Here is a 54,254-nt window from a genome sequence, read left to right as displayed (position 1 = left end):
TCGTCGCCGACAAGATAAGCGTCGCCTGCCCCGACTCCGAGAAGGCGCGCGTCATCGACGACCTCGAGGACGTGCTCCCCGAGACGATCGCCGGCCGCGACATCGCCAAGGTCGTCACGCTCGACGGCTTCAAACTGCTCTTAGAAGACGGCTCGTGGCTCCTCGTCCGCCCCTCGGGCACGGAGCCGAAGATGCGCGTCTACGCCGAGGCCGGGAGCGAAGACGCAGTCTCGTCGCTCCTCGAAGCCGGCCGCGAACTCGTCGAACCGCTCGTCTGAGCGGGCCGTTTTCAGGGCTCTCTCGTCTCTTCTTCGTCGCCGACGGGTCTGACGACCCCGCGGTACGCCGGCGTGAAAAGCGGGAGCGTCTCCGCGTGCTCGGTCAACGAGACGCCGTCTCCCGCGGCCTCGACGAGGTCCGCGGCCTGAAGCTTCGGCAGGTGGACGTGGACGATTCCGACCTCGGCCTGCTGGACGACCTGCACGTCCACCTCGTCGGGCGGCAGGTCGGTCGTCCGCACCGCGAGGGCGACCGCGAGGTCCCAGACCGACGTCGGCTCCGTCCGGTCGTGGAGGTACTCCAACACGTAGCGGCGCGACGGGTCGGAGAGCGCGTCGAACACGCGGTCCCAGTCGGTCAGGATACGGTCGCTCCGGTCACGCTTTGCCATGGGCTTGACTTCCTAGCCCTTGACGACCGGCGGCTAAATCTGTGTCGGTTGGTAACATCCATCAATCTCTGAAGCCGCTACGCGTCCCGGAGGACGCCGCGAAATCGGTCGTCGCCCGCGCCCGTGTCTGCGACCGCTCTCGCGTCCCCACCTCGCTCTTCGATGTCGAACCCGAGCGACTCGTAGAACGGTCGGACGCCCTCGTCGAAGTCGGCGACGAGTCGTCCGCTTCGGTCGACAGCCGCCCGGACGAGCGCGGTTCCGACGCCCCGCCCGCGGCGACTCGGTGAGGTTGCCACGGCCTCGACATAGTCGCCGTCGAGCGCCAGCGCGCCGACGACGCGGCCGGACGCCTCGGCGACGAGACAGTCGCCCGCCGCCAGTCGGTCGCGGATGTCGCCCGCGTCGGCTTCGAGCAGTCCGGCGTCGAGGACGCGCATCACGGCCACCAGTTCCCCGGGGTCGCCCTCGCGGACGCGGACTCCGTCGTCGCTCCGGGTGGTGTCGTCGTCGGCCCCAGCGGTGTCGTCCATGCCGCCGACTACCCGCCTTTGATGAGGCGGAGCACCTTCACGCGGTCGACTTCGACGGGCTGGTCTTCGGGGACGGGGCGGCCGTCGACGAGGACGGTCACCTCGTGGGGGCTGAGGTCCACCGCCCGCACGAGGTCCGCGTAGGTCCCGCCGTCGCCGACGGCGACCTCGCTGGTCTCCTCGCCGACGACCTCGACGGTCACGTTCATGGTCGCTCGTGGGTCGGGCGCGGGTTTCAGTCCGTCGGCTCGGCGTCGCGGCGGCCCCGCGACCCGGCGTTCGACCTGCCGCCGGGTCGGTGCCACACCGGCTCTCCGTCTCGCACGGTTTATGTGCGGGGCGGTCGGTAGAACGGATATGAGCGAGGCCGCGGAGTCGGGCGACGCCCCGGCGGGTCGTGAGATCTGGATCGAGAAGTACCGACCGCAGACCTTCGACGACGTCTACGGACAGGACGACATCGTCGAGCGCCTGCGGAGCTACATCGAGCGCGACGACCTGCCGCACCTCCTGTTCGCGGGACCGGCGGGCGTCGGTAAGACCACTTCCGCGACGGCCATCGCCCGCGCCATCTACGGTGACGACTGGCGCGGCAACTTCCTCGAACTCAACGCCTCCGACGAGCGCGGCATCGACGTGGTCCGCGACCGCATCAAGAACTTCGCGCGCTCGTCGTTCGGCGGCCACGACTACCGCGTCATCTTCCTCGACGAGGCCGACTCGCTGACGAACGACGCGCAGTCGGCGCTCCGCCGGACGATGGAGCAGTTCTCCGACAACACCCGGTTTATCCTCTCGTGTAACTACTCCTCGAAGATTATCGACCCCATCCAGTCGCGCTGTGCGGTGTTCCGTTTCTCCCCGCTCGGCGACGACGCCGTCGCGGAACAGGTCCGCGACATCGCCGCGGCCGAGGACATCGAGGTCACCGAGGACGGCCTCGACGCGCTCGTCTACGCCGCCGGCGGCGACATGCGCCGCGCCATCAACTCCCTGCAGGCCGCCGCGACGACCGGCGAAGTCGTCGACGAGGAGGCCGTCTACATGATTACCTCGACGGCCCGCCCCGAGGACATCGAGGAGATGGTTCGGGCCGCCATCGACGGCGAGTTCACGACCGCGCGCAAGCAGTTAGAGACGCTCATCGTCGACACCGGGATGGCCGGCGGCGACATCATCGACCAGCTTCATCGCTCCGTCTGGGAGTTCGACCTCGGCGAGCGCGAGGCCGTCCGCCTCATGGAACGCATCGGCGAGGCCGACTACCGCATCTCCGAGGGCGCGAACGAGCAGGTCCAACTCGAGGCGCTCCTCGCGTCGCTCGCGCTCTCGCAGAACTGAACTGAACTGGGCCGACTCGGCCGCGCCGGCCGCCGCACTCCCCGGTCTCTCCTCGTTTTCGCCTCACGCCCGGAACTCGAAGCGCGCGCCGCCCGCCGTCCCCGACGTCACGATAGCCGACCAGCCGTGGGCCTCGGCGATGGATTCGACGATTGCGAGCCCGTAGCCGATGCCGTCGTCGCCGGTCGTCTCGCCGGGCTCGAACACCTCGTCGCGGCGCTCGGGGTCGATGCCGGGGCCGTCGTCTTCGACGTAGAAGCCGCCGTCGACGCCGCCGACCTCGACGCGAACGTCGCTTCCGGCGTGCTCGACCGCGTTCCGAAACAGGTTGGCGAGCAGTTCGGCGAGGCGGTCCTCGTCGGCGTCGACGACGACCGACTGGCAGGTGAGTAACTCGGCGTCTTCGGTCTCGGTGGTCGCCCACGCCTGCCGGGCGACCGCCCCGAGGTCCACGCGCTCCGTCTCGTCGACCAGTTGACCGCGGCGGGCGAGCGACAGCAGGTCGTCGATGAGTTCCTCCATCTGTTCGAGCGCCCGCTTGGCCGTATCGAACCGCGACTCCGCGCCGGTCTCGCGGGCGAGGTCGAGGTTCCCGCGGGCGACCGAAAGCGGGTTCCGAAGGTCGTGGCTCACGATGTTCGCGAACTCCTCCAATCGCTCGTTCTGTCGCTCTAACTCGCTTTCGCGGGTCTTCCGCTCCGTGATGTCGGTGTAGATGGCGTACCCCGACCCACGCTCTTCGCCGGGCGACAGCGGGACGACGTTCAGGATGAACTCGCGGACGCCGCCTTCGGTCCGACGGCGGACCTCGCCGCGGTAGCTCTCGCCGGCGGCGACGAGGAGTTCGGGGATGGTTTCGTCGGCCCTCGGTTCGGGCACCGGGTCTGGGTCGGGCTCCGGCGGGACGATTCGCCCCAGCAGGTCGCTTCCGACCACGTCGTCGGCGTCGTAGCCGAAAATCGACTGGAACGCCCGGTTCACGTCGCGGACGGTGACCGCGCCGGCTTCCACGTCGTAGGCGACGGCGGCGTCGGAGACGTGCTCGAACAGCGCAGTCGAGCGGTCGCGTTCCTCCCGGAGCCGCGATTCCGCGCGGATGCGCTCGGCCGTGACCGCGACGTGCGCCATGAGGAGTTCCGTCAGTTCGGCGTCTCGCTCGTCGAACGCGCCGGGCGTGAACGTCGTCGCCTGAAAGACGCCGAGGTCCCCGATGGGGACGCTCAGGACCGCGCGGTACATCCGCTTGACCGGCCGCGCCTCGGGGTGGTCGCGCACGTCGTCGGTGATGTCCGTCTCCCCCGACAGGTACACCTCGGCCGCGATGCCCCCGTCGTCGAGGGGGACGCGCTCTGCGCCGTCGGCCGGCGCGTCGGACGAGATGGCCGCCGGGACGATGTAGTCGCCCTCGACGAGGCCCACGTAGCTGATGTCGAACTCGAGGATGTCGTCCGTGATTTCGACGGTCCGCTCGAACAGTTCGTCGAGGCTCGTCGCCGCGGCCAGTTCGGTGGCCCCCCGGTGGAGCCGCTCTATCTGCTCGCGGCTCTGTCGAAGCGCGGCCTCGGACTCGATGCGGCTCCGCGTCTCGGAGACGTAGGACACGAGGAGTTCGGCCAGCGTGAGGTCGGTCTCGTCGTACGCGCCGACCTCGTTGGAGATGGCCTGAAACACGCCGTCGTCGCCCAGCGGGACGCTCACCGCCGAGCGGTACGCGGGGTCGTCGGGGTCGGCCACGGGGTGGTCGCGCACGTCGTCCACGAGAAACGAGCGTTTGGTCCGGTGCGTCTCCCCGAGCAGGCCCGTGTCCGAGGGAATCGGCCCCGTCCCGGCCATATCGTCGTTGTTGGCGGCGACGTAGAAGCTGTCCCCGTCGTGGACGAAAAACGAGGTGTTGTCGAACTCGAGGATGTGCTCCGTGAGGCCGATGGCGCGCTCGTAGAGTTCCTCGACCGTCCCGGCCGTGATGAGGTCCGTCGTCCCCTCGTAGAGCCGCTTGAGCCGGTCCCACTCGGCGTCGTTTCGGGCCAGCGCCACCTCCTCGGCGTCTCTGTCGGCGGTCGATGCGAGCACCCATCGAACCTGCGATTCGAGCCCGGAGCGGTCGCCGCGGCTGACGTAGGCGTCGAACCGCTCGGGCCGCTCGACAGTCGCTGGCGGGACGTCGGTGTACAGAATGGTCGGCACGTCGTCGGGAACCGATGCGTCGGGGTCCGTGACGACGGCGCAGGCGGCGTCGGACGGGTCGTTCTCGTCACTCGTTGACGCCACCGTGACCCCGTCGCCGAGGTCGATATCGTCGAAGTCGTCGTCCACGAAAACCGTTGGTTCCGTCGCGTGCACGGCAGTCTCCCTATCGAACGACAACGAGAAATATAATCGTTGCGGCATGTTTCCAATCACCAAGAACGAGCCGAGGTGGGCGATACACGGCGTCGAGGCGGGAGTCACCCGGTCGACTGCTCAGTTTAGCGACCAGAAGCCGTAGTTGAGCACGGTGGCGAAGCACGTCCACAGGAGATAGGGAACGAGGAGCGCGGCGGCGCGTCGGTCGACGGCGTCGAACTCGCGCATCGTCGCCAGAATCGCGAGGATGAGGACCGCGATGACCGCGAGGCCGAGCGCGGGCGACTGCAGTCCGAAGAACGCCGCGGACCACGCGACGTTGACGACGAGGTGACCGACGAAGACGGCGAGTGCCCGTTCGCGGCGGGGATGGTCGCTCCGGGAGACGAGCCACGCGGCGACGCCCATCAGGGCGAACAGCGTCACCCAGACCGGGCCGAACACCCAGTTCGGCGGGGCGAACCACGGGCGGGCGAGCGTCGCGTACCACGACCCGATGGCGGTCGCGGTGAAGACGCTCCCTACCGCGCCCGCGAGTTGCGCGAGGACCACCCACGCGAGCAGTTCGACCGCCGGTCGCCGACGGAGCGAGGCGAGTTCCATACTCCTCGTTGGTTCGGGAGGGAAAAGAACGACACGGCCCGTGCGGGCGAAATTGAGGGGAATCGGGCGTCTGCGCCCATTTCCCGGAACTGTTTTACCCGACGGTAGACCAGAGTTTGGCAATGAGCGAACTCGAAGCGGAGTACCGCCTCGACTACTTCGAGGAGGAGGGCTTCTACCGGAAGCAATGCCCCGTGACGGGCGTCCACTTCTGGACACGAGACCCCGACCGCGAGACCTGCGGTGAACCGCCCGCCGACGACTACACCTTCATCGACAACCCCGGCTTCGACGAGGAGTACACTCTCGAAGAGATGCGCGAGAAGTTCCTCTCTTTCTTCGAGGAACACGACCACGAGCGCATCGACCCCTACCCGGTCGCCGCGAACCGCTGGCGCGACGACGTGCTCTTGACGCAGGCATCTATCTACGACTTCCAGCCACTCGTCACGTCCGGCGAGACGCCGCCGCCGGCCAACCCGTTGACCGTCTCCCAGCCCTGCATCCGGATGCAGGATATCGACAACGTGGGCAAGACCGGCCGCCACACGATGGCGTTCGAGATGATGGCCCACCACGCGTTCAACGCCCGCGAGGAGGCCGGCGACAAGTACGCCTACGAGGGCGAAGTCTACTGGAAAGACGAGACGGTCCGCCTCTGCGACGAGTTCTTCGAGTCGCTCGGCGCGGACATCTCCGAAATCACCTACATCGAGGACCCGTGGGTCGGCGGCGGCAACGCCGGACCGGCCTTCGAAGTCCTCTACCGCGGTGCCGAACTCGCCACCCTCGTCTTCATGTCGATGAAGCAGGACCCGGACGGCGAGTACGAACTCAAGGACGGCAACACCTACTCGCCGATGGACACCTACATCGTCGACACCGGCTACGGGCTCGAACGGTGGACGTGGGTGTCCCAGGGGACGCCGACGGTGTACGAGGCCGTCTACCCCGACATGATTGAGTTCCTGAAGGACAACGTCGGCATCGAACACACCGACGAGGAGGAGGAACTCATCCACCGCGCGGCGAAGCTCTCGGGCCACCTCGACATCGACGAAATCGACGACCTCGCAACCGCGCGCGCCGGAGTCGCGGGCGAACTCGGCGTCGACGAGGCCGAACTCACGGCCCTGCTCCGACCGCTCGAAGACATCTACGCCATCGCGGACCACTGTCGCACCCTCGCGTACATGTTCGGCGACGGCATCGTCCCCTCGAACGTCGGGACGGGCTACCTCGCCCGTATGGTCCTCCGGCGCACGAAGCGCCTCGTGGACAACCTCGGCGTGGACGCCCCGCTCGACGAACTCGTGGACATGCAGGCCGAGCGCCTCGACTACCAGAACCGCGACACCATCCGCGACATCGTCCGCAGCGAGGAGCGCAAGTACAGAAAGACGCTCGAACGCGGCTCCCGCAAGGTCCAGCAGCTCGCCGACGAGTACGCCGACAAGGACGAGCCGATACCGCTCGACGAACTCATCGAGCTGTACGACTCCCACGGCATCCAGCCCGACATGGTGCAGGAAATCGCCGAGGAGCGCGGCGCGACCGTCGACATCCCCGACGACTTCTACTCGCTCGTCGCCGACCGCCACGAGCAGGTCGACGGCGAGGACGAGGCCGTGGAGCGCGACGACCGCCTCGGCGACCTGCCGGCGACGGACAAGCTCTACTACGACGACCAGGAGCGCACCGAGTTCGAGGCCGTCGTCCTCGACGTGTTCGAGCGCGAGGAGGGCTACGACGTGGTCCTCGACCAGACGATGTTCTACCCCGAAGGCGGCGGCCAGCCCGCCGACCACGGCTCGCTCGCCACCGACGACGCGACGGTCGAGGTGACCGACGTACAGATAGCGGGCGGTGTGGTGCTCCACCGCACCGACGACGACCCCGGCAAGGGCGAGTTCGTCCGCGGCCAACTCGACGCCGAACGCCGCCGTCGGCTCATGCGCCACCACACGGCGACCCACGTCATCGGCCACGCCATCCGGACGGTCCTCGGCGACCACATCCGGCAGGCCGGCGCGTCGAAGGGCGTCGACCGCTCGCGGCTCGACGTGACCCACTACGAGCGCATCACCCGCGAGGAGGTCACGCAGATAGAGCGCGTCGCCAACGAACTCGTGATGCGGAACATCCCGGTCAAACAGGAGTGGCCGGACCGCCGCGACGCCGAGAAGAAGTACGGTTTCGACCTCTATCAGGGCGGTATCCCGCCGGGCGAGCAGATTCGCCTCATCCACGTCGGCACCGACGTGCAGGCCTGCGGCGGCACCCACGTCAAGCGCACCGGCGACATCGGGGCCATCAAGGTGCTGACGACGGAGCCCGTTCAGGACGGCGTCGAGCGCGTCGTCTTCGCGGCGGGCGACGCGGCCATCGAGGCCACCCAGCGCACCGAGGACGCGCTGTACGGCGCGGCCGACGTGCTCGACGTGAACCCCGCGGACGTGCCCGAGACGGCAGAGCGCTTCTTCACCGAGTGGAAAGAGCGCGGCAAGACCATCGACCGCCTGAAGACGGAACTCGCCGAGGCGCGCGCCGCGGCGGGGGCCGACGAAATCGACATCGACGGCACGCCCGCCGTCGTCCAGCGCCTCGACGGCGACGCGGACGAACTCCGCGCGACCGCGAACGCGCTGGTCGAGGAGGGTAAAGTCGCCGTCCTCGGCTCCGCCGCGGGCGGGAGCGCCCAGTTCGTCGTCGGCGTTCCCGACGGCGTCGGTGTCAACGCCGGGCAGGTCGTCGGCCAACTCGCCGGGAAGGTCGGCGGCGGCGGCGGCGGCCCCGCGGACTTCGCGCAGGGCGGCGGCCCCGACGTGGACGCGCTCGACGACGCGCTCGACGAGGCTCCCGACGTGCTCCGCGCGGTTTTGAACGCCTGAGTCGGTCGCGCGACCGGCCCGGGTTCGCGTTCGCTTTCGTTCCCGCTTACCCCGCGTCCGCGAGACGGACGCCCTAAGTCGCTCGCCCGCCGAGCCCCCGGTATGCCCACGGCAGTCGCGGACGGGGTCGAACTGTACTACGACAGCGAGGGCGACGGCGAGACGGTCGCCTTCGTCGGCGACGCGGGCTACGGCGCGTGGCAGTGGGGCTGGCAGCACGCCGCCGTCGCCGGCCCCTACGAGAGCCTCGTGACCGACCTCCGCGGGGCCGGCCGCTCCGACGCGCCCGCGGGGCCGTACTCGGTCGAGACACTCGTCTCCGACCTCGTCGCCGTCCTCGCGGACGCGAACGTCAGGAAGGCTCACCTCGTCGGGTTCGGCCTCGGCGGGTTGGTCGCGCTGGAGGCCGCGCGGACGACGAACCGCGTTCGGAGCCTCGTCCTCGTCGGCACCGCCGCCTCGGGAGACGGTATCGACCCCGAACCGCTCTCGGCCGCGCCCGACGTCCCAGCGGCGCTCCGCGAGTCGCTCGCGCCGGCGCTCTCCGAGGAGTTCCGGGCGGAACAGCCGGACGTGGTCGACCAACTCGTCTCGTGGCGCGAACGGGAAGACGCCGACCCCGAGGCGTGGGCCGCGCAGACCGCCGCCGTCGCCGACTACGACGCCGGTCCGCTCTACGAGGTGACGGTTCCGACGCTCGTTCTCCACGGCGACGACGACCCGGTCTGGCCGGTCGAGGGGGGCCGCGCGCTGGCCGAGGGACTCCCGCGCGGCGAGTTCGAGTCGTTCGCAGGCGCGCGCCACCTCGTCACCGTCGAGCGGTCGCGGCTCGTCAACGACGCGCTCGTCTCCTTTCTCGAATCGCTCGACGACGACTGAGCGACGCTCCGTCGCGTTCGCTCCGGATTCGTCGCCGACGCGCCCCGTCCCAGGTGCCGGCAGAGAGCGTTCCGGGCGCAACTTCTTTAGAGCCGCACCGACTGTCTCTCCACGATGACCCGCCCGCGACTCGCGTTCTTGGACGCCTCCCACGGCGATTCGAGCACGTTCCGAAACTTCAGGCGCGAACTCGACGCCGACCTCGTCGAGTTCGACGTGACCGACGGCCGCCTCCCCGACCACTTCGACTACGACGGCGTCGTCATCACCGGCTCGTCGTCGTCGGTCTACTGGGACGAGGCGTGGATTCGGAACCTCGTGTCGTGGGTCGCCGACGCCGACGAGCGCGGCCTCCCTCTCTTGGGCGTCTGTTTCGGTCACCAGGTCGTCGCGGCGGCCCTCGGCGGCACCGTCGAGGACATGGGCGAGTTCGAACTCGGCTACAACGAAATCGAGCGCACCCGCGCCGACGACGAGGACGACATCCTCACCGGCATCGGCGAGCGCTTCACCGTCTTCACCTCCCACGGCGACCGGGTGAGCGAACTCCCGCCGGGCGCGGAACTCCTCGCGCAAAACGAGTTCGGCGTCCACGCGTTCCGCCGGAGCCACGCCTTCGGCGTCCAGTTCCACCCTGAGTACGACACCGACACCGCCGAGGCCATCGCGAGGCAGAAAGACTTCCTCCCCGACGAGCGGCTTCGGTCGGTCATCGACGGCATCACGCCGGAGAACTACGCCGCCGCCTGCGAGGCCAAGCGCCTGTTCGACAACTTCGTCACCTACGTCAACCGGACGAACGCTGGTTCGGTCGAATCGGCGGCCTGAGCGTTCCGCCAGCCGCGAGCCGTTTTCGAGTCGCATCCGAGCCGCCGTCGAGTCGTGCCCCTCTCGCTGCCGAGCCGCGCCGCCCCGCTTTCGTCACCGACTTTTCGGTCGTCCGTCTTCCCCGAATCTCGACCGAGCGAATCGCTTTTCACCGCGCCGGGCGCAGGGTCTATCATGCTCGATTATCTGGAATTGGAGGGCGACCTGACCGGCGAAGAGAAACTCGTCCGCGACGAGGCCCGCCGCTTCGTCGACGAGCAGGTCAAACCCGACATCGGCGAGCACTACGAGGCCGGGACGTTCCCGACCGAACTCATCCCGCAGATGGGCGAACTCGGCTTCTACGCGCCCAACCTCGACGGCTACGGTCTCCCCGGCCTCGGCGAGCGCGCCTACGGCCTCCTGATGCAGGAGCTCGAAGCCGGCGACTCCGGCCTCCGGTCGATGGCGAGCGTGCAGGGCTCGCTCGTCATCTACCCTATCCACGCCTACGGCTCCGACGAGCAGAAACAGCGGTGGCTCCCGAAACTCGGGTCGGGCGAGGCGGTCGGCTGTTTCGGCCTGACTGAACCGCAACACGGCTCGGACCCGTCGGGGATGGAAACCCGCGCCGAGCGCGACGCCGACGGCTACGTCCTCAACGGCTCGAAGACGTGGATTACGAACTCGCCCATCGCGGACGTGGCGGTCGTCTGGGCGCGCGACGTGTCGGCGGAGGGGTCGCCGGTCCGCGGGTTCCTCGTCGAGACCGACCGAGACGGCGTGACGACGAACAAAATCGAGGGCAAACTCTCGATGCGCGCGTCGGTCACGGGCGAAATCGGCCTCGACGACGTGCGCGTTCCCGAGGAGGACGTGCTCCCCGGCGTCGAGGGGATGAAGGGGCCGCTTTCGTGTCTCACGCAGGCGCGGTTCGGCATCGCGTGGGGCGTCGTCGGCGCGGCCCGCGACGCCTTCGAGGACGCCCGCCAGTACGCGAAGGACCGAGACCAGTTCGGCGGGCCAATCGCGCGGTTCCAACTCCAGCAGGGAAAACTCGCCGAGATGGCGACCCAAATCACGAACGCGCAGTTGATGGCCCATCGCCTCGCCGACCTCAAAGAGCGCGGCGACCTGCGACACCAGCAGGTGTCGATGGCGAAGCGACACAACGTCCGCGTCGCCCGCGAGGTGACCCGAACCGCCCGCGAGATGCTCGGCGGCAACGGCATCACGACCGACTACTCGCCGATGCGCCACATGGAGAACATCGAGACCGTCTACACCTACGAGGGGACCGACGACATCCACACGCTCGTCCTCGGCGCGGACCTGACGGGAATCGAAGCATTCCACTAGGGCTCGGGAGCGGACGCCCCCGTGGCTTTCGCTGTTGTGCGTGACTCATGACAACAGTACACATACATTTATATCTTCCCGCCCATAGGTTACGATAGAGGCCCCACAATGACCACATCGGCCCAGGACCGTCCGACGGCGCTCGACCTCTCTCGTGAAGAGACGTGGGTCGTCCACGCCGCCTTGCTCGACGCCATCGAGCGGGCGGTCGATGCAGACGAAGAGCCGACGCCGGCCCCAAGCCTGCTCGCGCGGGTCGAGGCCGGCGACGAAGATTTCGACAGCGCCGAACTCGACTATCTCGTAGACGCCCTCCGAACCTATCGGAAACAGGCGCCCGCTCGGGACGACCACCACATTTCGCGCGTTCTCGAGCACATCGAGGCCGCGCGGGCGTAGTCGCCCGACGGACGTCCGGCCCGCTGACTTCCTTTCGATTCCACCGAGGCCCCGAGCGGCCGCGCTCGCGTCTCACCGTCCTCCCGTCCCGCACGATACCAATTATCGTTTGACATTACGATATGGAAAATAACTTATCCGGCCTCTGAAAAGAGGCGGTCGATGCGATCCTCCAACCGATCCGCGCTACTGACGACGACCCTCCTCGTCGCCGCCGTCCTCGCGGCGGCGGTGATGCCCGCGGCCGCCGCCTCGGGCCACTACGAGTTCACAGACGACGCGTACACGGCCGAACAGGGTGAGGTGGTCTCCATCACGCTCTCCGGCGCGTCGGACGCGAACAACACGTCCGCGGCGCTGGCCGGCGAGAACAACACCGTCCCGCTCCGCATCGGCGGCGAGGACGTGAACTTCGCCGTCAACGCGACGGTAGTCGACGAGAACCGCGACGGCAACGTCACCCTCGAACTGAACACCTCGACGGCGGGACAGGCGAACGCCTCGTCGTACCTCACCGCCGCCGGCAACGACTCGGTGAACGCGACGCAGACGACCGAGGCGCTCCCGGCGACGCTCGACGCGGGCGACTACTCGCTCGCGCTCGGCCCGGCGAACAACTCGACCGACACGGCGACGCTCTCGCTCCAGGCGGCGGAGACGACGACCGAGCCGACCGAGACGACTGAGACGACCGAGCCGACCGACACCGAGACGACCACAACGGCGGACGAGACGACCGAAACGACGACGACGAACGCGTCGGCCTCGGCGACGACCGAGACGACCGGTACCAGCGACACCGGCATCCCCGGTTTCAGCGCCGTGCTCGCCGTGGTGGCGCTCCTCGCGGCCGCGTTCCTCGCGGTTCGTCGCTGACGCGCTCCGGTGCTCAGCACCGACTCCGAAACCACCCTCGACCTCGACTCCGTCCCCGATTTTTCGCGTCGCCGATGCGGACGTTTTAGTACGCGGTACGGCCAACGCCCGGCAATGGCTATCGACTCGAACTTCGACCAGAACCGGGAACGAGCGGGCGAGGAAAACGGCGTCGCCGTCTGGGGCCCCGTCGAGCCGCCGGAGAAACTCGGCATCCACGGCACCCACGTCGCCGTCGACTACGACATCTGTCTCGCGGACGGCGCGTGCCTCGAAAACTGCCCCGTGGACGTGTTCACGTGGGTCGACACGCCCGACCACCCGGTGAGCGAGCGGAAGGTCGAACCGACGAACGAAGACCAGTGTATCGACTGCATGCTCTGTGTCGACATCTGTCCCGTCGACGCCATCGACGTGGACGCCTCGCGGCAGGCCTGACACGAAGACCAGACGTTATCTCTCCCCGCCGCGTCGCGTCGGCCATGGGTCTCATCCACACCGCCCTCGTCGTCTCGGACATCGACGCCACGCTCGACTTCTACGCCGACCTCGGTCTCGAACAGACCAACGAGTTCGAACTCGACGGCGTCCGGAACGTCTACGTCGGCAGCGACGACACCGACATGGAACTGCAGTTCAAGTACGACCCGACCTCGTCGGCGCGCGTCGAACCCGCCGGCATCGACCACGTCGCCGTCGAGGTCGCGGACGCCGACCGCGCCTTCGAGGACATCGTCGAGGCGCAGTCGCCCGACATCGTGAAACCGCCGGTGGACATCGACCCGGTGAACGCCCGCGCGGCGTTCGTGAAGGACCCCGACGGCTACGTCGTCGAAATCGTCTCCATCGAAGACTGAACTCACCCGCGGTACCGACTCGCCTCGGCCGCTGATTTTCGCCGACGCCGACGCTTCACTCACCCGACGGGCTCGCCGCGGCGAACAGGTATTTGTTGCCAGAGCGTCAATACGAAGTCGCTATGTCTGAGGACGTAACCGCGCTGTTGAAGCGCGCCTATCAGGACGAGATCGAGACCGTGATGAACTACATGACGAACTCCATCGTCCTCGACGGCGTCCGGGCGGAGGAGATAAAGGAGTCCCTCCAGACTGACATTCAGGAGGAACTCACCCACGCGGAGCAGCTCGGGAACCGGCTGAAGCAACTCGACGAGCAGCCGCCGGGCTCGGCGACCTTCGAGGCGCGCCAGCACGACCTCCAGCCGCCGGAGGACAGCACGGACGTGCTCGCCGTCATCAACGGCGTCCTCACCGCCGAGGAGGATGCAATCGAGACCTACCGCGCGCTCATCGACGCGGCGGAGGAGGCCAACGACCCCGTCACCGAGGACCTCGCCGTGACCATCCTCGCCGACGAGGAGGCCCACCGGACCGAGTTCCGCGGCTTCAAGAAAGAGTACGACCGCGAGTAACCCCGCACGCGGCGGCCGGCCGCGCTCGCGACGTTCGGTGTACTGCCTGCGGAACCTACGACTCCGAAGTTCTTCATTTCAAAAAACGCGCCGGAACGGAGAGATATCTAACAAATTATCATCTGTTACAAAAGTAGTACTCCCAGTTCTTCGAAACGGGGCTTTGCTTTTATCCACCGGTCGCTCGAACGACGGGTATGAGCACTGAACGCGGCAAGGGAACGGTCGCAATCGTCGGGGGTGCCGGCGCAGTCGGGTCGAGCACGGCGTTCGCGCTGATGGAGAGCAGTCTCGTCGGCGAAATCGTCCTCGTCGACGTCGCCAAAGAGCGCGTCGAGGGCGAGGCGATGGACCTCAACCACGGCTCGTACTTCACGTCGCCGGTCCGCGTCCGGACGGGCGACTACGAGGACTGCTGGGACGCCGACGTGGTCATCGTCACCGCCGGTGCCAGCCAGAAACCGGACGAGACCCGCCTCGACCTGATGGAGCGGAACGCCGACATCTTCGCCGACATGATTCCGCAGATTACGGAGGGGTTGAACGACGACGCCGTGATGCTCATCGTCACCAACCCCGTGGACGTGCTCTCGTACGTCACGTGGAAGGTGTCGGACCTGCCGGCCGAGCGCGTCATCGGCTCCGGAACCGTCCTCGACACGTCGCGGTTCCGCCACTCGCTCAGCCGCGAGTTCGACCTCGACCCGGCGAACGTCCACGCGTACGTCGTCGGCGAGCACGGCGACAGCGAGGTTCTCGTCTGGAGTTCGGCGAACCTCGGCGGCATCCCGTTCGAGTCGTACGCCACCCGTCACGGCGTCGGCGACGTCGACGCGCTCAAAGCCCGCGTCGAAGAGGAGGTCCGCGAGGCCGCCTACGAAATCATCGAGCGCAAGGAGCGGACGAACTACGGCGTCGCGCGCTCGGTGGCCGCGACCACGGAGCGCATCCTCGGCGGCGACAACTCCATCCTCACCGTCTCGACGCTCGTCTCGGGCGAACACGGCATCGACGACGTCTACATGAGCCTCCCGTGTACCGTCAACCAAGGCGGCGTCCGCGACGTTCACGAGTTCGACCTCTCTGCGGCCGAGACGGCGGCGCTCCGGGAGTCGGCGAGCGTCATCCGCGAGTCCATCGACCGCTTGGACGTAGAATAGAAGCGAAAGAAGCGAAGCAAACGGAACAGCCGCGCCGCCGGCTCAGTCGGCCGACGCGGGCGTCGTGTCCGCGTTCGCCCCCGTCGCGGCGGCCTTCGCGTCGAGCGCCTCCACGACGAGTTCGGAGATGTCCACGATGTCGATATCGTCCTCGTAGCTCCCGGTCTTGCGGCCGTCTTCGTACATCGTCGCGCACATCGGGCAGGCGACGACGAAGCGCTCGACGCCGCTGGTCGTGTCGTCGAGCGCCTCGCGCAGGCGCTCTTCGGACGGCTTCGACTCCTCTTCGTGGTCCATCCAGAGACCGCCGCCGCCGCCGCCGCAGCAGAACGACTGGTCACGGTTGCGCGGCATCTCGGCGAGTTCGACGCCGGTCGCGCGGATGACCTCGCGGGGCGCTTCGTACTCGCCGTTGTAGCGTCCGAGGTGACACGGGTCGTGGTACGTCACCGTCTGGGCGGCGAGTTCGTCGCCCGCGAGGTCGAGGCGGTCGTCGCCGACGAGGCGTTCGACCAGTTGGGTGTAGTGGTACACCGGGTAGTCGAACGAGTCGTCCATCTCCGGGTACTCGTTTTTGAACGTGTTGTACGAGTGCGGGTCGGTGCAGACGATTTTGTCGAAGTCGCAGTCGGCCATCGCGGCGACGTTGTCCTCGACGAGCATCTCGTAGAGGCCCTCCTCGCCGACGCGGCGCACGTCGTTGCCGTCGTGCTGTTCGTCCTCGTAGAGGATGCCGTAGGAGACGCCCGCTTCCTCGAAGATGCGGGCCATCGAGCGGGCGACGGCGCGGTTGCGCTCGTCGTAGGAGGGGTAGTCGCCGACGTACCAGAGGAACTCGACCGATTCGTCGCGGGCGTCGGGAACCTCGAAGTCGAGGTCGTCAGTCCAGTCGGGCCGCTTGCGCTGAGGGTCGCCGAAGGCGTTGCCGTTCTGGAAGATGTTCATCATCGCCTCCTGTACCGGCTCTTGCTGTTGGCCCGTCTCGGTGAGCCGGCGGTTCATCTCGGTGAAGTGCGTCAGGTGCTCGATATCGACCGGACAGGCGTCCATGCAGGCCATGCAGGCCATGCAGGACTCCATCGATTCGGCGTCGACGACGGAGGTGCCGCCGTCCGCGACGATGTCGATGGAGTCGCCGCCGGCGTCGACCGACTCGCGGTAGGTCTTCAAGTCGAGAATCACGTCCCGCGGGTCGAGGTTGCGGCCGGAGGCCTCCGCCGGGCAGGCGTCGGTACAGCGGCCGCACTTCGTGCAGGCGTCCATGTCGAGCATCGCCTTCCACGAGAAGTCGTCCTCGGAGACGTAGCCGATTTCGTCCGGCGGCGTGTCGGCCGGCACCTTCGGGAGGCGCGTGCCCGCCTTCTCGTCTGCGGTGACGATGTTGGCGAAGGAGGTGAGCATGTGCAGGGGCTTGGCGTAGGGGACGGCGGCGACGAACGCCAAGGCGAGGAGCGCGTGGGACCACCAGCCGAACCAGTAGAGCGTCTGTGCGAGGCCCTGGCTCATGCCCCCCGCGTCGAACACGAGGGCGACGAAGTAGCCGACGAAGCTCACCGTCTCGAACTCGGGGAACTCCGTACCGACGATGCGGATGCCTTCGAGGACGTAGCCGCCGACGCCGAGGAGAAACAGCGTCCAGACGAACGCGGCGTCCTCGAAGCCGGTGTGTTTGCCCCACAGCCGCGGGTGTCGGACCCCGTAGCGCCGCCACAGCGCCATCCCGACGCCGACGACGAACAACAGGCCCATGAGGTCCATGACGAACGAGTACGAGAGGTAGAAGTCGCCGACGAAGAAGGAACTGCCAGTCACCCGCCGCCACACGTCGATGTCGATGGCGAGGATGGTCGTCCCGATGAGGAGCGTCAGGAAGCCCCACATGATGAAGGCGTGCATCACGCCGGCGAACCGGTCGCGCTTGAACTGCTTCTCGTTGGAGAACACCACTTTCGCCGCCCGGACCGTCCGTCCCGGCAGGTCGGACAGCCGGTCGAACGGGTCTTCACCACCCCGCGCGTATCGAGCGAACCGCTCGTACACCCCGTAGAGGAAGACGAGCGACGCGATGGCGGCGAGGCCGTAGAAGAGCGCCTCGCCGACCGGACTAATCGTCCAGAACGTCTCTCGCGTAACATCCGCCTGTGCCGCAAAGTCCATAATCAATCACCGGAGAACGGAGGGTTAAATCTTGCCACCCGAGGCGTGTCGGTCGGCGGATTACGAGCGCCCCGGGGACCTCAGAGCGCAAGGCTGGCGAGGAGCGCGACGGCGAGGACGAGCCCGGGCGCGTCGCGCCGGCCGAACCGAATCTCCGGGAGCGTCGGGTTCCAGGCGAAACACCGCGCGCGGAGGGCGAGCGCGAGCGCGTCGGCCCGCGCGAACGACCGCCGGAGGCCGCCGGCGGCGACGAGCGAGAGTCGCTCGTCCAGCCGTCGCTCGCTCCCGAGGCGGGCCGCCTGCGCCTCGCGGACGCGGAGCAGGTCGCGGCGGACCAAGGGAAGAAACCGGAAGACGAGGGCGACGCCGACGCCGAGCGCGACGCCGACGCGACCCGGGACGAGCCGCTGAATCGCCGCGCGGGACTCGCGCACGGGCGTCGTCCTGACGTACGCCGCCGCGACGAAGAAGACGAGCAGCACGCGGACGCTGGCGAGCGCCGGGTCCACGGCCGCCTCGGGGTCGAACCACGGCGCGCCGAGGCGGGCGGCCTCGACGACCGGACCGAGCGCGAGGAACGGAATCGCGTAGCGGAGGTCGCTGAGGGCGGACACCGGCGAGGTGTCGGCGGCGCGGAGACAGCCCGCGGCGACGACGCCGAGGGCGACGAGCCCGACGGGCGTCGTGTGCGCGAAGCCGGCCGCCGCGAAGGCGACCTGCACCCCGAGCTTGGTCCGCGGGTCGAGTCGGTGGGCGAGGCTGTCGCCCGGTTCGTAGGTCAACACGGCGGGCGGACGTCGAGGTCGGGGAGGCGGTCTGCGGCCTCGTCGGGCGCGGCGTCGAGGGCGACGTCGCCGTCGGCGAGAACGACCACGCGGTCGGCCAGTTCGGCCACGTCGCGCAGGTCGTGGGTGACGACGACGAGGCTCGTCCCCGCGGCGCGGAGGTCGCGGAGGCGCGCGAGCACGGAGCGCCGCGCGGGTTCGTCGAGGCCGGTGAACGGTTCGTCCAAGACGAGGTGGTCGGGTCGCATCGCCAGCGCGCCGGCGATGGCGAGGCGTTCGACCTCGCCGCCGGAGAGGGCGTCGACGCGCTCGTCCTCTCGGCCGTCGAGGTTGACCGCGGCGAGCGACTCGCGGACGCGACGGTCGATTTCGTCGCGGTCGAGCCCGAGGTTCTCCGGGCCGAACGCCACGTCAGCCCCGACGGTCGCGGCGACGAGTTGGTCCTCGGGGTGCTGGAACACCATCGCCACCGCGGTTCGGGCGGCGACGAGGTGGTCCGAGACGGAGCGGCCGTTGACCGAGACCGCGCCCTCGTCGGGGTCGAGCAGACCGTTGAAGTGCCGGACGAGCGTGGTCTTGCCGGAGCCGTTCGCGCCCGCGACGATGACGCACTCTCCGTCGTCGATGGCGAGGTCGACCCCGTCGACCGCGATAGTGTCGCCGTACCGGTGGACGAGGCCGTCGACGCGAATCATCTACTGGGCGGCGATGGCGTCGGAGCGGACGATGCCGACCGCGGCGGCGATTTTGAACGCCTCGGCGGGGATGAACGCGGCGGAGGCCGTCCAGAAGGCGGATTCGAGGCCGACGCTCTGGACGTACGCGAAGCCGAGCGTCCCGAAGGCGTAGACGACGACGGTGCCCGCGACCATCGCGCCGACGAGGCGACCGGTGCTCACGCGGTAGTCGCCGATGTCGACGCCGCCGTGGACGACGAGGCCGACGATGACCGCGGCGACCGGGTACGCCCAGAGGTAGCCCGCGGTCGGGCCGACGAGCGGTGCGAGCCCGGCCGAGCCGCCGGCGAACACCGGCGCGCCGAGGCCGCCGGCCGCGAGGTAGAGCGCGATGGAGCCGCCGCCCCAGACGGGGCCGAGGAAGATGCCCGCGAGGAAGACGACGAGCACCTGCATCGTCACCGGAATCGGCGAGACGGGGTTCGGGAACGAAACGTAACTGCCCGCGCCCATGAGCGCCGCGAACAGGGCGGCGCGGGCGATGTTGCCGACGAGTTCGTCGCCGACGAGTTCGACTGACTCGTGTTCGGTTGCCATGTCCATCGCTGTCTCGTAAACCCTGTTTAACTTATCGGTTTACAGAGTGCGTGGGCGGGGTCGGCCCTCGGTCTCGTCGGCCGATTCGAGTCGTCTCCCGGCGCTTGGCGGCTCCCGGGTCAGCATCATTAAAGACGCTGGGCGTGCCATTCTCCGGGTATGGACGAAAAGACCGCCGAGCTTCGCGACATCTTCATCGAGGCGACTGGGTCGGACACCGTGACCGAACAGCAGTCCGAGTCGCGCGGGTCGCTCGCCGACGTGGACGACCCCGAAGCGGTCCGCGAGCGCGTCCGCGACACCGTGGCGACGATGCGCGAGCGCTACGCGTTCGACGCCGACTTCGACGACGACGCGCTCGTCGCGCTCGTCGTCGGCTACTTCGACGGCGACGCGGACGCCGACCTCGCGGTCGAACTCGACGCGGCGCCCGAGGCGGTCCGCACCGCCCGGTTCGACCTCCACCTCGTCCGCGACGCCGACCGCGAGTTCCCGTTCGACGCCGACCGCTTCGACAACCTGCTCGTCGACGGCGCGGACGACGAGACTATCGCCGAGACGCTCGACGTGCCCGTCGAAGTCGTCGCCGAGTGCCGCCCCGTCGCCGAGGCCGACATCCGCTCGAGCCGGGCCAACTACCGCTTCCGCGACGATTTCGCGGAGCTGTTGACCGACGACGACCTCTCGAATCGGATGGCCGAGGACGCCCGCCGCGACGGACTTCGCGAGGCGACCGAGGACATCGAGACCGACGTGTCGCTGTAGCGGCGGCCGCTGTGACCCCTCGGGCCGCGCGAGTCCCGGCGCGCGGCCGACCCGTCGGGACGACGGAGGGTCGGCCGAACGACGAAGGTTCTTAACCGATTGGGGACATACCCTTGTGCGATGGCGCAGGCCCCCCAGAACCGAGACCTGACGGAGCGGTTCATCGAGTTCTACCGCAACTACTATCGAGAGGAGATCGGAAAACTCGCACAGCAGTATCCGAAGGAAAAGCGGTCGCTGTACATCGATTACGACGACCTCTATCGGTTCGACGCGGAGCTCGCCGACGACTACATCACGAAGCCCGGCCAGTTCCAGGAGTACGCGGAGGAGGCCCTGCGCCTGTTCGACCTCCCCGCGGACGTGAAGCTCGGTCAGGCGCACGTCCGGATGCGCAACCTCCCCGAGACGGTCGATATCCGGAACATCCGGGTCAACGACGACCACATCGGGACGCTCATCTCGGTGCAGGGAATCGTCCGCAAGGCGACCGACGTGCGCCCGAAAATCACGGAGGCCGCCTTCGAGTGCCAGCGCTGCGGGACGATGAGCTACATCCCGCAGGGCGACGGCGGCTTTCAGGAACCACACGAGTGTCAGGGGTGCGAGCGTCAGGGGCCGTTCCGCATCGACTTCGACCAGTCGAACTTCATCGACTCCCAGAAGCTGCGCGTCCAGGAGTCCCCCGAGGGCCTGCGCGGGGGCGAGACGCCGCAGAGCATCGACATCAACCTCTCGAACGACGTGACCGGCAAAGTCACCGCCGGCGACCACGTCACCGCGGTCGGCATCCTCCACATCGAACAGCAGACCTCGGGCAACGAGAAGACGCCCGTCTTCGACTACTACATGGAGGGCATCTCGCTCACCATCGAGGACGAGGAGTTCGAGGACATGGAGATATCCGACGAGGACGTGGCCGAAATCGTCGAACTCTCGAACGACCCGGCCATCTACGAGAAGATGGTCGAGTCCGTCGCGCCCGCCATCTACGGCTACGAGCAGGAGAAGATGGCCATGATTCTCCAACTGTTCTCGGGCGTCACGAAACACCTGCCCGACGGGTCGCGGATTCGCGGTGACCTGCACATGCTGCTGATAGGGGACCCCGGAACTGGCAAATCGCAGATGTTATCATATATCCGGCATATTGCTCCCCGCTCGGTCTACACGTCCGGTAAGGGTTCGTCCTCGGCGGGTCTCACCGCCGCCGCCGTCCGCGACGACTTCGGCGACGGCCAGCAGTGGACGCTCGAAGCCGGCGCGCTCGTCCTCGCGGACAAGGGTATCGCGGCGGTCGACGAGCTGGACAAGATGCGGCCCGAGGACCGCTCCGCGATGCACGAGGGGCTCGAACAACAGCAGATTTCGGTCTCCAAGGCCGGCATCAACGCGACGCTGAAGTCGCGGTGTTCGCTCCTCGGCGCGGCGAACCCGAAGTACGGCCGCTTCGACCAGTACGAGCCAATCGGCGAGCAGATCGACCTCGAACCCGCGCTCATCTCCCGGTTCGACCTCATCTTCACGGTCACGGACGACCCCGACCCCGACGAGGACTCCAAGCTCGCGGACCACATCCTCAAGACCAACTACGCGGGCGAGCTGAACACCCAGCGGACGAACGTCGCCAACTCCGAGTTCACGGAACAGCAGGTCGACGCCGTCACCGACGAGGTCGCGCCCACCATCGACGCGGAGCTCCTCCGCAAGTACATCGCCTACGCGAAGCGCACCTGCTACCCGACGATGACCGACGAGGCGAAGCAGGTCATCCGCGACTTCTACGTGGACTTCCGCGCCCGCGGTGCCGACGAGGACGCGCCCGTCCCCGTGACCGCCCGGAAGCTCGAAGCGCTCGTCCGGCTCGGCGAGGCGTCCGCTCGCGTCCGCCTCTCGGACAAGGTGACCCGCGAGGACGCAGAGCGCGTCACGGGCATCGTCGAGTCCTGCCTGCGCGACATCGGCATGGACCCGGAAACCGGCGAGTTCGACGCCGACATCGTCGAGACCGGCCGCTCGAAGACCCAGCGCGACCGCATCAAGAACCTGCTCGAACTCATCCGCACCATGCAGGAAGAGTACGAGGAGGGAGCGCCCCACGAGGAGGTCCTCGAACGCGCCAACAGCGAGCTGAACATGGACGAGAAGACGGTCAACGACCAGCTGGACAAGCTCAAGATGAAAGGCGACATCTACGAGCCCCGCGGCGACGTGTACCGCGCGACCTGAGCGCCCGCCCTCGATTTCTCGACTGTCACGAACTCCGTACTGTCCCGACTTCCACACTATCTTGGCGAGCGGACAGTCTCGAACGCGTGTCGTTTATTTGCACCAACACCCCTATGTAATCTGAAAGTCATGTAGTACGCATGAATCGTCGAGCGTATCTGGCGACCGCGGGTGCACTCTTTCTCGCGGGATGTTCGTCAGCGGACGGTGGGGAGACGACGACGGAGGAGCCGACGACGACTGCCACGCCGACGGCGACGGAAACTCCGACTACGACCACGACTGAGGAGCCGACGACGACGACGGAGGAGCCGACGACCGAGACGACCACGGAAGAGCCGGACAGGGTGGACCGAATTCTCGGCCTCGCCGTGGAAGACCTCGACGCTGCGGTCGAGGACTTCGCGTCCGTGGCGGGCGAAGACGGCGGCTTCCACGACCTGAACGCCACGACGCAGTTCTCGTTCGAGGACGACGCCGAGTCGCTGTACCTCGCGCGCGGCCACTTCAACACGCTCGACCAACTCGACAAGACCGACGCTCAGCGGGCGCGTCTCGGGCGTCTCCGACGCGCCTTCTGGTTCCTCTGGTGGACGGGTAAGACCCACGAGAACGCCAATCAGGCGTTCTACCGCACCAATAACGCAGTCTCCAGACTGTACGGCGAGGAGTTCAACCGAATCGACACGCAGGTCCGACAGATAGCGGAGGCGCTCGAACCGACGCGAGAGACGCTCAACAGCTTACGGAAGGAGTCGGAGGCCGACGCCCTCGACGAACTCACCGCCCTCGAACCGGCGGACTACGGGCGGAAGGTCGACTTTTTCGAGCGGGAGATCGGTCAGTTCGAGGCCTTCGCTGACGACATCGTCTCGTTCCGCGACGCGACCCGACGATTACAGGACGGGTTCGACGAGTACCTCGGCGAGAGCTACGGCGACGCCACCGGGTCGTTCTTCCGGGCGATGAGCGCGTTCGAGGACGTGAACGCGCGGGTTTCGGAACGCGACCCCGTGGCGGCAATCGCCTCCCGCTCCGAGGAGTTCGCCTGTCTCACCGACGCGATGGCGCGGGCCAGCGAGGTGCTCGACGAGGCGGCGACCGCGGGCGACAACGACATCCCCGAAAAGCAGACCGCCCTCGAAAGCGAGGCGCGAGAGGCCTTCGCGGACTGCGACCTCGTGGCGGAGCAGTTCACGTTCGTCGCCGACTTCTTCGAGGAGCTACCGGACGAACGCTCCTGAGACGGCCGTTCGACTCGCGACCGTCTGCGACCGACCCGCGCGGAACCGACGAACTTAGTGGAGCGTGCGGCGACGAGACAGACGACCGATGGACCGAATCTCCGCCATCCGCAACATCGAAGACGCCATCCGCGACCTCGAATCGGGCGACGCGGACCTCGCCAGCACCGAGCGTCGCGTCGTGACCGTCCTCCGGACGTTCGCGACGGAGTTCGAAGACGACGCCGGCGACGGGACGCTCGACGCCTGGACGGCCGTCGGCGACGACCGCGCGGAGGGGCTCGTCGTCCTCGCCGCCGACGAGGTCGACGCGCGGACGCGGGTCAGAGACCTCCTTGACGAGGCGGCCGGCGACGCCGACGACGTGACGTTCTCGGTCGAGCGCGTCTGAGGCGAGACGAGTCGCGCGGAGATTCGAACTCGGGTGAGACGCCGCCGTCTCCCCTGTCTGTGACAGTCGACTGACGCGAGAGCGCCGCTGTCGAACGATTTTTCTCCCGACTCCGTGACCGAGCGTGCGTGCTGTTGGTCGTGACTTACTCGCAGGCGGCGCGGACGACGCTTCGGAACATCTGTCGGACCCACGACGAGGTCGTGGTCCGTCGACTGGGTCGCGCCGCGCTCTTCGACGAGACGGAGTTGGCCGCCTTCCTCGCGCTTCGGCTTCGGGAGAAACACGACGAGGCCGTGCAAATCGAGCGAACCGAGCCGTTCAACGAGTTCGCGGCGGTCCCGGACGCGGTCCGCGAGGCCGCGGCCGCCTACGAGGACCGCGAGTCCCCGGCGACGCCGTACAGCAAGTTCGCCTCGGGCACCGACTACCCGTCGGCCGCGGAGATGCAGCGCCGCGAGCTATGAGGCTTCGGCTTCCCGACGGGACCGTCCGCGAAGGACCGGCTATCGACCTCGCCGACGGACCGTTCGACGTCGGTGCCGACGAGGTCGTCGCCGCGATACGGGGGGACGACGGGGACGACGGGGACGACGCGACCGGCGCGCTCCGAATCGACTGTCCGCCGCCGGGTCCCGGGTACGACCGCCTCGGTCGGATTCCCGTCTCGAAGCCGACACCGTCCCGCGGCTGGCTCCTCGCGGCGGTCGGTCGGTCCCGCGGGCTTCGCTCTCCCGTCGCCGACGACCTCGGCCGACTCGAAGCGAAACTCGCCGAGCGCCGCGACGATGGGGTCGAAGGGGAGGGGGTCGAAGGGGAGGCGGACGAACGCGAATCCATCGACACGTCCGCGGCCGCGCTCCGCGAGGCCCGCCGCCGCGTCGCCGCCGCCGGCGAGGACGAGTCCCGACTCAGAGAGCGCGTCGCAACCCTTCGCGGTCGGGTGAACGCTCACCGAGACGCCGGCGACGACGAGGCGACTGAGACAGCGCAATCGGAACTCGTGGAGGTCGCGACCGAACTCTCCGAGGTCGAAACCGAACGCGTCGCGGCCGAACAGCGGCTTTCGGCGCTCGAACGGGCGGCCCGAACCGAGCGAGACAGCCGCGAGGCGCGACTCAAACTCGAAGACGCGGTCGAGAACCGCCGTCGGGAGGCGCGGGCGTACTTCGCGGCCGAACTCGGCGATGCGTTCGAGGCGGCGCTCCGGAGCCTCGTGGCGACTCCGCCGCTGATGGCGACTGCGGAGTCGCCCGCCTCGGTGGCAGACCTCGAATCGGACCCCGTCGCACGCGCGCTCGCCGCCGTCCGCCTCGCCGACCTGTCCGCCCCGGTCGTCATCTCGTGCGGCCGGTTTTCGGACGCCGAGGCCGCGGCGAACTGGCTCGACGCGCCGGTCATCAGATGCCGGCCGAACGACGGGTGAGCGAGCCACACCGGGCGTTGATTTATATACGAAGCGGCGGCCAGCCCCGCCATGCACTCCGATATCGACGTGACCGTAGACGACGGCGTCGCCCTCGTCTCGGTCCGAGTCCACAACGACGCGCCGGTCGACCGGCGCGTCAGGCTTCGCAACCGACTCGACGGGTCGGTGCTCCCGCCGCGTCGCGCCGGCGTCCCCGAAGCCGGATGGGACGACGACGGGTTCGAAGGCGTCGTCCCCGCGAGTTCGACGGTCGCGCTCGGCTACGCCGTCTCCCCGTCGTCGACGGCCGACCGCGACGCCGCCACCGACTTCGACGCTCGACCCGGGTGCGCGGTCGATATCGACGTACTCGGCCGCGCCGAGGGGTCGGAGCAGGCCACCGGTTCGACCCCCGAAGACGCGGTTCGAACGCTCGGTTCGGCGCGACCGCCGGCCGATGCAGTTCCCGTCTCTTCTGACCTGCCGCCGACGACGCGGGAGTCGGAGACGCCCGAACCGACACCCAGCACGACGAGCGACGCGTCAGATGGCGAGCGCCGCGAGCCCCTTCCGAGTCCCGCATCACAGACCCACTCCGAACGTCCCGAACCGTCCGAACAGCCCACGGACGCCGACGTGTCGGCGGCGGTCGGGACTTCCGAGGAACGCGGCCGCGAGACTGAGCAGTCGCTCGGGTCGGAGCCACTGGAGCCGCCGGAGCCACTGGAGTCGCTCGCGGCGTTCGAGCGTCGCATCGACCTCGCCGAGCGACTGGACGGCGCGTCGGTCGCGGCCGCCGCGGCGGCGCTCTCAGAGGCCGACGCCGGCGTCGAGGCGCTCGAATCGCTCGATTCTGACCGGGAGCGCCTTCGCCGGCTAGCGGCGCGCGCGACGGCGCTCGCGGACCGCGCCGCCGACGCCGACCCCGACGTGGACGCGCTCCGGAGGCTCGCGTGATTCTCGCGGTCGTCTCCGGGAAGGGCGGCGTCGGGAAGTCGACGCTGTCGTTCGAACTCGCGGCGGAACTGGGCGCGGTCGTCGTCGACGCCGACCTCGGGATGGCGAACCTCCCGTACGCGCCCGGTCCAGACCTCCACGACGTGCTCGCGGGGCGCGCGGACCCGCTCGAAGCCGTCCGCTCGAGCGGCCCGGTCTCGATTCTGCCGTGCGGTCGGACGCTCGCCGGTGCGCGGGCGGCCGACGTGCGCCTCCTCGCCGACGCGCTTCACGCGGTCGAAGCGGCCTACGGCGACGTGGTCGTGGACTGCCCCGCGGGGATGCGCGCCGACGCCGGCGTTCCTCTCACCATTGCCGACGCCTGCCTCGTGGTCGCGTCGCCCAAGGGGTACGCGCTGGCCGACGCGGTGCGGACCCGCGAGCTCGCGCGCGAACTCGACTGCGGGCTCGCCGCCGTCGCGGTCAACCGCGTCGTCGACAAGGTGCCGCTCGACGCCTTCGCTGACGTGCTCGGCGCGCCGGCGACGGCGGTCCCCGCGGACTCTCGACTGGCCGAGGCGGTCGAGCGGTTCGAACCGGTCGTCGCGTCGTCGCCGAAGAGCCTTCCCAGTAGTCGCGTTCGAGAACTCGCGGACGCGGTTCGCGTAAGCGGTCGGTAGAAACGTCGTCTCGTCTTCGGTCCGTTCGTGCGGACGCAGTTCGATTCTCGCGTCTTCCTCGCCGTCGTCTCAGTTAGCGAGTCTCGTCGCCTGTCGGCGTCGGCTCACTCGCGGAGCGCCACGTACGTCTTGCGGAGCGTTACGGGCGTCACGTCGGCCACGTCGGCGGCCTCGGCCTGCGTGCAGTCTTCGCCGCGGTCGCGAGCCGCGGTGTAGAGACACGCCGCGGCGACGCCGCAGGGGTTCTTGCCGCCAACGACGCCCTCCTCGCGGGCTTCGGCGACGTACTCGCGCGCCCGGCGCTCGGTGTCGCTGTCGAGGTCGAGCTTGGTCGCGAACCGCGGCAGGTACTCGGTCGGGTCGGCGGGCGCGACGGGGAGGCCGAGGTCGCGGTTGAGCGCGCCGTAGGCCGCTTGGTGTTCCGCCTCAGTGGCCTTCGACACGTCGCAGACCTCCTCGACGCTCCGGGAGACGCCGGCGACGCGGCAGGCGGCGTAGACGCAGGCCGCGGCGAACCCTTCGAGCGAGCGCCCGCGTAAGAGGTCCTCGTTCTGGGCGGACTCGAACAGCGAACACGCCTGGTCGCGGATGTGGTTCGGGAGCGACAGCGCGCTCGTCACGCGGCGAATCTCGGTGAAGGCGTACACCTGATTGCGCTCGCGCTTGGTCGAGATGCGAGCGCGGTTGTGCTGGCGGCGCATGCGGGCGAACTGCCGGCGCTTGCGACCCTTGATACGCGTCGAGCGACCGATTTCGGTCGACAGGCCGCGGTCGTGGCGCGAGCGGGTGAGCGGCGCGCCGGTGCGGGCGGGGTTCCGGTCGTCGTCGGCGAACGAGCGCCACTCGGGGCCGTGGTCGATGCGGTACTCCGAGACGACGAGACCGCAGTCGGTACAGACCGTCTCGCCGGCTTCGAAACCGAGGTGTCCGTCGCATTCGGGGCAACCCTGGGGGGAACGTGCTTCGCTCATCACAATTGAAAATTGGTCGCGAACGGGTATTTAAACACGGGTTGAATCGGGGGTATAACCCCGATTGCTGCCGCTAGAGCCTACCGATAACCGGTGGGTTACAGACTCAATTTTGATACTGATTAGGAACGCTTTTACTCGGTAGGTGCGGACCACCGAGCGATGGGACTGTCGGATATCGCCGCCGCGTTAGAGACGACGACGACTGAACAGCGCTCGCGCTGCGTTCCGACTGTCGACGACACCGGTGTTTCCCTCCGCGAGCGCTTCGAGGCGCACGCAGACGCGCTCCCCTGTGCGCCTGCGGCCGCGGAGCGGGTTGTCGAAGCACACGGGTCGGGCACGTCAGTCGGCGAGAGCGCGAGCGACGCAGGCGTCGCTCCGGTCACGGCGGCGAAAGTCTTGCACCGTTGCGGCGAAGCGGGCGTGATTCCCCTCGCACCCGAGGCGCGACGCATCGTCCGCGATTGGATCGACGGACGAATCTCGCGCGCCGACGCGCTCGCGCTCACCGGCGCGGAGCCGTCGGAGTTCGCACTCGCGACGTACGTCGAGACGCACGACCCCATCGACCCCCTCGTCGAAGCCGTCGAGGGCGCGCTGACCGACCGCACCGACGCGGCCGTCGCGAAGCGCGACTCGCTGGCCGAGACCATGAGTTCGGTCACCGACATGCAGTTCTGACGCGGGACACGCCTCCCCACCTCCCGTTTTCACGCTCGCGAGCGGCGGCGCTCACCAGCCGTCCGTCTGTGCTCTCGAAACTCGCTCGGCGCGTCGCGCGATTCAGCGACGGACGTACTCGCCGACCGAGGTGAGCACGCCGCCGGCGGCCGTCACCGAATCGAGTTCCACATCGAGGAGGACCTCCGCGACTGCGGCGACGCCCGCCGCGAGGTCGGTGTCGTCGCGGCACGCCGGCGCGTCGGCGATGTCGTTCGCCTCGGTCTCGGGAACAATCACGTCCGCGTCGCCGAGCGCGCCGAGCGTGGAGACGACCGCGTCGATATCAGCGCCGATGTCGGCGGCCCGGGCGCTGAGACGACCGACGGCGTCGGCACCGCGGTCCGTGGCGGGCGCGACGAGCGCGACGCTGTCGCAGGCCGCGGCGGCGGCGACGGTCTGATTCGACGCGAGGAGCGGTGCGTCGACGAGCACGTGGTCGAAGCTGTCTGCGGCCTCGGCGATGCGACCCTCGAACGCCCGTGCGGCATCGGGGGTCATCGCCCGCGCGAGTCGCTCGAACGGGGCCGCGGCGGGGCAGACGGCGACGCGTCCCTCGGTGTCGGTCTCGAAGTCTACCAGCCCCGACTCCAGCGGCACGTCCGCCGCGTCGGTGACGAGCGACGTCGCGTCGGGGTCGAGCGCTCCCGAGACGTAGTCCGAGAGCCCCTGCGTGGCGAACGCCGCGTCGAGGACCGCAACGTCGCGGCCGTCGGTCGCGAGCGCCGCGGCGAGTTCGAGCGTCAGTCGGGTCGTCCCTGCGCCGCCGGCGACGCCGACGAGCGCGGTGGTTCTGGGGGGAATCGGCATACCGCGACTGGTCGGGTTCTCGAATTAATAGCTTCGGTCGGCCGGAATTGGTGTCGCCGGAGGACACTATTCAGCTCGCAAAGATGATTTTGACGGCCGGCGGTGGGGCTAGACCGACCACTCGTCGTCGGCCGCGTCAGGGTCAGAACCCGGCACGGCGTCCGTACAGGCCCGGTAGAAACAGACCTTGTAGGTTCGCCCGACGAGCGTCGTGACCGTCGAGGCGACGGCTAGGACGGCGATGTCGACCGCCGGCATCGGCGCTTGGAACGCCGTCACCGCGCCGGCGACGGTGGTCGCCCCGTCGAGGCTGACGAGCCAGAGGACCGGCAGGTCGACGACCGAGGTTGCGACGGTCGCCACGACCGCGTAGCCGACGACGTGCCGGAGGTTGCCGAAGACGAAGTCGACGCTGCGGCTGAGCGACCCGCCCGCGGTCTTCCCGTCGAAGACGACGGCGGTGTCGAAGAACGTGAAGAGGTAGACGACGGCCGCGAGGGCCGCGAAAGCTGCTCCGGCGGCGGCGAGTTCGACGAGCGTGAGGCTCGCAGAGCCGTTCAGAACCGCGTCGATTCGATCGAAGCCGATGTAGCCGACGACGCCGCCGCCCACGACCAGCGCGACGATCATGATGACGAGGCCGGAGAGGATGCTCGCACCGAGCAGGCTGACGTAGTAGCGCTGTGCCGCGGTAGACGCACGCAGGTCGGTGTCGGAACCGGGTCGCGCGCCGTCGATGACGGTGTAGAACGCGCCGATGAGCGCCGGTGAGCCGAACAGTACCAGGATCGCCCCGACCACACTGACGAGACCGGTGGCGTTGTTCAACGCGCCCATAAGCCCGAACGTGAGGGCGAACGCGACGAGCACGGGCGTCTTGGTGACGACTTGGAGGGTCGTTCGAAACGATTGGAGGACTGTCACGTCTGCCGGTACTCACGGCGGCCCTATGTGTTTTTACATCGACACGATTTGTTGGTGAGCGCGGCGCCGGCAGGAGAGGTCGGTTCCGTCAGCCCGAGATGGCCGCCTCGATGTCGGCCAGTTCCTCGTCGGAGAGGTCGGGCCGCTCGCCCGCGACGGCGTGGATGGGACTGCCGCCGTCGCCCTCGAACCGCGGGACGATGTGGACGTGGACGTGGTCGACTTCCTGGCCGGCGGCGGGGCCGTTGTTGATGCCGACGTTCGTCGCGTCGGCGTCGACCGCCGCCTCGACGCGCGGGACGAGGTCGTTCACGGCGGCGAAGAGGTCGGCGGCCGCGTCGGCCGGCACCTCGTCGAGTCGGGCGTGGTGCTCCTTCGGGACGACGAGCGTGTGGCCGGGCGCGAGCGGGTTGGCGTCGAGGAACGCCAGCGAGTGTTCGGTCTCGTGGACGATTCGGCCGGGGATGTCGCCGTCGACGATGGCGCAGAAGATGCAGTCGGACATACGTGGCACGTCGATTGGCGGGAAAAAGAAAGTTCGCACCGGTTCGGGGTCGGGGACGCGTCAGTTCCGCTCGGTGGACCGTTCGCGGTCGGCGGCGTCGTATTCGCGGCCGACTCCGGCGTTCCCGTTGTCGGTGGCCGCGCCGACACCGTCACCGCCGTTACCTCCGTCACCGCCGAACCGCGCCCGAATCCGCGCCAGTCGCTTCTTCACGCCGGCGACGAACAGTTCCATCGCCTTCAGGACGGGGCGGAAGACGACTTCGAGAATTAGGTCAGCGATGAGGTCGCCGAGCATCGGTGTGGTCGAACCATGTCATTCCACGGTCATGAATATGCGGGGTGTCGGTCGGTGCGGTCGGCGTCGTCGACGCGGCGGCCTCAGGGGAGACGCGATTCCAAGTCGGCTAGGTACTCGTCTAACTCGTAGCCGAGTCGGGAGAGCCACACGTCGCGGTACGAGGGGTGCAAAAGCGGGAGTACGGTGTAGCCGAACCGCTCGCTCTCGACGGGTTCGAGGACGGTATCGAGAAAGCCGTCCAGCGAGGTGTCGTCGAGCGAGAGGACGCTTTCGGTCGCGTGGCGGCCGGTCGGAACCACCACGTCGGGGTCGACGGCTTCGAGTTCGGCGACGAGGTGGTCGCGGCAGTTTTCCTTTTCCGCGGCCGTGGGCGCGCGGTTCGACCCCTCGCCGTCCGAGGGGAAGCACTTGACCGCGTTCGTGTAGAAGACGCCCGACTCGTAGCCGACGGCGGCCATCGTCTCGCGGATGCGGCGGCCCGAGTGCCGGGCCGTGTAGGACATCCCGGTCCAGTTGCCGCCCCGCCAGCGGTCGGCGTCGGGATTGCCCGCACCCGGCGCTTCGCCCACGACCATCACGGTCGCGTCGTCGGGACCGACGCCCCACGAGATGCGGTTGCGGCACTCGACGAGCGCCGGACAGCGGTCGCAGTCGGGCTCGAGGACGAGCGTCTCGTCGTCGTCGGGGAACCGCGGGTCGGCGTCGGCCATCTACTCCGTCAGGGGGAGCACGATGCCGAAGATAATCGGCGAGAACAGGACCAGTGCGATGCCGAGCCACTCGGCGTCGAAAAACAGCGTGCGCTCCCAGCCCGGAAGTGCGCCGCCGTTCATCGCGAGCGCGACTTTCGCGCCGACAGCGCCGAACAGGAACAGCGCGAGCCCCAGTCCGAGGCCGGTCTTGGTCATCCGCGGGTAGTCGATGTCTCCGTAGCGTCCCATAGTATTCCGAGATACGGGGACTGGGAAAACCGTTTCGAGAGACTGTGTGATATGTTACCGTTCGAGTTCGTCGGCGAGAACGGGGGCCACAGATACCTCGCTCACGTCGCGCTCGATGGTGTCGGTGCCGACGACGCGTTCGATACCGGCGCGCGCGAGTTTCGTGCGGGCGTTGCGGGCGAGAAGCGGGTGGACGGTCGCACAGAAGACGCGCTTCGCGCCACCGTCTGCGAGGACGGCGACGGCCTCGCTCATGGTCGACCCGGTGGCGATGATGTCGTCGGTGATGACCACGTCGCGGCCCTCGAAGTCGGCGTCGCTCGGCGTGATTTCGACGTCGGTCCCGGAGTGGCGCACCTTCTCGAAGTAGTCGGTCTCGCCCTCGCCGTAGGCGTCGCGGACGGTCTCGGCGATGCCGATGGCCCCCGAGTCGGGCGACAGAAACAGCGGGTCGTCGAGCGCGGGGAGTGGTTCGGCGAGTCGCCCGGCGGCGTCGACGATGTCGACGGGCACGTCGAAGAACTCCGAGACGGCGTCCTCGTGGGGGTTGACGAGCACGACGCGGTCGGCCGTCGTGCTGACGGCGCGGGCGACCGCGCGGGCCGAAACCGGGTGGCCGGCCTCGAACGCCTTGTCCTGTCGGGCGTAGCCCATGTACGGGATGACCGTCGTGACCTCGGACGCGCCGGCCTCGCGGACCGCGTCCTGCAGTTGGAGGAGTTCGACGTAGGCGTCGTTGCTGGCGGTGCTGGCGACGATGGTGGCGGCGTCGGCGTCGAAGTCGGGAACGGCGGCCAGCGTCTCGCCGTCGGGGAAGCGGTCGTACTCGACGGCCGCGAGCGACTCGCCGAGTTCGGCGGCGAGCGCGGCCGCGAGTGCCTGGGAGGATGCGCCGGGTACGAGCATACCCGTTCGTCTCTCGTGGGGGGTAAAACCGCTTTTCGTTGCGTACAGCCGCGTCGCGTGTCAGCGAACCGCGACGCCGACGGTGTCCAATCCGAGCACTTGCGTCCGCCAGTCGCCCCCGGTCAGCCGAACGCAGAAGCCCCCCGCGTCGGTGACGGCGTAGGCGGCGCGGGCGTCGTGGGCGAGCGCGACGACCGTCTCGTCCAGCGGAATCGGGGCGGCGTTCCACTCGTCCGACTCGTCGTCGCGCGCGACGACGCCGTCCGGTCCGACCGCGTGGGCGCGGCCGTCCGGCATCGACGCGACCGCCGAAAACGCCCCGTCGAGTGCGTCCATCCAGCCGTTGCCGAGCGCGTACAGCCCCGAGTCGGTCGCGGCGAGCGGGGTTCCCGAGTCGCCGCCGAGACGGCCCGCGGGGTCGGACACGTCGTTCACACCGTCCAAGCCGACGTGCGAGAGACCGTCGTCGCCGATGCGGTAGACGCCGTCTTCGGCCGCGACGAGGCTCCCGTCGAGGGCGCGGACCGATTCGACTTCGCCGAGGTCGGTCCACCCGGACTCGTCGAAGCGGGCGACACGACCCGAGTCGGCGGCGGCGACGACGCGATTCCGGTGGAAGCCGACGGCCGTCGCGGGCCCGAAGCCGAGTTCGTGGTAGTCGTCGCCCCGGACGAGCAGTACGTCCTCGTCGGTGGCGACGGCGACTTCCCCGGGCGACCCGGCGGCGTCCCGCGCGGCGCACCGGCGGTCGACGCGGAAGCCGCCGACGAGGTCGTCGGACACGTCGACGGTCACGACCCCGACGCCCGCGGCGACGTACACCGTCTGCTTGTCGGACTTGTCCGCGTACACCCGCTTTTCGTCGATAGAGAGGTCGAAATCAGCCATCCGTTGGCCCGAGGTTCGCGGCGGGGTTCGGAAAGGATTGTGGTCGTTCCCGCGGCGCGGCGACGGGTCGGACGGGCGCGCGGCCGAGAAGTGTGATTACAGAAATTCCCGCACGTCGGAGTACCACATGTCGTGGTGGTCGAGTTCGCCGAGCGCCTCGGCCACGTCGACCGCGAGGACGTGCCAGCAGCGCTCGCCCTCGTCGGGGTCGAGGTTGTACTGAGAGTCCTTGCAGGTACAGCCGCGGTCTTCGACCACGTACTCGTCGTCGTAGCCGACGACCACGTCGAAGTCGCGGTAGCGCTTCACCCGTCGCTCGGAGACGGCCTCGATGGCCGTGACGCCCCGGTCGCCGTGGGCGTCGACGATGGCCTGCACGATCTGCGGCGAGAGCCGCCCGGCCGCTTCGAGGGCCGCTCGCCAGTCGTCGGCCGAATCCACGCCCCCGATTTCGTCGGTGGCGGTGAAAACGCATTCGATGCCGCGGGGGAGGACGCCCGCCACAGCCGCGGCGCACAATCGCATCGCAACCGGTTTCCGCCCGCGCGGGCGACTGCGGGTATGCACGTGAGCGAGGGAGGCGTCGAAATCGAGGTTCCCGACGCCCGCGACGGGGCGTCAGCGGGAACCGGCGACGATGTCTTCTACAACCCCACACAGGAGTTGAACCGGGACATCACCGCGGCCGTCCTCCGCGCCTTCCGCGAGCGCGAACCCCGCGCCGAGAGCTACCTCGACGCGATGGCCGCCTCGGGAATCCGGGGCGTCCGCGCCGCCGCCGAGGGTTACGACGTGACCTGCGCCGACCTCGACACCGACGCCGTCGAACTCGCCCAGTCGAACCTCGACCGCGCCGGCAACGGCGGCGAGGCGGTCCACCGAAACGCCAACGCCCTCATGTACGACTCCGTTTTCGACGTGGTCGACCTCGACCCCTTCGGCACGCCGATGCCCTTCGCCGACCCCGCCTTCGCCAACACTCGCGACCTCGTCTGCGTCACCGCTACGGACACCGCCCCGCTGTGCGGCGCACACCAGAAAAGCGGCATCCGGAAGTACGGCTGTCTCCCGCAGAACACCGACTACCACCCCGAGATGGGCCTTCGGACGCTCCTCGGCGCGATGGTCCGCACCGCCGCCCGCTACGACAAGGCCGCCGTCCCGGTTCTCTCGCACGCGACGCGCCACTACGCGCGGGCGTACCTCGAACTCGACGAGCGGGCGACGAAGGCCGACGAACTCCTCGAATCGACCGGCTTCGTCTACCACTGCGAGGACTGCCTCCACCGCGAGGCCGAGCACTCGCTCATCGCCCACCCGCCCGAAGCGTGCGCCAACTGCGGTTCCACCCGCATTCTCGAAGCCGGCCCCATCTGGCTCGGCCCCGTCTCCGAACCGGCGTTCGCCGAGGCCGTCCGCGACGAGGTGACGGAGGATCTCGGCACCGCGAAACGCGCCCGCAAACTCCTCGACACGCTGGCGGTCGAACTCGACACGCCGACTCACTTCGACCAGCACCGCCTCTGTAAGCTCTGGGGGCGCTCGGCCTCGAAGATGGAGACCTTCCTCGAAACGCTCCGCGACGCCGGCTACGACGCCACTCCCGCGCACTACCACGGCACCGCGTTCAAGACCGACGCGACGGTCGCGGAGATACGCGAGGCGACCGCCGCGCTCGACCCCGAAGCCTGACCGACGGGGGCTCGTAACCGGCTCACGCCGCCGCGTCGGCGGGTAGCTTCTTTGTCTCCCGTGTCGTTTTGGTGATACGTGAGCGCCAAGATTCGAACCGTCGTTCCCGTCGCGCGGGCCGTCGTCGACACGATTCGGGAGAAGGAAATCTCGTTTCTCGCGGCCAGCATCTCGTACTACGCGCTCGTCTCGCTGATTCCGCTTCTCGTGCTCGGCGTCGTCGTCGCCACCGCGGTCGGCGGCGCGGAGTTGCAGGCGCAGCTCCAGACGCTCGTCGAACGGTACCTCGTCCCGACCGGGCAGGACCTCGTCGAGGAGGCCCTCACGGACCGAGCCGGACAGGGTAGCGTCGGAGCGGTGAGCCTCGCGCTGACGGTCTGGGGCGCGCTGAAGCTCTTTCGCGGCCTCGACATCGCGTTTTCGCGCATCTACGGCTCCGAGGCCGGCGGTCTCCTCGACCAACTTCGAGACGGCACCATCGCCCTCGCCAGCATCGGCGTCGGCACCATCGGCGTCGCGGTGCTGACCGCGCTACTCGGCCTCCTCGACGTGCCGTTCCTCCAACTGCTCTCGCCGCTCCTGTTGCTACTCACGCTCTGTGCGGCGTTCTTCCCGCTGTACTACGTCTTCCCCGACGCCGACCTCTCGCCGCGGCAGGTCGTTCCGGGAACCGTCTTCGCGGCCGTCGGCTGGACCGTTCTCGGAATCGGGTTCGGGGTGTACGCGTCGGTGGCCGGCGCGTCGGTCGCGGGCGCGCTCGGGACGCTCCTGTTGCTCGTGACGTGGTTCTACTTCTCGGGGCTCATCCTGCTTTCGGGCGCGGTCGTCAACGCGGTCCTCGCGGGGGTCGGCGGCGACGCGCTGCCCGCGGAACCGCGTGACCCGCCGGGGGGACCGCCCGGAGTGGACCGGCAGGTACAACATACGGGAGGCCGACATGACGCTCGTACGGATATGAGCGACGACCGAGGTGACACCGATGGGCCGCGGACGGAGGACGCCGGCGACGCGGAGACCGGCGCGTCCGTCTCCCCGCGCGGCGCTCCCGACATCGAGGAGCTGGAATCGCAGGTCGAGGAACTCCGCGCCGACCTCGACGCGTTCGAGGACGACGTGACGGACCGGACGGTCGAAAAGCCCAAGCTCGAAGCCGAGTTGAAGCGCTACGTCCGCCGTCGGATGCGCCGCGGCAAGGCTCGCGGTTGGGGACCCTACCTCGTGCTCGGCTACGGCGTCGTCCTCACGCTCGGCGCGTTCTACTACCTCCAGTCGGACCTCATCGCGGTCGTCGCCATGCTCATCATCTTCCTGTCGACGCTCGGGCTCTACGTCCTGTTCGTCATCTTCGGCATCGGCCTGAACGCGCTCGGCCTCCCCGGCCGCGCCGTCGACGCGGTCCGCGAACGCCGCGGCTGAGATGTTCCGGTCTGCACTCGCGCTTCAGACTCGCGGGTTCGGCGAGCTAGCGCTCGCGGACGCGCCGGATGCGCTCGTCTTCCTGTTCGGTCTCGTCACCCAACTCGGCGACCAGTGGTTCTTCTTCGTCGCGTTCACGTCGCTGTACTGGCTCTGTCGCCCACGAATCACGGCCCGTCCACGGCGAACCGCGGCCGCCTTCGTCGGCCTCGCGCTCGGGTCGCTGGCGCTCGTCACCGCGCTGAAAGTCGGCTTCGCCCTGCCGCGACCGCCGACCGCGGCCGTCGCCGATGCCCCCGCGTGGCCGTCGCCGCTCTCGGACCTGTTCGTGTCGTTTACCACCGACGACGGCTTCGGCTTCCCGAGCGGCCACGCCCTCGGGACGACCGTCGTCTACGGGGCCGCGGTCTCGCTTCTCGACGTGTGGAACCGCCGCCGCCGGCTCGTCGCCGCGGCGGTCGTCGTCGCCACCGTCTCGCTCTCGCGGATTTTCCTCGGCGTCCACTACGGCGTCGACATCGTCGTCGGCGTCCTCCTCGGCCTGGTCTTTCTGAAGACGGTCTTTTCGGTCGCCGCCGCGGACGACCCCGACGCGGCCGGCCACCTCGAGCCGGCGCGGCTGTTCGCTATCGCGGCCGGCCTGAGCGTTCTCGCGCTCGCGGTGGTGTTCGCCACGGGCGTCCCCGGACACACGGAAAACGCCGCGGCGGCCCTCGGCGGGTCGCTCGGCGGCCTCGTCGGCTGGGCGCGACTCGCCGACCACGAGTCGCTGCCGACGCTGTCGCCGCCGGTGGCGCTCGTCGCATTCCTCGGCGCGGGCGGCCTCTGGGTCGGCGTCGACGTGGCCGACGCCTCGGTCCCGGTGACGGTGCTCGCCACCGGGGCGGTGGTCGCGTTCATCCTCGTCGCGCCGAAGTTACAGGGCCGAATCGGGCTCGGCGACGGGGCGACCCAGCGCGCCGACTGACTCGGGCGACGCCGACGGCCGACGCGAGGCTGGCGCTTCCCTTTTCGGACTGCACCGGTTCCGCGACCGCTCACAACCCAACGAGCTTCGCGAGTCCGGTCGCGGCTCGGCCACCGCGGCAACGACGGCTCGCGTTCGGTCTCGGCGCGGCGCTGCCGCTCTCCGGCGAGCGGTCGCAAAAGAAAAATCGGTGTGAGGCGTGCGCGACGGTTAGAACGTCTCGAGGTACCGGTCGAGTTCCCACTGGGAGACCGAGACGAGGTAGTCCTTGAACTCGGAGCGCTTGGCTTCGACGAACTTCTCGTAGACGTGGTCGCCCAGGGCCTCCTGGATGACTTCGTCCTCTTCGAGGGCGTCGACGGCAGCACCGAGGTCCTTCGGGAGCGTCTCGATGCCGTATTCTTCGCGCTTTTCCTCGTCGAACTCGTAGATGTTCTCGCGGACCGGGTCGGGGCACTCGAGACCTTTCTCGATGCCATCGAGACCGGCGTGGAGGAGCGCGGCGAGCGCGAGGTACGGGTTACAGGACGGGTCGGGGAAGCGGGCCTCGATGCGCGAGGCGGCCGGCGTGCGGGCGGCCGGCTTGCGGATGAGCGCCGAGCGGTTGCGGTCGGACCACGCGATGTAGACCGGCGCTTCGTAGCCGGGGACGAGGCGTTTGTAGGAGTTCACCGTCGGGTCACACACTGCCGTCACGGCAGGCGCGTGGTCGAGGATACCCGCAGTGAACTGCTTCGCAGTCTCGCTCAGGTCGAACTCGTCGTCGCCGTCGTGGAACGCGTTCTCGCCGTCCTGGAACAGCGAGATGTGCGTGTGCATACCCGAGCCGTTGATGCGGGCGATGGGCTTGGGCATGAACGTCGCGTGGAGGTCGTGTTCGGCCGCGATGGCGCGAACGACGGACCGGAAGGTTGCGACGTTGTCGGCCGTCGAGAGGGCGTCGTCGTACGTGAAGTTGATCTCGTGCTGGCCCTCGGCGACCTCGTGGTGCGAGGCTTCGATGTCGAAGCCCATGCTCTCGAGTCCGTAGATGATGTCGCGGCGCACGTCGGACGCGAGGTCCTTCGGCGCGAGGTCGAAGTAGCCGCCGGCGTCGTTCGTGACGGTCGTCGCGCGGCCGTCTTCGTCTTCTTCGAACAGGAAGAACTCCGGTTCGGGGGCAGCGTTCACGTCGTAGCCCATCTCTTCTGCGCGCTTGATAGCGCGCTTGAGGACGCCACGCGGGTCGCCGCTGAACGGCTCGCCGGTGGAGGTGTTGAAGACGTCACAGATGAGGCGCGCGGCGGCGCTGTTTTCCTTCTTCCGCCACGGGAGGACGGCGAACGTGGACGGGTCGGGTTCGAGGCGCATGTCGGACTCCTGGATGCGCACGAAGCCGTCGATGGAGGAACCGTCGAAATAGATGCCTTCGGTGAACGCCTTTTCGGCCTGCGAGGCCGGGATGGAGACGTTTTTGACCGTTCCGAGAATGTCGGTGAACTGGAGTCGGAGGAAGTCGACATTCTTCTCTTCGATCTCGTCGATGACTGCCTGTGCCTCGTCGCTCAGGCCGCCGTCGGTGAGTGCGTTGTCTTCCGTCATTTTCCTGAACACGCGATTCGAACACCCGCACTATAAAGACCTTTCCGCTTAATGCAATTCCCCGCACCTCGCCACAGAATTGGATATTCGTAAAATTCTAATCCCCCGGGACGGTGTGTAGATGTAATGACGTACGAAAACCTCGACGCGAAGCTCATCAACGCACTCCTCGGCGACGGCCGGGCGAGCCTGCGAAGCCTCGCCGAAGAACTCGACGTGTCGGTCACGACCGTCTCGAATCACCTGCGAGACCTCGAAGACGAAGGCGTCATCGAGGGCTACACCCCCCGCGTCAACTACGACGCGCTCGGCTACGACGTAACCGCCGTCATTCAGCTCAAAGTCGAGGGCTCTGCGCTCCCCGAAATCACGGAGCGCCTCCGCGCCGAAAAACAGATGATTTCGGTGTACGAGGTCACCGGCGACTACGACATCATCGCCATCGGCAAGTTCCGTGACACCGACGGCATGAACACGCAGATCAAGAAACTGCTCACGGACGCGGACATCCGCGAGTCCAACACCTCGGTCGTGCTCAACGCCGTCACCGAAAACGAGCAGTTCGAACTCGACCTCGACCAGTAACGCCGTCAGACGATTCGCGTTTTCACGTCTCGCATCTCCGACTTGCAGTAGGGACACCGATACCTCGTGTCGAAGCCGTCGGGCGTCGTTTTCGTCGTGGTCTCTATCTCGTGGACCGCCACGTCGCGTCCACACTCTCGGCACTGGACCGCTGGCATCGGTTCGTGTTCATCGACTATTCGAAATAAACCTACTGGGGTCTGTGTATTGTTGTCACACGTCTGTCTATAGACGGAAGGGCACCGCTTCGACTGGAGAACCCGCGGACTTCGGTCGAGACAGACCGAATCTGTCCCCGCGTCTCGGTGTCGATTTCGGCGACTGTTCGAAGGCTCCCGTTTCGACTGGAAAATCCGACGACGACGAGCGATTCTCCGGCCGATAAACCGGAGACGAAATGTTGCGAGTTGTCCGCGAACAGGACGGTGCGCGGTCGACCCGGTCAGAACTCGTCTTCGAAGACGAACGTGCCGTTCCGCTGGACGACCTCGCCGTCGACCTCGATGACCGACTCCTCGGACATGTCGACGATCATGTCGACGTGCTCGGCGCTCTCGTTGAGTTCGTTGTCCGCGCCGACCGTCTCGGGGTACGCCGAGCCGACGGCCATGTGGACGGTGTCGCCCATCTTCTCGTCGAACAGCATGTTGTAGGTGAACTGGTCGATGCTGCGGTTCATGCCGATACCGAGTTCGCCGAGGTAGCGCGCGCCCTCGTCGGTGTCGAACACGCCGTCTAAGACCTCCTCGTTCCCCTCGGCGGAGTAGTCGACGACCTCGCCGTCCTCGAAGCGGACGCGGACGCCGGAGACCTCGCGGCCCTGTCGGTACAGCGGCAGGTCGAAGTAGACCTCGCCGTTCACGGAGTCCTTCACTGGCGCGGTGAACACTTCGCCGCCGGGGAGGTTGTGCTCGGCCGTGTCGTTGATGGCCGTGTTGCCGGCGATGCTCATCGTCACGTCGGTCTCGTCGCCCGACTTGATGCGGACCTCGTCGCCGTCGTTGAGGATGTCGACTAACTGCTGTTGGAGTTCGCCCTGCGCGTCCCAGTCGAGGGTGACGGCGTCGTAGACGAAGTTCTCGTAAGCCTCTGTGCTCATGCCGGCGAGCTGGGCGCTCCCTTTCGCGGGGTACTGGGTGAGACACCAGCGCTTCGAGAGCATCTCGCCTTGCACGGGCTTGTACGCCCGCTTGTACGCGGCGTTCGTCTCCGGCGGCACGTCGCTCTGCTCGGTGGCGTTCGTCTCGCCGCGGACGCGGATGATGACGTCCGTCTCCTCGTAGAGCGCCAGCACGTGCTCGGGCGTCTCGTAGTCGTCGTCGCCGGCGCGGAGGAACGCGCGGGTAAAGCGCGGGTTCGCGTCCATCGCGACGACGTTCGCGCCGCGGTCGCCGAGCAGTTCGTGGACGGCCGTGACGAGGTCCTCGGCCACCGAGGGCGCGGAGATGACGACGTTGTCGCCGGCCTCGACGCTCGTGGAGTGGTCGACGATGGTCTGTGCGTGCTCGCGGATGCGCGGGTCCATACCGCGTCGTGTGTGTCCCCGGGGCAAACACCTTTCGAAGCGCAAATATTGCGCCGGCGGACGGGGAACGCCACGCGGACCACCGTTTATTTCTCCGTCGGCGCGGTCTCTCCGCGCATGATAGACCTCCGAAGCGACACCGTCACGCTCCCGTCCGACGAGATGCGCGAGGCCGCCCGGGACGCCGACGTCGGCGACGACGTGTACGGCGACGACCCGACCGTGAACGAACTCGAAGCGCGCGCCGCCGAGTTGGTCGGCAAGGAGGCCGCGCTGTTCGTGCCGTCGGGGACGATGGGCAACCAAATCGCCGCCCGCGTCCACGCCGACCCCGGTCAGGAGGCGCTCGTGGACGCGAAGGCACACGTCTACAAGTGGGAGGTCGGCGGCTTCGCCCAACTGTCGGGGCTGCAGGTCCGCGCCTACGACGCCGGCGAGCGCGCCGCGCCGACGCCCGAGCAGGTCCGCGACCACGCCCGCGAGGAGTCGCTGCACGTCGCCGGCACGGGCGTCCTGTGCCTCGAAAACACCCACAACGCCCGCGGCGGCGTCGCGGTTCCGAAAGCCGACGTCGACGCCGCGGCCGACGCCGCCCGCGACCTCGGGATTCCGGTTCACCTCGACGGCGCGCGCCTGTTCAACGCCTGCGTCGCCCTCGACGAGGACCCGAAGGCGATGGTCGAGGGCGTCGATACGGTGATGTTCTGTCTCTCGAAGGGGCTCGGTGCACCCGTTGGCTCGATGCTCGCCGGTTCCGAGGCGTTCATCGAGGACGCCGTCCGCGTCAGAAAGCAGTTCGGCGGCGGCATGCGACAGGCCGGTCTCATCGCCGCGCCGGGGCTCGTCGCGCTCGACAATATCGACCGCCTCGCCGACGACCACGAGAACGCCCGCGTCCTCGCCGAGGGTCTCGACGCCGTCGCCGGCCTGTCGGTGCCGACGCCCGATACGAACATCGTCGTCGTCGACTCCGCGGGCGCGGGGCTGACGGCCGAGGAGTTTGTGAGTCTGTGTGAGGGTGTGGATATCCTCGGCGGCACGTTCGGCGAGTATCACACCCGGTTCACGACGAACCTGAACGTCTCGCAGGAGGACGTGGAGACGGCGGTCGAACTCGTCGCCGACGCGGTCGAGTCGCGATGAGGAGCCTCAGCCGGTCGCGAGCGCGACGACGAACCACAGCACGCCACCGAGGGCGAGTGCGACACCCACCGCCTTCCCCAGCCGCCGTTGGAGTACCTCCGCCTTCGCTGGTGCCTCCGTCCACTCCCGGGGCGAAACCAGGCTCCTCGCGGACATCGGTCGCCTGTACAGGTAGCCGCCGGCGGCGACGAACATGACCGAGGGAACGACCTGTGCGGGGTCCATCTACAGTTCGGGTTCGATGTAGACGAAGTGGACCCGTTCGTCGGCCGCCTTGAGTTCGGTCTCGATTTCGCTGATGTGGTCGTCTATCTCCTCGGTGTCGAGTTCGGGGTCGAAGCTCACGTCGAGGGCGACGAGGAGTTTCTCGGGGCCGACGTAGCTCGCGCGGAAGTGGTCGATGTGGACGACCCGCGGGTCGTTTTTAACGATGTTGCGGAGGGCCTGTTCTTCGTCCATGGGGACGCTCTCGCCGATGAGGAGGCGCTTGTTCTCCCACGCGAGCGCGATTGCGAAGCCCATGAGCAGTATCCCGATGAGGAGCGCCGCACCGGCGTCGAACAGCTCGTTACCCGTGAGTTCGGTGAGGCCGATGCCGACGAGCGCGAGCATCGCGCCGACGAGGGCGACGGTGTCCTCCGTGAACGCCGTGAGCGTCGTCACGTCGCTCGTCTCCCGGAACGCCTCCACGAGACCGCTCCACTCGTACTCCTCCATCTGCCGGCGGAGTTCGGCGTTCGCCTTCAGGAACGCGTAGCTCTCGAAGGCGATTGCGCCGAGGAGGATGGCGACGTTGATCAACACGGGCTCGATTTCGAAGCCGAGCAAGAAGAGCGCCTCTCCGCCACCGCCGTGGCCGGGGTGCATCAGGGCGTCGTAGCCGTGCTTGGCCGACTCCCAACCGGCGATACCGAACAGCATCACGGAGACGAGAAACGAGTAGAAGAACTGTGATTTCCCGTAGCCGAAGGGGTGCGACTGCGTCTCGTCGCGCTTGCTGTCGCGGATGCCGATGAGGAGGAACACCTGGTTACCGGTGTCGGAGATGGAGTGATACGTTTCGGAGAGCATGGAGGGACTCCCGGTCGCGAGATAGCCGAGGAACTTGAGAATCGCAATCGCCCCGTTCGCGAAGAGCGCGGCGACGACGACGGACGTACTGCCTGCCATATCGTGGGCCACTCCCCCCGCTCGGATAGAGCTACCGACGAGGAACCGGGACACCGCTCGCCGACCGCGGCGGCGACGCCGACACCGACGCCGCAGCCGGTAGGTTTCAATCCCTCCGGCGCTTACCCCGGCGCATGCTCGTTGTCGTCTCCGACACCCACAGCACGGACGGCCATCGACTGACGAACCGAACCCTCGACGCGGTCCGCGAGGCGGACCTCGTCGTCCACGCGGGCGACTTCATGCGCGAGTCCGTCCTCGACGCGTTCATCGACGAGGCCGACGCCTTCCTCGCGGTCTACGGCAACAACGACGGCTCCGAGATTCGCGACCGGATTCCAGTCGCGCGGAACGTCACCTACGGCGGCGTCGAGTTCGCGGTGACTCACACCCGACGCGGCGGGAACACCGCGCTTTCGATGTTCGGCCGCGAGCGCGGGGCCGACGCGGTCATCTTCGGCCACAGCCACCGGCCGGGCTTCGACGGCACCGGGCCGATTCCGCTCCTCAACCCGGGGAGTCACGCCCAACCGCGAGGCAACCGCAAGGCGCACGCGGAACTGGAGGAACTGCCGGACGGCGGGCTCCGCGGGCGACTCGTCACCGTCGACGGCGACACCTTCGAGACGTTCCGTATCGTCCCTGACGAGTAATACAGTGGGGTCCGGCGGAGGGCCGGAAGAATCAGCGGGAACAGGCCGGGAAGCCTGTTGGGGACAGTCCGAGGCCACGCGAGACGACGGGGTGAGGGGCAGGGGCACGGATGGCAGTCCCGTCGCCGTTGGGGGGCCACGCGCGACCTCGTACTCACTCCTACGGGTGACGGTATCAAATACGCACCGTAAGCTCAAACAACCGTTTTAGTCACGCAGCACGCCCACCGCGACCCACGCGAGAAGCACGGTCAGCCCCCCGAGGAAGAACAGCGTCCCCGGCGAGAGCGACCCGATAGTCTCGGCGAGCCCCCCCGACCCGCTCGTGAACTGCGCCGCGGTCTCCGTGACCGTCTGTGCGGCCGTCGTGTCCGGAACCGCCGTCGGCGTCGGCGTCGCGGTCGCGGTCTCCGCGGCGGTCTGCGTGGCTTCCGTCACCGTCCGCGTCGTCTCGGCCGCGGTCCGGGTCGCCTCCGCGGTCTGCGTCGTCGAATCCGCCGTCGTGGTCGCCTCGGCGATGCTGAACCCGCCGCCGCCGTCGGTCGTCGTCGCGGTCTCAGTCGCCGTCTGCGTCGTCGAATCCGCTGTCGTGGTCGCCTCGGTCGCCGTCGTCGTCGTGGCCGAATCGGCCTGATAGGTCGCGTTGAGATCGCCTCCCGACCCGCCGCTTTGGCCGGCTTCGGAACCGCCAGCGCCGTCCGCACCGCCGGCCGAGGTACCGAAGCCGAACGGGAGCACCGACCCGGTTCGAGCGAGCCGATTTACCACGGCCGCGCCGATGCCGAGGACGCCGACTCCGCCGATGAGGCGCGTGAGCGCGCCTTTCAGTCCCTTCGTCTCGTCCTCGCGCCCGGCGACGACGACGAGCGCCCGGTCCGCGGGGGTGTACACCTTCATCTCGCGACCCTTCTCGGAGTACCTCGTGTCCGCGACCTCGATGAGGCCCGCTTCCGAGAGGTTCCCGAGGTGGTACTGGACGTTCTGGAGGGACGTGTCGACCTCGGTGGCGAGGTCGGAGGGCGTCGCCGGCGACTCGTGGAGCGACGCGAGGACCGACCGGGCGGTCGACGAGGAGATGGCTCCGAGCAGGTCGTCCGCCTCGTCGCTGTCGAGGCCGATAACCTTGGGATCTCGGTCGTCCCGGTTGTCGTCCGGGTCGCCCGGGCTGGAGGGGATGAGGTCGGCCATCAAATCGGCGTTACTCGCGTTTTCCCATGAGTGTTCGTATTCTTTCACGACCCGTCGCCGAAATTGCTATACCTCGTGCCCGCCGAACCCATCCACATGACCGACCCTTTGGTCGTAGACGGCCTCGTCGACTTTCTCGCGGGGGATCCCGTGTTCGTCGGGCTGCTCGTCGCGTTGTTGCTCTTCGTCTTCTTCGGGTATCTCCTCGTCCGTCGGACGCTCCTCGGCCTGAGCGAGGGGTACGACGAGGCGCGCCGCCGCTGATGGACGGGACAACAGCCGACGCCGACGACCGCCGAGGTGTCGCCCCGTGGTAGCCGCCGCGACGCTCGCCACGTTCGTCGTCGCCGCCCTCGCCAGCCTGTTCATGGCGTGGGCCATCGGCGCGGGGTCGTCGGGTTCGACGCCCTTTGCGCCCGCGGTCGGAGCCAACGCCATCTCGGTGATGCGCGCGGGCTTCATCGTCGGGCTGCTCGGGTTCGCCGGAGCGTTCCTGCAGGGCGCCAACGTCACCAACGCCGTCGGTACCGAACTCATCGGCGGCGTCACGCTGACCGCGGGGGCCGCGGTCGTCGCGCTCATCACCGCGGCGGTGCTCGTCGCGCTCGGCGTCTTCGCCGGCTACCCAATCGCCACCGCCTTCACCGTCACCGGCGCGGTCGTCGGCGTCGGCCTCGCAATGGGCGGCGACCCCGCGTGGGCGAAGTACCAGCAAATCGTTTCGCTGTGGGTGCTCACCCCCTTCGTCGGCGGTGGGGCGTCGTACGCGACCGCCCGACTCCTCCGCGCCGACGGCGTCTCCGAGCAGTGGACCGTCCCTGCGCTCGCCGGAATCGTCGGGCTGCTCGTCGCCAACATGGAGTTCGCGGGGCTGGGCGGCGCGGCGGGCTCGGCCTCGGTCGCCCGGGCCGCTGCAGTCGAGGCGGCCGGCCTCGTCGGCCTCGGCGAGACGGTCTGGTTCGTCGCCGCCTCCCTTTTCGTCGCGCTCGTCGCGGCCGCGGTCGTCGGTCGCTGGGTGACGACCGACAAGACCCGCGGTCAGCGGCGATTCCTGCTCGTCCTCGGCGGCCTCGTGGCCTTCTCGGCGGGCGGCAGTCAGGTCGGCCTCGCTATTGGGCCGCTCGTTCCCCTGCTGGACGTGGTCGCGGTCCCGCTCCCGGCGCTCCTCGTCGGCGGCGGAGTGGGTCTCCTCGCTGGGTCGTGGACCGGTGCGCCGCGCATGATTAAGGCGCTCGCGCAGGACTACTCCTCGCTCGGGCCGCGGCGCTCCATCGCGGCGATGATTCCCTCGTTCGCTATCGCCCAGACCGCCGTCGCCCTCGGCGTTCCCGTGTCGTTCAACGAGATCATCGTCAGCGCCATCATCGGCTCCGGCTACGCCGCCGGCGGGTCGGGCGTCTCCCGGCGGAAGATGCTGTACACGGTCCTCGCGTGGGTCGGTTCGCTCGCGCTCGCGTTCGGGCTGGGCTACGGCGTCTTTACGCTCGTGTCGAGCGTACTCGGTCTGTGAACGTTCGTGGATTCCGCGTCGCGCTCGCCACCCTCGTTTCTGCCCTCTGGGCCGTCTTCGGCGTCTACCACGTCGCGATGGCGGTCGTGACCGGCATCTCGCTCCGCGGGTTCGCCTTCGGAGCCGTCGGACTCGGCGCGTTCGCGCTGGCGATTCGCTTCCGCGGGCGGGCGCGACGCCTCGGCGACGGCACCGCCGACGTGACCGGATTGGCGTTCCTCGCGTTGGCGTCGCTGGCGCTCGTGGTTCTCTCGTTTACGCTGCTCGGGTGAGTCGCGTCGACGACGGTTCGAAAACGAGTTCGGTCGAGGTCGGGACGAATTGGGCTCGGTCGGGTCGGACCGGTCAGGTGTCGGGCTCGACTTCCGCTTCCTCGTCGCCGCCGTTCTCGTCGTCGCCGTTGCCGTCGGCGGCTTCGATGCCTGAGTTGGTCCGGATGCGCGCTTTCATGATGCGCGTGTTGTCGACCTGCTCGATGCGGATGACGATGTCGTTGTAGCTGATTTCCTCGCCTTCCTCGACGAGACGACCGGCGCGGTTGAAGATGAAGCCGGCGAGCGTCTCGAACTCCTCGCCCTCGGGGAGTTCGATGTCGAGCATCTCGTTGACCTCGTCGATGTTGACCTCGCCGCGGACGAGGTAGGTGTTCTCGTCGACCGACTCGAACGGCTCTTCCTCGTCGCCTTCGAGGATGTCGCCGACGATTTCCTCGACCATGTCTTCGAGGGTGATGAGCCCCTCCGTGGTCCCGAACTCGTCGATGACGACGACCATCTGCATCCGCGTATCTTGCATCTCGGCCATGAGTTCGTCGACGTTCTTCGACTCGGGCACGTGGAGCGTCGGCGAGACGATGTCGGCGATGCCGACGCCGCGTTCGCCGTAGTACTTCTCGCGGACGAGGTTCCGGATGTTGACGATACCGATGATGTTGTCGAGGTTACCGTCGTACACGGGGACTCGCTCGTGGTCGGCCTGCACGCACGTCTCGATGGCCTCGTCGATGGTTGCGTCCTTCGGGACGGCGGTCATGTCGAGGCGCGGGGTCATGACCTCCTTCGCGATCGTCGAATTGAACCGGAAGATGCGGTCGAGCATCTCGCGTTCTTCCTCCTCGATGACGCCCTCGCGCTCGCCCGTCTCGATGAGGTTCTGAATCTCGTCGCGGGTGACGTAGGTCGTCTCGATGGCGGTCTGACCGCCGGTGACCTTGTTGATGACGCGGGTCAGGTAGTCGAAGAAGACGACGAGCGGGAGCAACAGCAGCTCGGCGTATTTCAGGGGCCGCGCGATGCGGAGGGACCACGACTCGGTGTTTTCGACCGCGTAGGACTTCGGCGCGCTCTCGCCGAACAGCAGGACGATCGCCGTAATCCCGAACGTCGCGATTGCGACCGCCTCTCCCTGTTGGAAGCCGACGAAGACGAGCAGCCCGGTCGATATCGAAGACATCGCGATGTTCGCGATGTTGTTTCCGACCAGAATGGTCACGAGAAGCCGGTGCGGGTCGTCCTTGAGCGCTTTCACCCGCTCCGCGCCCGGTACACCGTCTTCGACCATCGAGTCGACGCGGTGTTTTGCGAGCGAGAACATCGCAATCTCGGACGAGGAGAAGAACGCCGAGAGGCCGATCAGGACGATGATTCCGATCACGCCGAGGACCGTTATCGTCGTGTCGTCCAGCGGAATGTTCGAGACCTGTGCGGCCGCGAGTGTCGTGGCTGGTGGTAACTGTAGCGGCGGCAAACCCATGTAACTACACTGTCTTGCGCGGGACCGGAATTAAGAGTTGCCCTCGATCCCCTCTCGGTCGGCGTCTCGTCCGCCCTCGCTGGTCCGGTCGGCGAACCGACGGCGAACCGATATTGCGGCGCGGATGCCCGCGAGCGAAGGGCTTAGGCGACGCTCTTCCCAACAGCCGCCCATGGCAGACGAGCAACCGGCGATTACGCTGTACCGACTGCAGGCGTGCCCGTACTGCGAGCGGGTCGTCCGCACGCTCGACGACCAGGGCCTCGCCTACCAGTCGCGGTTCGTCGAGCCGATGCATTCCGACCGGAACGTCGTCAAGCGCGTCTCGGGCAAGCGCTCGGTCCCGGCCATCGTGGACGACAACACCGGCGTCACGATGTCCGAGTCGGCGAACATCGTCGAGTACCTCGAAAACACCTACGGGGAGGGTGCCTGATGGTCGACTTCGACGTCGTCGACCTCCCCGACCACGACGCGCCGGCGACGGGCGACACCGCCCCGGACTTCACCCGCCCGCTCGTCAACGACGAGTTCTGGGAGGACGCGTCCCTCTCGGACCTCACCGACGACGGCCCCGTCCTCCTCGTGTTCCACACGATGGCGGGCGCGTTCCCGGCGACGTACGTCTGGAACGAACTCCGCGACCGCGGCGTCCCGGAGGACGTGCAGGCGGTCGGCGTCTCAATCTCGTCGCCCTACGAGCACAAGGCGTTCCTCGAAGAACGCGACGTGGACGCCCGACTGTTCTCTGACCCCGCGGCCGACGTCGCGGCCGACTACGACCTCGAACACGACCTCGACGGGATGGCCGGCGTCACCGAACACCGCCCCGCCGTGTTCCTCCTCGACGAGGAGCGGACGGTCCAGTACCGCTGGGTCGCCGCCGAGTGGCCGGATTTCCCGGACTACGAGGAACTCGCTGACGCGCTCGCCGGCCTGTAAGTCCCGCCGCTCGAAGCGACGCACGCGGGCCGAGCCCTCGGCCCCGCCCGTACCGACCCGCGTGCCCCGCACGGAATCGCCGTTTCGTCACGCTTTTTCGCCCGTTGCCCGTCCGTTCGTCCATGAGCGACGACGACGTACAGCGTGCCGCCGCCTCCATCCGCCGCGGCGAGGCGGTCGTCTACCCGACCGAGACGGTCTACGGCATGGGCGCGGACGCGACGAACGCCGACGCGGTCGAACGCGTCTTCGACATCAAGAGCCGCGACCGAGACAAACCGCTTTCCGCCGGCTTCCCCGACGTGGACGCCGCGCTGGAGCACGTCGTCGCCGACGACCGCGAGGAGGCGTTTATGCGCCGGTTCCTCCCCGGGCCGGTGACGGTCGTCGTGGAACGACGCGACAGTCTGCCGGACGCACTCGTCGCCGGGAAAGAGCGCGTCGGCGTCCGCGTCCCCGACCACGAACTCGCGCTCGCCCTCTTTCGCGCGTCCGGGACGCCCGTCACCGCGACCAGCGCCAACCGCTCCGGTACCGGGAGCATCACGCACCCCTCGCAGCTCTCCGACGAGATTCGGGAGGCGGTCGCCGTCGTTCTCGACGGCGGGACGACGTCCGGCACCGAGAGCACCGTCGTCGACCCCGGCCGCGGCGTCGTCCACCGCCGCGGCGCGATGGCCGACGACATCGAGGCGTGGTTAGACGAACACGCCGCCGACGCGTAGCCCGACGGGCGTGCCAACGAGGCGACGCGTAGCAGGCGGCGTCGCCGCCGCGGCGACGAGCCTAACCTCACCGGCTGAGCCCCACCTCACCGACCGAGTAGCGACGCCAACGACCACGTTTTCACGCCGCACCGCTCCCGGTAGGCGCACGACTCGCACTTCGCGGAGTTCCGCAACCGCGACGGGACGAAGTCGAGGTCGCGGGCGATGCGGAGCGCCCGGCGGTAGGCCGCCTTGTTCCCCGTGGTGAGCCTGACCGTCCGCACGACGCCGACCGCCGGATACTCGACCAGCGCCCGCGGTATCGATGTTTCGCGCTCCCACGCGAGCGCCTTCGCCAGCGCGACGGCCCGGACGCGCTGGGGTTCCCAGACGCCGCGCTCGGGCGGTTCGCCCGGCGAGACGAGTGAAGGAACGGGCGGCTGGTCGTCGCCGGGCGACCGCACGAGTTTGTGCGCGATGCCGCGGCAGTCTTTCCCCGCGAGGAACACGTCACGGGCGACGGGGTCGGTGAGCGCGTCCCAGTCGTCGCGCTCGCGGAGTCGAACGAGGTTCTCGCGGTACGCCGACGCCGACACCGAAATCGGTCGCGTCGCGAGTTCGTCGGCGGGGCCGTCGAGCAGGTCGGGGTACGCGAAGGCGAGCGAGCGAACCTCGCGGACCGCGGGCGGCGGCGCTCGGTCGTCGTCGCGGCGGGCGTAGTAGAGTTGTCGCGGACAGTACGCGGCGCGGGCGAGGTCGGACGCGGCGACGAGGGAGGACACGGGACGGGCTGGCTCCGTTATCAGATAAGAAGGTTCGCGCGAGCGCGCCGCAGCGGCGGCGGGGCCGAACACCCGCACGCGTCGTCCGACTCGCCGCCGTGCGTGAATTAATACGGCCGCGCCCCTTGGCATACTGACATGGCATCGACCGCCGCCGGCTCGTGGCTCCGGATGACGCGTCCCGAACTCGCCGTGTTCGTCTCCGGGGTCACGAGCATGGGTTTGGAGATTCTCGCCGGTCGGATGGTCGCCCCCGAGTTCGGCAGCAGCATCTACACGTGGGGAAGCATCATCGGCGTCTTCCTCGCGGCGCTGAGTCTCGGCTACCACCGCGGCGGGCAGCGGGCCGCAGAGGCCTCGAACGGCGCTCTCGTCCGCGTTTTCATCGGCACCGCGGCGTACATCGCGGGCGTCATCCTCCTCGGCGACCTGTTCATCCAGTCGACGACGAGCCTCCCTCTCCCGAGCCGATTCGCGTCGCTCCCGGCGATTACGCTCCTGTTCGGGCCGCCGACGTACTTCCTCGGCTTCATCAGCCCCTACGCGGCCGAACTCTCCGGGCGGTCCGACGTGGGCGCGGCGTCGGGCCACGTCTACGCCGTCGGCACCGTCGGCAGCATCATCGGCGCGTTCGCTACCACGTACTTTCTCATCCCCTCTCTGAGCGTCACCAACATCGGGCTCGTCTTCGGACTCATCTCGGTCGTGACGGCGCTCGCGCTCGCCCGCCCCGACATCGGCCGCGACGAGGCGGTCTGGAGCGTCGGTATCGCCGCCGTCCTCGTCCTCGCGTCTCTGACCGGCGGCATCGGCCTCGACTCCCGCGGAGCCACCGTCTACCACACCCAGACCGCCTACCAAGAGCTTCGCGTCGCCGACGCGGGCGGGACGCGGACGCTCTACCTCGACGGCCAGCCCCACAGCGCGATGGACCTCGACGACCCGACGCGGCACGTCTTCGACTACACCTCGTACTTCCACGTCCCCTTCCTCTTGTCCGACGACATCGACCGCGTGTTGTTCGTCGGCGGCGGCGGGTTCACCGGCCCGCGCGTGTTCTTGGAGAAGTACCCGAACGTGACGGTCGACGTGGTCGAACTCGACCCCGAAGTCGTCTCCGTCGCCGAGGAGTACTTCGGCGTCGAGGAGTCGCCGCGGCTCAACGTCCACACGATGGACGGCCGGCAGTACCTCCGGGAGACGAACCGGACGTACGACCTCATCGTCCTCGACGCCTACCGGAAGGACAAGGTCCCGTTCCAACTGACGACCCAGGAGTTCATGCAGCTCACCGCGGACCGCCTCGACGAGGACGGCGTCCTGTTCGCCAACGTCATCTCCGCGCCGAGCGGCCCGGCTTCGCAGTTCTACCGCGCGGAGTACAAGACGATGCGGTCGGTCTACCCGCGGGTGTACAGCTTCCCCACCGCGGGGAGCGTCGTCGTCCAGAACATCGAGGTCGTGGCGACGAAAGACGAGACGCTCGTGACGGCCGAGGAGCTACAGGCGCGCAACCAGCGCCGCGACATCGGCATCGACCTCGCGGCCGAACTCACGTCCTACCGGAACGACGAACCTACCGGCGACGTGCCGCTTCTCACCGACGACCGCGCGCCCGTCGACAGTCTCCTGGACCCGATGGTCGGCCAGCGCTACGTCGTCCAGCGGACGAACGAGACCGAACAACGCGAGGCCGACAGGAACGCAACCACTCGGGGTGCAGTTACCGGTACGGCCGTGAGGGCGGCGTAAGCGATGGTTCACGACAGAATCCACGCGAGGGAACCGACCCACGACCGCGACCGCTGGACCGAGGGCGTCGTCGAGTCGGTCGCCGAACGCGACGGTCACTGGGTGGTCCGCGCGCGCCCGGCCCGGAACGGACGCGAGGGAGACGATTCAGTCGAACTGGTCGTCACCCTCGCGGTCCGCGACCTGTTTCTCCGCCGGCTCGATGTCGACGCCGGCGAGTCGCCCGTCGGCTGTCGGTTCTGGTACCGAAAGAAGCGACGGTAACTCCGCGGCCGCGACCGCAAACTCGACCCGACGGCCTGAAACACGGGTCGGCCGGGGGTCGATGCCGGTTAGTTCGTCGTTTCGAGGGCTTTTTGATACATACGCGGCCCGGCGACGGCGGCCGTTCCGAGCACCATGAGCGAGGCACCGACGCCGAGGCGCTGCCCCGGGGCGACCGCGGACGCGACCACGCCGGTCACGACCGCGAGACCGGCGAGGAACATGACCCCGCCGAGGACATCGAGCGGCTGGATTGACATCTCTGTCGAGAGATTCCTCGCTCGTCTCAAAAGTCTTCTCGCCGTCGTCCTGCGATTCTCCGACGGTTGTCACTCTTTGGCTCATCACGTTGTTCTTCGCACAAAGAGTGGGACCGCCCGGTTTCGAACCGTTGACGACAACGGACTCCTGAAACCGTCGAACCCACTAACGATACTCGACGCTGCTCGTAGGATGCAAACGTTGACATTGTTTCACTTCAGTCGAGGCTCAATT

General features: G+C 68.2%; 63 protein-coding genes (1 of these 63 running past the window's edge). 35 read left to right on the top strand and 28 right to left on the bottom strand.

All coding sequences use genetic code 11. The annotated features are described in order from the left end of the window. Window positions 1-278: the end of a phosphoglucomutase/phosphomannomutase family protein gene (locus tag C5B91_RS13375; protein WP_115819837.1), read on the top strand. 1,096 nt of this gene lie to the left of the window's left edge; the window shows 278 of its 1,374 coding nt (coding positions 1,097-1,374); its start codon lies beyond the left edge, outside the window; the stop codon is at window positions 276-278. A gap of 11 nt (window positions 279-289) precedes the next feature. Here the strand turns inward: C5B91_RS13375 and C5B91_RS13370 are convergent, their stop codons facing one another. From C5B91_RS13370 to samp2, 3 genes are all read right to left on the bottom strand, one after another. Beyond that, window positions 290-670 (bottom strand): helix-turn-helix transcriptional regulator, encoded by a 381-nt coding sequence (locus C5B91_RS13370; protein WP_008091266.1) that lies wholly within the window; start codon window positions 668-670, stop codon window positions 290-292. Between the two features lie 77 nt (window positions 671-747). Beyond that, on the bottom strand, window positions 748-1,203 hold the full coding sequence (locus C5B91_RS13365) for a GNAT family N-acetyltransferase (RefSeq protein WP_049967958.1): 456 nt from the start codon (window positions 1,201-1,203) through the stop codon (window positions 748-750). Window positions 1,204-1,211: 8 nt separating this feature from the next. Further along, window positions 1,212-1,412, bottom strand: a complete 201-nt coding sequence (gene samp2 / locus C5B91_RS13360; protein WP_004973827.1) for a ubiquitin-like modifier protein SAMP2 — start codon at window positions 1,410-1,412, stop codon at window positions 1,212-1,214. Between the two features lie 148 nt (window positions 1,413-1,560). Between samp2 and C5B91_RS13355 the strand changes: the two genes are divergently transcribed. Further along, window positions 1,561-2,544, top strand: a complete 984-nt coding sequence (locus tag C5B91_RS13355; RefSeq protein WP_008091272.1) for a replication factor C small subunit — start codon at window positions 1,561-1,563, stop codon at window positions 2,542-2,544. Window positions 2,545-2,607: 63 nt separating this feature from the next. Here the strand turns inward: C5B91_RS13355 and C5B91_RS13350 are convergent, their stop codons facing one another. Next, the gene (locus tag C5B91_RS13350; RefSeq protein WP_233514264.1) at window positions 2,608-4,857 is read right to left on the bottom strand and encodes a GAF domain-containing protein; all 2,250 of its coding nucleotides are present in this window, start codon (window positions 4,855-4,857) and stop codon (window positions 2,608-2,610) included. A gap of 147 nt (window positions 4,858-5,004) precedes the next feature. Beyond that, the gene (locus C5B91_RS13345; protein WP_008091276.1) at window positions 5,005-5,490 is read right to left on the bottom strand and encodes a TspO/MBR family protein; all 486 of its coding nucleotides are present in this window, start codon (window positions 5,488-5,490) and stop codon (window positions 5,005-5,007) included. Between the two features lie 122 nt (window positions 5,491-5,612). On the opposite strand from C5B91_RS13345, the gene alaS reads away from it, so the two are divergent. The 10 genes from alaS to C5B91_RS13295 all read left to right on the top strand — a co-directional run bounded on the left by alaS (window position 5,613) and on the right by C5B91_RS13295 (window position 15,293). Continuing rightward, entirely contained in the window at window positions 5,613-8,381 is a 2,769-nt protein-coding gene (alaS, locus tag C5B91_RS13340; RefSeq protein ID WP_115819835.1) for an alanine--tRNA ligase, read from the top strand. Between the two features lie 102 nt (window positions 8,382-8,483). Continuing rightward, entirely contained in the window at window positions 8,484-9,260 is a 777-nt protein-coding gene (locus C5B91_RS13335; RefSeq protein ID WP_049967961.1) for an alpha/beta fold hydrolase, read from the top strand. Between the two features lie 114 nt (window positions 9,261-9,374). Next, complete coding sequence (locus tag C5B91_RS13330; protein ID WP_008091281.1) at window positions 9,375-10,088, top strand: type 1 glutamine amidotransferase; 714 nt, start codon at window positions 9,375-9,377, stop codon at window positions 10,086-10,088. A gap of 174 nt (window positions 10,089-10,262) precedes the next feature. Next, window positions 10,263-11,426, top strand: a complete 1,164-nt coding sequence (locus C5B91_RS13325) for an acyl-CoA dehydrogenase family protein (protein ID WP_008091283.1) — start codon at window positions 10,263-10,265, stop codon at window positions 11,424-11,426. A gap of 108 nt (window positions 11,427-11,534) precedes the next feature. Further along, complete coding sequence (locus C5B91_RS13320; RefSeq protein ID WP_008091285.1) at window positions 11,535-11,825, top strand: hypothetical protein; 291 nt, start codon at window positions 11,535-11,537, stop codon at window positions 11,823-11,825. A 162-nt stretch (window positions 11,826-11,987) separates the two neighbouring features. Further along, a complete protein-coding gene (locus C5B91_RS13315) occupies window positions 11,988-12,701 on the top strand; it encodes a PGF-CTERM sorting domain-containing protein (RefSeq protein WP_115819834.1) in 714 nt (237 codons plus the stop codon). A gap of 114 nt (window positions 12,702-12,815) precedes the next feature. Further along, window positions 12,816-13,139, top strand: coding sequence for a ferredoxin family protein (locus C5B91_RS13310; RefSeq protein WP_008091289.1), 324 nt, complete (start codon window positions 12,816-12,818; stop codon window positions 13,137-13,139). A 44-nt stretch (window positions 13,140-13,183) separates the two neighbouring features. Then, on the top strand, window positions 13,184-13,558 hold the full coding sequence (locus C5B91_RS13305) for a VOC family protein (protein WP_004973805.1): 375 nt from the start codon (window positions 13,184-13,186) through the stop codon (window positions 13,556-13,558). Between the two features lie 122 nt (window positions 13,559-13,680). Then, on the top strand, window positions 13,681-14,133 hold the full coding sequence (locus C5B91_RS13300; RefSeq protein ID WP_004973804.1) for a ferritin-like domain-containing protein: 453 nt from the start codon (window positions 13,681-13,683) through the stop codon (window positions 14,131-14,133). 197 nt (window positions 14,134-14,330) lie between these two features. After that, on the top strand, window positions 14,331-15,293 hold the full coding sequence (locus C5B91_RS13295) for an L-lactate dehydrogenase (RefSeq protein WP_008091295.1): 963 nt from the start codon (window positions 14,331-14,333) through the stop codon (window positions 15,291-15,293). 42 nt (window positions 15,294-15,335) lie between these two features. Here C5B91_RS13295 and C5B91_RS13290 read toward each other — a convergent pair whose 3' ends face one another. The 4 genes from C5B91_RS13290 to C5B91_RS13275 all read right to left on the bottom strand — a co-directional run bounded on the left by C5B91_RS13290 (window position 15,336) and on the right by C5B91_RS13275 (window position 19,509). Continuing rightward, window positions 15,336-17,450, bottom strand: coding sequence for a (Fe-S)-binding protein (locus tag C5B91_RS13290; RefSeq protein WP_115819833.1), 2,115 nt, complete (start codon window positions 17,448-17,450; stop codon window positions 15,336-15,338). A gap of 80 nt (window positions 17,451-17,530) precedes the next feature. Beyond that, window positions 17,531-18,235, bottom strand: a complete 705-nt coding sequence (locus C5B91_RS13285) for an energy-coupling factor transporter transmembrane protein EcfT (RefSeq protein WP_008091298.1) — start codon at window positions 18,233-18,235, stop codon at window positions 17,531-17,533. After that, window positions 18,229-18,930, bottom strand: a complete 702-nt coding sequence (locus C5B91_RS13280) for an energy-coupling factor ABC transporter ATP-binding protein (RefSeq protein ID WP_049967964.1) — start codon at window positions 18,928-18,930, stop codon at window positions 18,229-18,231. Before C5B91_RS13280 ends, C5B91_RS13285 begins: the two co-directional genes overlap by 7 nt. Next, entirely contained in the window at window positions 18,931-19,509 is a 579-nt protein-coding gene (locus C5B91_RS13275) for a biotin transporter BioY (protein WP_049968593.1), read from the bottom strand. It lies immediately after the preceding gene. A gap of 159 nt (window positions 19,510-19,668) precedes the next feature. Between C5B91_RS13275 and C5B91_RS13270 the strand changes: the two genes are divergently transcribed. The 8 genes from C5B91_RS13270 (at window position 19,669) to C5B91_RS13235 (ending at window position 27,162) form a co-directional block, all read left to right on the top strand. Next, window positions 19,669-20,274, top strand: coding sequence for a hypothetical protein (locus tag C5B91_RS13270; RefSeq protein WP_049967965.1), 606 nt, complete (start codon window positions 19,669-19,671; stop codon window positions 20,272-20,274). Between the two features lie 120 nt (window positions 20,275-20,394). Continuing rightward, window positions 20,395-22,503, top strand: a complete 2,109-nt coding sequence (locus tag C5B91_RS13265) for a minichromosome maintenance protein MCM (RefSeq protein WP_115819832.1) — start codon at window positions 20,395-20,397, stop codon at window positions 22,501-22,503. A 140-nt stretch (window positions 22,504-22,643) separates the two neighbouring features. Then, window positions 22,644-23,747 carry a hypothetical protein gene (locus C5B91_RS13260; RefSeq protein WP_115819831.1) on the top strand — a complete coding sequence of 368 codons (1,104 nt, stop codon included), beginning with the start codon at window positions 22,644-22,646 and terminating at the stop codon, window positions 23,745-23,747. A gap of 88 nt (window positions 23,748-23,835) precedes the next feature. After that, window positions 23,836-24,138: a hypothetical protein gene (locus tag C5B91_RS13255; RefSeq protein WP_008091312.1), complete on the top strand. Its 303-nt coding sequence runs from the start codon at window positions 23,836-23,838 to the stop codon at window positions 24,136-24,138. A 128-nt stretch (window positions 24,139-24,266) separates the two neighbouring features. Further along, window positions 24,267-24,605 carry a hypothetical protein gene (locus tag C5B91_RS13250; RefSeq protein ID WP_008091314.1) on the top strand — a complete coding sequence of 113 codons (339 nt, stop codon included), beginning with the start codon at window positions 24,267-24,269 and terminating at the stop codon, window positions 24,603-24,605. Beyond that, window positions 24,602-25,564: a hypothetical protein gene (locus tag C5B91_RS13245; RefSeq protein ID WP_115819830.1), complete on the top strand. Its 963-nt coding sequence runs from the start codon at window positions 24,602-24,604 to the stop codon at window positions 25,562-25,564. The genes C5B91_RS13250 and C5B91_RS13245 overlap by 4 nt, the downstream gene beginning before the upstream one ends. Window positions 25,565-25,615: 51 nt before the next feature. Then, the gene (locus C5B91_RS13240; RefSeq protein ID WP_115819829.1) at window positions 25,616-26,503 is read left to right on the top strand and encodes a hypothetical protein; all 888 of its coding nucleotides are present in this window, start codon (window positions 25,616-25,618) and stop codon (window positions 26,501-26,503) included. Next, a complete protein-coding gene (locus C5B91_RS13235; protein WP_115819828.1) occupies window positions 26,500-27,162 on the top strand; it encodes a P-loop NTPase in 663 nt (220 codons plus the stop codon). The genes C5B91_RS13240 and C5B91_RS13235 overlap by 4 nt, the downstream gene beginning before the upstream one ends. 104 nt (window positions 27,163-27,266) lie before the next feature. On the opposite strand, the gene C5B91_RS13230 is transcribed toward C5B91_RS13235, so the two are convergent. Beyond that, complete coding sequence (locus tag C5B91_RS13230) at window positions 27,267-28,133, bottom strand: transcription initiation factor IIB family protein (protein ID WP_004973774.1); 867 nt, start codon at window positions 28,131-28,133, stop codon at window positions 27,267-27,269. 162 nt (window positions 28,134-28,295) lie between these two features. Here C5B91_RS13230 and C5B91_RS13225 point away from each other — a divergent pair, with 162 nt between their 5' ends. Further along, complete coding sequence (locus C5B91_RS13225) at window positions 28,296-28,817, top strand: hypothetical protein (protein WP_008091324.1); 522 nt, start codon at window positions 28,296-28,298, stop codon at window positions 28,815-28,817. Between the two features lie 102 nt (window positions 28,818-28,919). On the opposite strand, the gene C5B91_RS13220 is transcribed toward C5B91_RS13225, so the two are convergent. From C5B91_RS13220 to C5B91_RS13180, 9 genes are all read right to left on the bottom strand, one after another. After that, the gene (locus C5B91_RS13220; RefSeq protein WP_115819827.1) at window positions 28,920-29,666 is read right to left on the bottom strand and encodes a ParA family protein; all 747 of its coding nucleotides are present in this window, start codon (window positions 29,664-29,666) and stop codon (window positions 28,920-28,922) included. 108 nt (window positions 29,667-29,774) lie between these two features. Further along, complete coding sequence (locus C5B91_RS13215; RefSeq protein WP_008091328.1) at window positions 29,775-30,590, bottom strand: hypothetical protein; 816 nt, start codon at window positions 30,588-30,590, stop codon at window positions 29,775-29,777. Window positions 30,591-30,678: 88 nt separating this feature from the next. Beyond that, a complete protein-coding gene (locus C5B91_RS13210; protein WP_004973767.1) occupies window positions 30,679-31,095 on the bottom strand; it encodes an HIT family protein in 417 nt (138 codons plus the stop codon). Between the two features lie 60 nt (window positions 31,096-31,155). Continuing rightward, entirely contained in the window at window positions 31,156-31,392 is a 237-nt protein-coding gene (locus tag C5B91_RS13205; protein WP_115819826.1) for a hypothetical protein, read from the bottom strand. A gap of 83 nt (window positions 31,393-31,475) precedes the next feature. Beyond that, the gene (locus C5B91_RS13200) at window positions 31,476-32,105 is read right to left on the bottom strand and encodes a uracil-DNA glycosylase family protein (RefSeq protein ID WP_049967970.1); all 630 of its coding nucleotides are present in this window, start codon (window positions 32,103-32,105) and stop codon (window positions 31,476-31,478) included. Beyond that, window positions 32,106-32,336 carry a hypothetical protein gene (locus C5B91_RS13195; protein ID WP_004973761.1) on the bottom strand — a complete coding sequence of 77 codons (231 nt, stop codon included), beginning with the start codon at window positions 32,334-32,336 and terminating at the stop codon, window positions 32,106-32,108. A gap of 54 nt (window positions 32,337-32,390) precedes the next feature. After that, window positions 32,391-33,242 (bottom strand): ribose-phosphate diphosphokinase, encoded by an 852-nt coding sequence (locus tag C5B91_RS13190; RefSeq protein ID WP_049967971.1) that lies wholly within the window; start codon window positions 33,240-33,242, stop codon window positions 32,391-32,393. A gap of 60 nt (window positions 33,243-33,302) precedes the next feature. Further along, the gene (locus tag C5B91_RS13185; RefSeq protein ID WP_049967972.1) at window positions 33,303-34,130 is read right to left on the bottom strand and encodes a hypothetical protein; all 828 of its coding nucleotides are present in this window, start codon (window positions 34,128-34,130) and stop codon (window positions 33,303-33,305) included. Between the two features lie 96 nt (window positions 34,131-34,226). Further along, window positions 34,227-34,571 (bottom strand): SWIM zinc finger family protein, encoded by a 345-nt coding sequence (locus C5B91_RS13180; RefSeq protein ID WP_049905024.1) that lies wholly within the window; start codon window positions 34,569-34,571, stop codon window positions 34,227-34,229. 120 nt (window positions 34,572-34,691) lie between these two features. Here C5B91_RS13180 and C5B91_RS13175 point away from each other — a divergent pair, with 120 nt between their 5' ends. The 3 genes from C5B91_RS13175 to C5B91_RS13165 all read left to right on the top strand — a co-directional run bounded on the left by C5B91_RS13175 (window position 34,692) and on the right by C5B91_RS13165 (window position 38,205). Continuing rightward, window positions 34,692-35,822 carry a tRNA (guanine(26)-N(2))-dimethyltransferase gene (locus tag C5B91_RS13175; RefSeq protein ID WP_049967973.1) on the top strand — a complete coding sequence of 377 codons (1,131 nt, stop codon included), beginning with the start codon at window positions 34,692-34,694 and terminating at the stop codon, window positions 35,820-35,822. A gap of 78 nt (window positions 35,823-35,900) precedes the next feature. Further along, a complete protein-coding gene (locus C5B91_RS13170) occupies window positions 35,901-37,238 on the top strand; it encodes a YihY/virulence factor BrkB family protein (RefSeq protein ID WP_008091339.1) in 1,338 nt (445 codons plus the stop codon). Window position 37,239: 1 nt separating this feature from the next. Then, window positions 37,240-38,205 (top strand): phosphatase PAP2 family protein, encoded by a 966-nt coding sequence (locus C5B91_RS13165; protein ID WP_115819825.1) that lies wholly within the window; start codon window positions 37,240-37,242, stop codon window positions 38,203-38,205. A gap of 210 nt (window positions 38,206-38,415) precedes the next feature. Here C5B91_RS13165 and glnA read toward each other — a convergent pair whose 3' ends face one another. Continuing rightward, the gene (gene glnA, locus C5B91_RS13160; protein ID WP_049967975.1) at window positions 38,416-39,786 is read right to left on the bottom strand and encodes a type I glutamate--ammonia ligase; all 1,371 of its coding nucleotides are present in this window, start codon (window positions 39,784-39,786) and stop codon (window positions 38,416-38,418) included. Window positions 39,787-39,912: 126 nt separating this feature from the next. Between glnA and lrp the strand changes: the two genes are divergently transcribed. Then, window positions 39,913-40,371 carry an HTH-type transcriptional regulator Lrp gene (lrp, locus tag C5B91_RS13155; protein WP_008091341.1) on the top strand — a complete coding sequence of 153 codons (459 nt, stop codon included), beginning with the start codon at window positions 39,913-39,915 and terminating at the stop codon, window positions 40,369-40,371. A gap of 5 nt (window positions 40,372-40,376) precedes the next feature. Here lrp and C5B91_RS22465 read toward each other — a convergent pair whose 3' ends face one another. Continuing rightward, entirely contained in the window at window positions 40,377-40,529 is a 153-nt protein-coding gene (locus tag C5B91_RS22465; RefSeq protein ID WP_004045356.1) for a hypothetical protein, read from the bottom strand. Between the two features lie 284 nt (window positions 40,530-40,813). Continuing rightward, window positions 40,814-41,896 (bottom strand): aminopeptidase, encoded by a 1,083-nt coding sequence (locus tag C5B91_RS13150; protein ID WP_008091345.1) that lies wholly within the window; start codon window positions 41,894-41,896, stop codon window positions 40,814-40,816. Between the two features lie 117 nt (window positions 41,897-42,013). Here C5B91_RS13150 and C5B91_RS13145 point away from each other — a divergent pair, with 117 nt between their 5' ends. Next, on the top strand, window positions 42,014-43,039 hold the full coding sequence (locus C5B91_RS13145; RefSeq protein WP_049913341.1) for a low specificity L-threonine aldolase: 1,026 nt from the start codon (window positions 42,014-42,016) through the stop codon (window positions 43,037-43,039). Between the two features lie 6 nt (window positions 43,040-43,045). Here the strand turns inward: C5B91_RS13145 and C5B91_RS13140 are convergent, their stop codons facing one another. Beyond that, entirely contained in the window at window positions 43,046-43,264 is a 219-nt protein-coding gene (locus C5B91_RS13140; RefSeq protein ID WP_115819824.1) for a hypothetical protein, read from the bottom strand. Further along, window positions 43,265-44,209 carry a cation diffusion facilitator family transporter gene (locus C5B91_RS13135; RefSeq protein ID WP_008091352.1) on the bottom strand — a complete coding sequence of 315 codons (945 nt, stop codon included), beginning with the start codon at window positions 44,207-44,209 and terminating at the stop codon, window positions 43,265-43,267. A 134-nt stretch (window positions 44,210-44,343) separates the two neighbouring features. On the opposite strand from C5B91_RS13135, the gene C5B91_RS13130 reads away from it, so the two are divergent. After that, complete coding sequence (locus tag C5B91_RS13130; protein ID WP_008091355.1) at window positions 44,344-44,862, top strand: metallophosphoesterase; 519 nt, start codon at window positions 44,344-44,346, stop codon at window positions 44,860-44,862. A gap of 207 nt (window positions 44,863-45,069) precedes the next feature. Here the strand turns inward: C5B91_RS13130 and C5B91_RS13125 are convergent, their stop codons facing one another. Further along, window positions 45,070-46,050 carry a winged helix-turn-helix domain-containing protein gene (locus C5B91_RS13125; protein ID WP_115819823.1) on the bottom strand — a complete coding sequence of 327 codons (981 nt, stop codon included), beginning with the start codon at window positions 46,048-46,050 and terminating at the stop codon, window positions 45,070-45,072. Window positions 46,051-46,146: 96 nt separating this feature from the next. Here C5B91_RS13125 and C5B91_RS22460 point away from each other — a divergent pair, with 96 nt between their 5' ends. Genes C5B91_RS22460 through C5B91_RS13110 form a run of 3 tightly spaced genes read left to right on the top strand, consistent with a single transcriptional unit; the run spans window position 46,147 to window position 47,832 of the window. Beyond that, on the top strand, window positions 46,147-46,314 hold the full coding sequence (locus C5B91_RS22460) for a hypothetical protein (protein ID WP_162832761.1): 168 nt from the start codon (window positions 46,147-46,149) through the stop codon (window positions 46,312-46,314). 46 nt (window positions 46,315-46,360) lie between these two features. Further along, entirely contained in the window at window positions 46,361-47,560 is a 1,200-nt protein-coding gene (locus C5B91_RS13115; RefSeq protein WP_008091362.1) for an inorganic phosphate transporter, read from the top strand. Further along, window positions 47,557-47,832, top strand: a complete 276-nt coding sequence (locus C5B91_RS13110) for a hypothetical protein (protein WP_008091365.1) — start codon at window positions 47,557-47,559, stop codon at window positions 47,830-47,832. The genes C5B91_RS13115 and C5B91_RS13110 overlap by 4 nt, the downstream gene beginning before the upstream one ends. A 73-nt stretch (window positions 47,833-47,905) precedes the next feature. Here C5B91_RS13110 and C5B91_RS13105 read toward each other — a convergent pair whose 3' ends face one another. Then, window positions 47,906-49,312 (bottom strand): hemolysin family protein, encoded by a 1,407-nt coding sequence (locus C5B91_RS13105; protein ID WP_008091368.1) that lies wholly within the window; start codon window positions 49,310-49,312, stop codon window positions 47,906-47,908. Window positions 49,313-49,484: 172 nt separating this feature from the next. Between C5B91_RS13105 and C5B91_RS13100 the strand changes: the two genes are divergently transcribed. The 3 genes from C5B91_RS13100 to C5B91_RS13090 all read left to right on the top strand — a co-directional run bounded on the left by C5B91_RS13100 (window position 49,485) and on the right by C5B91_RS13090 (window position 50,979). After that, complete coding sequence (locus C5B91_RS13100) at window positions 49,485-49,748, top strand: glutathione S-transferase N-terminal domain-containing protein (RefSeq protein ID WP_004973724.1); 264 nt, start codon at window positions 49,485-49,487, stop codon at window positions 49,746-49,748. Beyond that, window positions 49,748-50,254 carry a redoxin domain-containing protein gene (locus C5B91_RS13095; protein ID WP_008091372.1) on the top strand — a complete coding sequence of 169 codons (507 nt, stop codon included), beginning with the start codon at window positions 49,748-49,750 and terminating at the stop codon, window positions 50,252-50,254. Before C5B91_RS13100 ends, C5B91_RS13095 begins: the two co-directional genes overlap by 1 nt. Before the next feature lie 122 nt (window positions 50,255-50,376). Then, window positions 50,377-50,979, top strand: a complete 603-nt coding sequence (locus C5B91_RS13090) for an L-threonylcarbamoyladenylate synthase (RefSeq protein ID WP_115819821.1) — start codon at window positions 50,377-50,379, stop codon at window positions 50,977-50,979. An 86-nt stretch (window positions 50,980-51,065) separates the two neighbouring features. On the opposite strand, the gene C5B91_RS13085 is transcribed toward C5B91_RS13090, so the two are convergent. Continuing rightward, entirely contained in the window at window positions 51,066-51,743 is a 678-nt protein-coding gene (locus tag C5B91_RS13085) for a hypothetical protein (protein WP_115819820.1), read from the bottom strand. Window positions 51,744-51,881: 138 nt separating this feature from the next. Here C5B91_RS13085 and C5B91_RS13080 point away from each other — a divergent pair, with 138 nt between their 5' ends. Then, on the top strand, window positions 51,882-53,495 hold the full coding sequence (locus tag C5B91_RS13080; protein ID WP_008091377.1) for a spermidine synthase: 1,614 nt from the start codon (window positions 51,882-51,884) through the stop codon (window positions 53,493-53,495). 3 nt (window positions 53,496-53,498) lie between these two features. Next, window positions 53,499-53,759, top strand: a complete 261-nt coding sequence (locus C5B91_RS13075; protein WP_115819819.1) for a hypothetical protein — start codon at window positions 53,499-53,501, stop codon at window positions 53,757-53,759. A gap of 68 nt (window positions 53,760-53,827) precedes the next feature. On the opposite strand, the gene C5B91_RS13070 is transcribed toward C5B91_RS13075, so the two are convergent. After that, window positions 53,828-54,019 (bottom strand): hypothetical protein, encoded by a 192-nt coding sequence (locus C5B91_RS13070; protein ID WP_004973703.1) that lies wholly within the window; start codon window positions 54,017-54,019, stop codon window positions 53,828-53,830. Between the last annotated feature and the right edge of the window lie 235 nt (window positions 54,020-54,254).

It is taken from the genome of Haloferax sp. Atlit-10N (genome assembly GCF_003586325.1).
Classification (GTDB): Archaea; Halobacteriota; Halobacteria; order Halobacteriales; family Haloferacaceae; genus Haloferax; species Haloferax prahovense.
This window is presented reverse-complemented; position numbering and strand designations above follow the sequence as displayed.

Bases quoted from the DNA above. Each gene is read 5' to 3' on its own strand.
- C5B91_RS13370 (WP_008091266.1), bottom strand. From the start codon at position 670: ATGGCAAAGCGTGACCGGAGCGACCGTATCCTGACCGACTGGGACCGC.
- C5B91_RS13365 (WP_049967958.1), bottom strand. From the start codon at position 1,203: ATGGACGACACCGCTGGGGCCGACGACGACACCACCCGGAGCGACGAC.
- samp2 (WP_004973827.1), bottom strand. From the start codon at position 1,412: ATGAACGTGACCGTCGAGGTCGTCGGCGAGGAGACCAGCGAGGTCGCC.
- C5B91_RS13355 (WP_008091272.1), top strand. From the start codon at position 1,561: ATGAGCGAGGCCGCGGAGTCGGGCGACGCCCCGGCGGGTCGTGAGATC.
- C5B91_RS13345 (WP_008091276.1), bottom strand. From the start codon at position 5,490: ATGGAACTCGCCTCGCTCCGTCGGCGACCGGCGGTCGAACTGCTCGCG.
- alaS (WP_115819835.1), top strand. From the start codon at position 5,613: ATGAGCGAACTCGAAGCGGAGTACCGCCTCGACTACTTCGAGGAGGAG.
- C5B91_RS13335 (WP_049967961.1), top strand. From the start codon at position 8,484: ATGCCCACGGCAGTCGCGGACGGGGTCGAACTGTACTACGACAGCGAG.
- C5B91_RS13330 (WP_008091281.1), top strand. From the start codon at position 9,375: ATGACCCGCCCGCGACTCGCGTTCTTGGACGCCTCCCACGGCGATTCG.
- C5B91_RS13325 (WP_008091283.1), top strand. From the start codon at position 10,263: ATGCTCGATTATCTGGAATTGGAGGGCGACCTGACCGGCGAAGAGAAA.
- C5B91_RS13320 (WP_008091285.1), top strand. From the start codon at position 11,535: ATGACCACATCGGCCCAGGACCGTCCGACGGCGCTCGACCTCTCTCGT.
- C5B91_RS13315 (WP_115819834.1), top strand. From the start codon at position 11,988: ATGCGATCCTCCAACCGATCCGCGCTACTGACGACGACCCTCCTCGTC.
- C5B91_RS13310 (WP_008091289.1), top strand. From the start codon at position 12,816: ATGGCTATCGACTCGAACTTCGACCAGAACCGGGAACGAGCGGGCGAG.
- C5B91_RS13305 (WP_004973805.1), top strand. From the start codon at position 13,184: ATGGGTCTCATCCACACCGCCCTCGTCGTCTCGGACATCGACGCCACG.
- C5B91_RS13300 (WP_004973804.1), top strand. From the start codon at position 13,681: ATGTCTGAGGACGTAACCGCGCTGTTGAAGCGCGCCTATCAGGACGAG.
- C5B91_RS13295 (WP_008091295.1), top strand. From the start codon at position 14,331: ATGAGCACTGAACGCGGCAAGGGAACGGTCGCAATCGTCGGGGGTGCC.
- C5B91_RS13290 (WP_115819833.1), bottom strand. From the start codon at position 17,450: ATGGACTTTGCGGCACAGGCGGATGTTACGCGAGAGACGTTCTGGACG.
- C5B91_RS13280 (WP_049967964.1), bottom strand. From the start codon at position 18,930: ATGATTCGCGTCGACGGCCTCGTCCACCGGTACGGCGACACTATCGCG.
- C5B91_RS13275 (WP_049968593.1), bottom strand. From the start codon at position 19,509: ATGGCAACCGAACACGAGTCAGTCGAACTCGTCGGCGACGAACTCGTC.
- C5B91_RS13270 (WP_049967965.1), top strand. From the start codon at position 19,669: ATGGACGAAAAGACCGCCGAGCTTCGCGACATCTTCATCGAGGCGACT.
- C5B91_RS13265 (WP_115819832.1), top strand. From the start codon at position 20,395: ATGGCGCAGGCCCCCCAGAACCGAGACCTGACGGAGCGGTTCATCGAG.
- C5B91_RS13260 (WP_115819831.1), top strand. From the start codon at position 22,644: ATGAATCGTCGAGCGTATCTGGCGACCGCGGGTGCACTCTTTCTCGCG.
- C5B91_RS13255 (WP_008091312.1), top strand. From the start codon at position 23,836: ATGGACCGAATCTCCGCCATCCGCAACATCGAAGACGCCATCCGCGAC.
- C5B91_RS13245 (WP_115819830.1), top strand. From the start codon at position 24,602: ATGAGGCTTCGGCTTCCCGACGGGACCGTCCGCGAAGGACCGGCTATC.
- C5B91_RS13240 (WP_115819829.1), top strand. From the start codon at position 25,616: ATGCACTCCGATATCGACGTGACCGTAGACGACGGCGTCGCCCTCGTC.
- C5B91_RS13230 (WP_004973774.1), bottom strand. From the start codon at position 28,133: ATGAGCGAAGCACGTTCCCCCCAGGGTTGCCCCGAATGCGACGGACAC.
- C5B91_RS13225 (WP_008091324.1), top strand. From the start codon at position 28,296: ATGGGACTGTCGGATATCGCCGCCGCGTTAGAGACGACGACGACTGAA.
- C5B91_RS13220 (WP_115819827.1), bottom strand. From the start codon at position 29,666: ATGCCGATTCCCCCCAGAACCACCGCGCTCGTCGGCGTCGCCGGCGGC.
- C5B91_RS13210 (WP_004973767.1), bottom strand. From the start codon at position 31,095: ATGTCCGACTGCATCTTCTGCGCCATCGTCGACGGCGACATCCCCGGC.
- C5B91_RS13205 (WP_115819826.1), bottom strand. From the start codon at position 31,392: ATGCTCGGCGACCTCATCGCTGACCTAATTCTCGAAGTCGTCTTCCGC.
- C5B91_RS13200 (WP_049967970.1), bottom strand. From the start codon at position 32,105: ATGGCCGACGCCGACCCGCGGTTCCCCGACGACGACGAGACGCTCGTC.
- C5B91_RS13195 (WP_004973761.1), bottom strand. From the start codon at position 32,336: ATGGGACGCTACGGAGACATCGACTACCCGCGGATGACCAAGACCGGC.
- C5B91_RS13190 (WP_049967971.1), bottom strand. From the start codon at position 33,242: ATGCTCGTACCCGGCGCATCCTCCCAGGCACTCGCGGCCGCGCTCGCC.
- C5B91_RS13185 (WP_049967972.1), bottom strand. From the start codon at position 34,130: ATGGCTGATTTCGACCTCTCTATCGACGAAAAGCGGGTGTACGCGGAC.
- C5B91_RS13175 (WP_049967973.1), top strand. From the start codon at position 34,692: ATGCACGTGAGCGAGGGAGGCGTCGAAATCGAGGTTCCCGACGCCCGC.
- C5B91_RS13165 (WP_115819825.1), top strand. From the start codon at position 37,240: ATGTTCCGGTCTGCACTCGCGCTTCAGACTCGCGGGTTCGGCGAGCTA.
- glnA (WP_049967975.1), bottom strand. From the start codon at position 39,786: ATGACGGAAGACAACGCACTCACCGACGGCGGCCTGAGCGACGAGGCA.
- lrp (WP_008091341.1), top strand. From the start codon at position 39,913: ATGACGTACGAAAACCTCGACGCGAAGCTCATCAACGCACTCCTCGGC.
- C5B91_RS22465 (WP_004045356.1), bottom strand. From the start codon at position 40,529: ATGCCAGCGGTCCAGTGCCGAGAGTGTGGACGCGACGTGGCGGTCCAC.
- C5B91_RS13150 (WP_008091345.1), bottom strand. From the start codon at position 41,896: ATGGACCCGCGCATCCGCGAGCACGCACAGACCATCGTCGACCACTCC.
- C5B91_RS13145 (WP_049913341.1), top strand. From the start codon at position 42,014: ATGATAGACCTCCGAAGCGACACCGTCACGCTCCCGTCCGACGAGATG.
- C5B91_RS13140 (WP_115819824.1), bottom strand. From the start codon at position 43,264: ATGGACCCCGCACAGGTCGTTCCCTCGGTCATGTTCGTCGCCGCCGGC.
- C5B91_RS13135 (WP_008091352.1), bottom strand. From the start codon at position 44,209: ATGGCAGGCAGTACGTCCGTCGTCGTCGCCGCGCTCTTCGCGAACGGG.
- C5B91_RS13130 (WP_008091355.1), top strand. From the start codon at position 44,344: ATGCTCGTTGTCGTCTCCGACACCCACAGCACGGACGGCCATCGACTG.
- C5B91_RS13125 (WP_115819823.1), bottom strand. From the start codon at position 46,050: ATGGCCGACCTCATCCCCTCCAGCCCGGGCGACCCGGACGACAACCGG.
- C5B91_RS22460 (WP_162832761.1), top strand. From the start codon at position 46,147: ATGACCGACCCTTTGGTCGTAGACGGCCTCGTCGACTTTCTCGCGGGG.
- C5B91_RS13105 (WP_008091368.1), bottom strand. From the start codon at position 49,312: ATGGGTTTGCCGCCGCTACAGTTACCACCAGCCACGACACTCGCGGCC.
- C5B91_RS13100 (WP_004973724.1), top strand. From the start codon at position 49,485: ATGGCAGACGAGCAACCGGCGATTACGCTGTACCGACTGCAGGCGTGC.
- C5B91_RS13095 (WP_008091372.1), top strand. From the start codon at position 49,748: ATGGTCGACTTCGACGTCGTCGACCTCCCCGACCACGACGCGCCGGCG.
- C5B91_RS13090 (WP_115819821.1), top strand. From the start codon at position 50,377: ATGAGCGACGACGACGTACAGCGTGCCGCCGCCTCCATCCGCCGCGGC.
- C5B91_RS13080 (WP_008091377.1), top strand. From the start codon at position 51,882: ATGGCATCGACCGCCGCCGGCTCGTGGCTCCGGATGACGCGTCCCGAA.
- C5B91_RS13075 (WP_115819819.1), top strand. From the start codon at position 53,499: ATGGTTCACGACAGAATCCACGCGAGGGAACCGACCCACGACCGCGAC.
- C5B91_RS13070 (WP_004973703.1), bottom strand. From the start codon at position 54,019: ATGTCAATCCAGCCGCTCGATGTCCTCGGCGGGGTCATGTTCCTCGCC.